The 57,671-nt window shown below is 51.5% G+C and carries 53 protein-coding genes; 9 read left to right on the forward strand and 44 right to left on the reverse strand.

Going from position 1 to position 57,671, the window contains the following annotated elements:
* The 6 genes from excA to traW form a co-directional block, all read right to left on the reverse strand.
* Positions 1-664, reverse strand: a 664-nt coding sequence (excA, locus tag QRY16_RS04195) for a plasmid IncI1-type surface exclusion protein ExcA (protein ID WP_289775755.1), incomplete at its 3' end; no start/stop codon positions are given.
* 21 nt (positions 665-685) lie between these two features.
* A complete protein-coding gene (locus QRY16_RS04200; protein ID WP_289775756.1) occupies positions 686-961 on the reverse strand; it encodes a type II toxin-antitoxin system RelE family toxin in 276 nt (91 codons plus the stop codon).
* Complete coding sequence (locus tag QRY16_RS04205) at positions 958-1,209, reverse strand: type II toxin-antitoxin system Phd/YefM family antitoxin (RefSeq protein ID WP_289775757.1); 252 nt, start codon at positions 1,207-1,209, stop codon at positions 958-960. The genes QRY16_RS04200 and QRY16_RS04205 overlap by 4 nt, the downstream gene beginning before the upstream one ends.
* A gap of 103 nt (positions 1,210-1,312) precedes the next feature.
* A complete protein-coding gene (locus QRY16_RS04210; RefSeq protein ID WP_289775758.1) occupies positions 1,313-3,466 on the reverse strand; it encodes a DotA/TraY family protein in 2,154 nt (717 codons plus the stop codon).
* 66 nt (positions 3,467-3,532) lie between these two features.
* On the reverse strand, positions 3,533-4,042 hold the full coding sequence (gene traX, locus QRY16_RS04215) for a conjugal transfer protein TraX (RefSeq protein ID WP_289775759.1): 510 nt from the start codon (positions 4,040-4,042) through the stop codon (positions 3,533-3,535).
* The gene (traW, locus tag QRY16_RS04220; RefSeq protein ID WP_289775867.1) at positions 4,042-5,064 is read right to left on the reverse strand and encodes a conjugal transfer protein TraW; all 1,023 of its coding nucleotides are present in this window, start codon (positions 5,062-5,064) and stop codon (positions 4,042-4,044) included. Before traW ends, traX begins: the two co-directional genes overlap by 1 nt.
* Here traW and QRY16_RS04225 point away from each other — a divergent pair.
* On the forward strand, positions 4,990-5,160 hold the full coding sequence (locus QRY16_RS04225; protein WP_289775760.1) for a hypothetical protein: 171 nt from the start codon (positions 4,990-4,992) through the stop codon (positions 5,158-5,160). The two genes, traW and QRY16_RS04225, sit on opposite strands and share 75 nt — an antisense overlap.
* A 78-nt stretch (positions 5,161-5,238) precedes the next feature.
* Here QRY16_RS04225 and QRY16_RS04230 read toward each other — a convergent pair whose 3' ends face one another.
* The 24 genes from QRY16_RS04230 to glnA form a co-directional block, all read right to left on the reverse strand.
* On the reverse strand, positions 5,239-8,316 hold the full coding sequence (locus QRY16_RS04230) for a putative type IV secretion/conjugal transfer ATPase (RefSeq protein ID WP_289775761.1): 3,078 nt from the start codon (positions 8,314-8,316) through the stop codon (positions 5,239-5,241).
* A gap of 22 nt (positions 8,317-8,338) precedes the next feature.
* Entirely contained in the window at positions 8,339-9,295 is a 957-nt protein-coding gene (locus QRY16_RS04235; protein WP_289775762.1) for a hypothetical protein, read from the reverse strand.
* Between the two features lie 60 nt (positions 9,296-9,355).
* Positions 9,356-9,739 carry a DUF6750 family protein gene (locus tag QRY16_RS04240; RefSeq protein WP_289775763.1) on the reverse strand — a complete coding sequence of 128 codons (384 nt, stop codon included), beginning with the start codon at positions 9,737-9,739 and terminating at the stop codon, positions 9,356-9,358.
* Positions 9,740-9,763: 24 nt separating this feature from the next.
* Positions 9,764-10,291, reverse strand: a complete 528-nt coding sequence (gene traQ / locus QRY16_RS04245; protein ID WP_289775764.1) for a conjugal transfer protein TraQ — start codon at positions 10,289-10,291, stop codon at positions 9,764-9,766.
* On the reverse strand, positions 10,291-11,046 hold the full coding sequence (locus tag QRY16_RS04250; RefSeq protein WP_289775765.1) for a hypothetical protein: 756 nt from the start codon (positions 11,044-11,046) through the stop codon (positions 10,291-10,293). Before QRY16_RS04250 ends, traQ begins: the two co-directional genes overlap by 1 nt.
* 11 nt (positions 11,047-11,057) lie before the next feature.
* Entirely contained in the window at positions 11,058-12,308 is a 1,251-nt protein-coding gene (traO, locus tag QRY16_RS04255; protein ID WP_289775766.1) for a conjugal transfer protein TraO, read from the reverse strand.
* 2 nt (positions 12,309-12,310) lie between these two features.
* Positions 12,311-13,324: a DotH/IcmK family type IV secretion protein gene (locus QRY16_RS04260; RefSeq protein WP_289775767.1), complete on the reverse strand. Its 1,014-nt coding sequence runs from the start codon at positions 13,322-13,324 to the stop codon at positions 12,311-12,313.
* Between the two features lie 18 nt (positions 13,325-13,342).
* Entirely contained in the window at positions 13,343-14,059 is a 717-nt protein-coding gene (locus QRY16_RS04265; protein ID WP_289775768.1) for a DotI/IcmL/TraM family protein, read from the reverse strand.
* Between the two features lie 16 nt (positions 14,060-14,075).
* A complete protein-coding gene (locus QRY16_RS04270) occupies positions 14,076-14,534 on the reverse strand; it encodes a hypothetical protein (protein WP_289775769.1) in 459 nt (152 codons plus the stop codon).
* A 4-nt stretch (positions 14,535-14,538) separates the two neighbouring features.
* Positions 14,539-17,892: an LPD7 domain-containing protein gene (locus tag QRY16_RS04275; RefSeq protein WP_289775770.1), complete on the reverse strand. Its 3,354-nt coding sequence runs from the start codon at positions 17,890-17,892 to the stop codon at positions 14,539-14,541.
* 15 nt (positions 17,893-17,907) lie between these two features.
* On the reverse strand, positions 17,908-18,168 hold the full coding sequence (gene icmT, locus QRY16_RS04280; RefSeq protein ID WP_038251874.1) for an IcmT/TraK family protein: 261 nt from the start codon (positions 18,166-18,168) through the stop codon (positions 17,908-17,910).
* Positions 18,165-19,319, reverse strand: a complete 1,155-nt coding sequence (traJ, locus tag QRY16_RS04285) for a plasmid transfer ATPase TraJ (RefSeq protein ID WP_289775868.1) — start codon at positions 19,317-19,319, stop codon at positions 18,165-18,167. The genes icmT and traJ overlap by 4 nt, the downstream gene beginning before the upstream one ends.
* Positions 19,319-20,107 carry a type IV secretory system conjugative DNA transfer family protein gene (locus QRY16_RS04290; protein ID WP_289775771.1) on the reverse strand — a complete coding sequence of 263 codons (789 nt, stop codon included), beginning with the start codon at positions 20,105-20,107 and terminating at the stop codon, positions 19,319-19,321. Before QRY16_RS04290 ends, traJ begins: the two co-directional genes overlap by 1 nt.
* Entirely contained in the window at positions 20,104-20,556 is a 453-nt protein-coding gene (locus tag QRY16_RS04295; protein WP_309249240.1) for a DotD/TraH family lipoprotein, read from the reverse strand. The genes QRY16_RS04290 and QRY16_RS04295 overlap by 4 nt, the downstream gene beginning before the upstream one ends.
* 116 nt (positions 20,557-20,672) lie before the next feature.
* A complete protein-coding gene (locus QRY16_RS04300; protein WP_289775773.1) occupies positions 20,673-20,900 on the reverse strand; it encodes a hypothetical protein in 228 nt (75 codons plus the stop codon).
* A gap of 32 nt (positions 20,901-20,932) precedes the next feature.
* A complete protein-coding gene (gene pilV, locus QRY16_RS04305) occupies positions 20,933-22,324 on the reverse strand; it encodes a shufflon system plasmid conjugative transfer pilus tip adhesin PilV (RefSeq protein ID WP_289775774.1) in 1,392 nt (463 codons plus the stop codon).
* A 5-nt stretch (positions 22,325-22,329) separates the two neighbouring features.
* Positions 22,330-22,995, reverse strand: a complete 666-nt coding sequence (locus QRY16_RS04310) for a prepilin peptidase (protein WP_289775775.1) — start codon at positions 22,993-22,995, stop codon at positions 22,330-22,332.
* The gene (locus tag QRY16_RS04315) at positions 22,992-23,468 is read right to left on the reverse strand and encodes a lytic transglycosylase domain-containing protein (protein WP_289775776.1); all 477 of its coding nucleotides are present in this window, start codon (positions 23,466-23,468) and stop codon (positions 22,992-22,994) included. The genes QRY16_RS04310 and QRY16_RS04315 overlap by 4 nt, the downstream gene beginning before the upstream one ends.
* Before the next feature lie 69 nt (positions 23,469-23,537).
* Complete coding sequence (locus QRY16_RS04320) at positions 23,538-24,131, reverse strand: type 4 pilus major pilin (RefSeq protein WP_289775777.1); 594 nt, start codon at positions 24,129-24,131, stop codon at positions 23,538-23,540.
* 61 nt (positions 24,132-24,192) lie between these two features.
* Positions 24,193-25,326, reverse strand: a complete 1,134-nt coding sequence (locus QRY16_RS04325) for a type II secretion system F family protein (RefSeq protein WP_289775778.1) — start codon at positions 25,324-25,326, stop codon at positions 24,193-24,195.
* The gene (locus tag QRY16_RS04330; RefSeq protein WP_289775779.1) at positions 25,323-26,828 is read right to left on the reverse strand and encodes a GspE/PulE family protein; all 1,506 of its coding nucleotides are present in this window, start codon (positions 26,826-26,828) and stop codon (positions 25,323-25,325) included. The genes QRY16_RS04325 and QRY16_RS04330 overlap by 4 nt, the downstream gene beginning before the upstream one ends.
* A 279-nt stretch (positions 26,829-27,107) precedes the next feature.
* Positions 27,108-28,127 (reverse strand): IS110 family RNA-guided transposase, encoded by a 1,020-nt coding sequence (locus QRY16_RS04335; RefSeq protein ID WP_289775780.1) that lies wholly within the window; start codon positions 28,125-28,127, stop codon positions 27,108-27,110.
* Positions 28,128-28,379: 252 nt separating this feature from the next.
* Entirely contained in the window at positions 28,380-29,429 is a 1,050-nt protein-coding gene (glnL, locus tag QRY16_RS04340; protein WP_193406314.1) for a nitrogen regulation protein NR(II), read from the reverse strand.
* Between the two features lie 139 nt (positions 29,430-29,568).
* Positions 29,569-30,978 (reverse strand): glutamate--ammonia ligase, encoded by a 1,410-nt coding sequence (gene glnA, locus QRY16_RS04345; protein ID WP_289775781.1) that lies wholly within the window; start codon positions 30,976-30,978, stop codon positions 29,569-29,571.
* 435 nt (positions 30,979-31,413) lie between these two features.
* Between glnA and typA the strand changes: the two genes are divergently transcribed.
* From typA to fabY, 5 genes are all read left to right on the forward strand, one after another.
* Positions 31,414-33,237: a ribosome-dependent GTPase TypA gene (typA, locus tag QRY16_RS04350; RefSeq protein ID WP_289775782.1), complete on the forward strand. Its 1,824-nt coding sequence runs from the start codon at positions 31,414-31,416 to the stop codon at positions 33,235-33,237.
* A 237-nt stretch (positions 33,238-33,474) separates the two neighbouring features.
* Positions 33,475-34,071, forward strand: a complete 597-nt coding sequence (yihX, locus tag QRY16_RS04355) for a glucose-1-phosphatase (RefSeq protein WP_289775783.1) — start codon at positions 33,475-33,477, stop codon at positions 34,069-34,071.
* Positions 34,072-34,074: 3 nt separating this feature from the next.
* The gene (locus QRY16_RS04360) at positions 34,075-34,929 is read left to right on the forward strand and encodes a virulence factor BrkB family protein (protein ID WP_193406310.1); all 855 of its coding nucleotides are present in this window, start codon (positions 34,075-34,077) and stop codon (positions 34,927-34,929) included.
* Positions 34,930-34,940: 11 nt separating this feature from the next.
* Positions 34,941-35,378 (forward strand): D-aminoacyl-tRNA deacylase, encoded by a 438-nt coding sequence (gene dtd / locus QRY16_RS04365; protein ID WP_289775784.1) that lies wholly within the window; start codon positions 34,941-34,943, stop codon positions 35,376-35,378.
* 59 nt (positions 35,379-35,437) lie between these two features.
* On the forward strand, positions 35,438-36,385 hold the full coding sequence (fabY, locus tag QRY16_RS04370) for a fatty acid biosynthesis protein FabY (protein ID WP_289775785.1): 948 nt from the start codon (positions 35,438-35,440) through the stop codon (positions 36,383-36,385).
* Positions 36,386-36,423: 38 nt separating this feature from the next.
* On the opposite strand, the gene QRY16_RS04375 is transcribed toward fabY, so the two are convergent.
* From QRY16_RS04375 to gmk, 7 genes are all read right to left on the reverse strand, one after another.
* Complete coding sequence (locus QRY16_RS04375; RefSeq protein WP_289775786.1) at positions 36,424-38,103, reverse strand: AsmA family protein; 1,680 nt, start codon at positions 38,101-38,103, stop codon at positions 36,424-36,426.
* 118 nt (positions 38,104-38,221) lie between these two features.
* Entirely contained in the window at positions 38,222-39,595 is a 1,374-nt protein-coding gene (locus QRY16_RS04380) for a nucleobase:cation symporter-2 family protein (RefSeq protein ID WP_289775787.1), read from the reverse strand.
* Positions 39,596-39,684: 89 nt separating this feature from the next.
* Positions 39,685-41,763, reverse strand: a complete 2,079-nt coding sequence (gene recG, locus QRY16_RS04385; protein WP_289775788.1) for an ATP-dependent DNA helicase RecG — start codon at positions 41,761-41,763, stop codon at positions 39,685-39,687.
* Positions 41,760-42,455, reverse strand: a complete 696-nt coding sequence (trmH, locus tag QRY16_RS04390; RefSeq protein WP_289775789.1) for a tRNA (guanosine(18)-2'-O)-methyltransferase TrmH — start codon at positions 42,453-42,455, stop codon at positions 41,760-41,762. Before trmH ends, recG begins: the two co-directional genes overlap by 4 nt.
* A gap of 3 nt (positions 42,456-42,458) precedes the next feature.
* Entirely contained in the window at positions 42,459-44,564 is a 2,106-nt protein-coding gene (gene spoT, locus QRY16_RS04395) for a bifunctional GTP diphosphokinase/guanosine-3',5'-bis pyrophosphate 3'-pyrophosphohydrolase (protein ID WP_193406304.1), read from the reverse strand.
* 20 nt (positions 44,565-44,584) lie between these two features.
* Positions 44,585-44,860 carry a DNA-directed RNA polymerase subunit omega gene (gene rpoZ, locus QRY16_RS04400; protein ID WP_193406303.1) on the reverse strand — a complete coding sequence of 92 codons (276 nt, stop codon included), beginning with the start codon at positions 44,858-44,860 and terminating at the stop codon, positions 44,585-44,587.
* A 54-nt stretch (positions 44,861-44,914) separates the two neighbouring features.
* Positions 44,915-45,538 carry a guanylate kinase gene (gene gmk, locus QRY16_RS04405; protein WP_193406359.1) on the reverse strand — a complete coding sequence of 208 codons (624 nt, stop codon included), beginning with the start codon at positions 45,536-45,538 and terminating at the stop codon, positions 44,915-44,917.
* A gap of 239 nt (positions 45,539-45,777) precedes the next feature.
* Between gmk and ligB the strand changes: the two genes are divergently transcribed.
* Positions 45,778-47,517 carry an NAD-dependent DNA ligase LigB gene (gene ligB / locus QRY16_RS04410; protein ID WP_193406302.1) on the forward strand — a complete coding sequence of 580 codons (1,740 nt, stop codon included), beginning with the start codon at positions 45,778-45,780 and terminating at the stop codon, positions 47,515-47,517.
* Here the strand turns inward: ligB and QRY16_RS04415 are convergent.
* The 7 genes from QRY16_RS04415 to QRY16_RS04445 form a co-directional block, all read right to left on the reverse strand.
* On the reverse strand, positions 47,455-48,072 hold the full coding sequence (locus QRY16_RS04415) for a trimeric intracellular cation channel family protein (RefSeq protein ID WP_193406301.1): 618 nt from the start codon (positions 48,070-48,072) through the stop codon (positions 47,455-47,457). The two genes, ligB and QRY16_RS04415, sit on opposite strands and share 63 nt — an antisense overlap.
* A gap of 1,008 nt (positions 48,073-49,080) precedes the next feature.
* Complete coding sequence (locus QRY16_RS04420; RefSeq protein ID WP_289775869.1) at positions 49,081-49,725, reverse strand: oligosaccharide flippase family protein; 645 nt, start codon at positions 49,723-49,725, stop codon at positions 49,081-49,083.
* Between the two features lie 81 nt (positions 49,726-49,806).
* Complete coding sequence (locus QRY16_RS04425) at positions 49,807-50,073, reverse strand: hypothetical protein (protein WP_193406300.1); 267 nt, start codon at positions 50,071-50,073, stop codon at positions 49,807-49,809.
* Between the two features lie 432 nt (positions 50,074-50,505).
* A complete protein-coding gene (locus tag QRY16_RS04430; protein WP_289775790.1) occupies positions 50,506-50,901 on the reverse strand; it encodes a polyketide cyclase in 396 nt (131 codons plus the stop codon).
* Positions 50,902-51,040: 139 nt separating this feature from the next.
* Entirely contained in the window at positions 51,041-52,183 is a 1,143-nt protein-coding gene (locus tag QRY16_RS04435) for an alanine racemase (protein WP_289775791.1), read from the reverse strand.
* Positions 52,184-52,529: 346 nt separating this feature from the next.
* Entirely contained in the window at positions 52,530-53,453 is a 924-nt protein-coding gene (gene lpxP / locus QRY16_RS04440; protein ID WP_289775792.1) for a kdo(2)-lipid IV(A) palmitoleoyltransferase, read from the reverse strand.
* Between the two features lie 1,409 nt (positions 53,454-54,862).
* Positions 54,863-55,726, reverse strand: coding sequence for a YicC/YloC family endoribonuclease (locus QRY16_RS04445; protein WP_289775793.1), 864 nt, complete (start codon positions 55,724-55,726; stop codon positions 54,863-54,865).
* 231 nt (positions 55,727-55,957) lie between these two features.
* Here QRY16_RS04445 and rph point away from each other — a divergent pair, with 231 nt between their 5' ends.
* Both rph and QRY16_RS04455 read left to right on the forward strand, forming a co-directional pair.
* Positions 55,958-56,674 carry a ribonuclease PH gene (gene rph, locus QRY16_RS04450; protein WP_289775794.1) on the forward strand — a complete coding sequence of 239 codons (717 nt, stop codon included), beginning with the start codon at positions 55,958-55,960 and terminating at the stop codon, positions 56,672-56,674.
* A 201-nt stretch (positions 56,675-56,875) separates the two neighbouring features.
* Positions 56,876-57,382, forward strand: coding sequence for a hypothetical protein (locus tag QRY16_RS04455; RefSeq protein ID WP_289775795.1), 507 nt, complete (start codon positions 56,876-56,878; stop codon positions 57,380-57,382).
* Positions 57,383-57,671: the final 289 nt, after the last annotated feature.

Raw genomic sequence — 57,671 nt, forward strand, 5'->3', positions numbered from 1 at the left:
GGATCAGGTTCAGTCCCTGCTCGTCGGCAATACGTTTTGCCTGGTGCTCAACGCAACCGGGAACGTTGTACTCATAGGTCCAAGTCTGATTGCGCATGGCATTGATTTTTTCATACAGCTGACTGGCTTTACCAGTAGATATAGCGACAGACGGAAGCTCAGGTATGCCGGTGTAAATTCTTAAGGTATTACCTTCCACTTCAATTGATTTCCAGTCATACATTCCAAAACCCATTACACGCACGTCTTTAGGAGAAAAGAAGTTTAAAAGTGTCGTGTCGGGATGATTGATGTATAAAATTGTGCCTTTTTTAGTATCGATTGCTAGATAGCCCCAGCCAGTACGGTTCATCGCGATATTCTGAGGTTGTGGAACGTTAAGCCCGGACTCTTTGAAAAATGAAGCAAAGGCTTTGATGTTTTTTCTTTGTTTATTTATTGAATAAAAAATGACAAAAAGTGTTAAAAATAAAGATAGGGCTAATAGCGTGAGGATTCTGTCTTCCAAAAATCGACTGTTTATCAACTCCTGGAAGTTGAATATTGCATAGATGGCTAGAGGGATGTGAAACGGCAATGCAAATATGCAATAGGCGAATGATAATACGCCTGCGGCCGATACGGTCCAATTTTTCGAATAAGTGTCTATGTGTTTTACTGTCATTTGTATCATCCTGATCAGATTCTATCTGACTCTATTACTCATCAGATTGAAGACTTCACTATGTTCACGTTTACCAATAGCTATCGCTGATATTACGATTTCGTCACTTAAGATCTCATATGCCAGTCTAAACCCCGATAATTCGAGTTTTATGCTGTGGTAATTATGAATATTTTGCATGCAAGTGGAGGGCTTTACGGATTGTTTTAGTTTGTTGGCAAACTGTAACTGGACTGATTTATCGAGATTGCACCATTCTTTAAGTGCATCAGTTCTGAATTTGACTCTATAGCTCATGAGTAATTGTCCAGATCGACGTTATGCAGCTCCTGCCCTGAGCGTTGTTTCACAAGATTTGCTAGTTCCTGGTCATCAATATACTCCAGCATCTGCTGGTACAACTCTGCTGGCACGCAGTAAAAAGCAGGTTGATTGCGATTGAGGATAGCCACCGGATATCCGTTACCAGCATTAACCGTAGCCATAGGATTCGTTTTTAGTTCAGTGATGCTGGCAGTTATGTTGCTATGAATGATGCTTGGCATAAAAACCTCAAAGAACCTGTTAATAGGTTTATTTTATCATAATAAAACCTCTTAACAAGACTTTTTGTTCATTCTTTGCCCGCATTTCTACGGGCAAAGCGGATCACTTGAAACCGTCGTTATTCCCTGAAGGCTTGTTTTGATCCATTTTCTTAATTCCAGGTGTGTGACCTGCTTTGCCACCAAAACCTGCGAACATGTTACGGGTAGACTCTACGGCACCTTTCATCATTTGCGCAGCTTCACGACCACCAAGCCAGGCGATAACATAATCCGGTAAATAGACCTGCAGACTGAATGCAGAAGAGACTAGCGTGGTGCATAGCCTGGCATAAATCATTAAAATACCGATTATACTTGTCATCCCAGTTATAGAATCAGCCTGAACGTTAGCAAGCGCTGGTAAAATTAAAATGTTCAGTAAAGTACCAATTGCAACGACAACCAGACTGGCAAAGAAAAAACCAAAGACCATCAATGATGGACGAATGGCGGCATCTATCAGGAATATGTAACCGTAATTAGCACGACTACCTTTATCTTCCTCTGTACCAATATGTGTTGCAGCCCATAATGAGCCAGCTGTAGTACCAATCAGTACGCTCCCTAGCCATGACGTACAAGCCGTAATCCAGTAAATTAAAGGTATAAAGGGAAGAAATATTGAAAGGGAGAATCCGACACTTAGCAGTATGAACAAGATGAAGTAGACAATGGGGGCGATAGAGCCAATAACGCTTTTTGCTATATACCCTGCACCTGAAACCGTATTTATAATCTTTGCCCAACCATTGCCATCAGCTGACGCCCAGTCGACGATTGCTTTAGTCGAGGCAAAAACGGCAAATGTTGTCTCTGCAGCCCCCAACGTATAATCACCGACGCCTTTCATTTTAAGTAGCGGATTAACTTGGCTGGAACTATCAGTATCTCCACTCGTCATTACTGACTGGATGATAAAATTTGAGAATCTTTGCCCTGAAAAAAACGGCAGTATTTTTAGAATCGCAGAATTTGCTGACTGCACATCATCAAGGTTATCGTTACCAGGCGTATTCGCTGACCCAAGCGGCGGCGTAAACGTTGAGTTTTTTCTTTGTGCCAGCAGTGCTGTTTTTATCTCTTCCTGCAGTCGGCCGACGCCCACTTCACCAATGCTTGATGGCCCGGTCACAATAGGGCTCTGATTTGCTAGGCTGTTCAGTTTCTGGTTTGCGGTAGCAAAAGATCGATACCAGGCACCGAGTGAGATCCATCCGCTTTGTTTGAGATAATTAGCAAGTTCACCCCGAATTGAACCCTCGTTATTAGTAGTTGCAGTCGCAGCGTTGATGGTGTCTTCATAGCTTCTTGCTGCCTGCTGAATTTCTGATTCCACATCTGGGAGCTGGGATTGTGAGCCATCCTGATAGCTGAGCCAGGCATTAACGAAATTCTCGGCACCGTTCGATAACGTGCTGTTAATAGTCGTAAACGCGGCGTTCTGCGCATTTTCCAGCGGGCCTGAGTTGATAGGCACGTTGAATGAGAACCAGGATCCACTTTCTGTGGCCTCTGGGAGCTTTGCGCTGCCGCAGATAGCACTGCCGTTCGTTACCCTGATTTCTTTTCCATCCGATGAACGCTCAACCGCCATAGGCGGCGTGCTACTACTGCCGTACTGATGCATCTGTGACTGCTCAGTATTCAATGCCGCCTTGCAAAGATACATATCAAAAATGCCCCGGGCGGCGGTGATAGTTTCACCGGAGACAGGCTGCATGATCATTGACTGACCGTCCATGATCGTATCGGCAGCTTTATCAGTGAGAAGATTAGCGCTCCCTACGCCCATAATCGAAGCCATCCATAAAAACGCCAGATTGGAAATCGACCAGCCGGACGGTGTCGGAACCAGGGCCATGAAACCGGCCAGGGAGGATACGGGGGCCATCATTGTGGTACCACGACCAAAAACCTTTCCCCGGTTGCCCGTCAGGACGGTAGCCCTAAGTGTGACCCCCATAAACCAGATAAAGGCGAGTCCAGCGATGATGCCATTGAATACGCCGTAAAGTTGACCAATAAAGCTGACGTTTGCCGGTTGAAGCGGATTATTTACCATGTCGCCAAACACCATAACTAACATCTGGCGGGACAAATCTGAACTGCGTGTGGCGGCAGAATTTATTGTGTCAAAAGTAACACCGTCAGCAAATGCTGGCAGCGCAATACAGGCCAGCGCGATGGCTGACATAAAGAGAAGGATTTTTTTCATGGGGAGTTTCCGTAATACGGACAGGTGTAGTTCCCAGGGAGGGAGTAAGGCAATGCGAGATTTAGATCAACGTTGCTGCCAGCTGAAAATGTCCCGTAGCCAGTTGCCGGCGGCTTTCCATTCCTCGAAAGAGCCAAGCTGGCGGGTCTGCAGCTGCCACAAGTGATATTGATTTTTCAGTGCCCGGACGAACATCAGGCCGCTAAATCCTGCCAGCATGAACGACATGCTCAGGGTCCGGCCGAAAATGATGCCTGAGAATGGTATGCCAGAGATGAGCATCGCGACTGGCAGGAACAGGGCAAGCAGTGCCGCCCCGCCAAAAAGCAAAAGCCAAATGCGCTTACTCCGAAGGTAACGGCTTAAAAGCACCTCCCGGGTCTGGCCACTCGCCCTGACGGCATCATCAAATGACAGGAGTTCGGTTGCCGATTCATCCTTTACCTGTTTCAGACGGCGGGCTTGTTCTGCCAGCTTCGCGCCCGAATATTTCATTGCCCGCAGTATGCGGGCGGTTTCAGACAGGGGAAGTAACACATTGGCGGCATGGTACGTGGCCTTCGTGAGTTTTTTCATCAGCGGGTTGCTCCTGCAGAGGCCTGTTGAAGTTTCTGTGCCAGGCGGGGTTCATAATACTGTGCGCTACTCAGACTCAATTGCTGGCCAGACAGAATGGCGTTCTCCTGCAGTTGCTGTTTAATGCCCAGAAGAAGGGCGTTCTGCAGGCTCTGAACGCGGATGGATTCGCGCATCAGATTGTCACCGTCCATATTTTGCAGGTCCGTTTGATAGTCGGTGTTGGCATAGCGGCGGTTCACCTCAAAAGACTCAAATTCACGCAGGGACATCATGCCAGCACGTTTGGCTTCAGCGGAGGCGTTCTGGTCATACCATGCCTTGCTGGAGGGGGTTTGCAGGGTTTCAGCCAGTACGTCTTTTGTCGCCTCATTGGGCTGACTGGCGGCAACCATCGCCAGTTGTGGCTGCTCTGCCGCGCTCTGAATAGCGTCATGCTCGGTCATCAGGCCTATGTACTGGCGACCGCTATCTGTTTTGACCTCTCCTTTCTTCAGCGCTCGTCCCACATCGCGCCGCGATGAATTCTTCAGGTACATCATGGCTGCGTCGGTCTGTTCCTGGCTGAACGTCAGTTCCGGGGCCTTGTCTTCAGCACCGGCACCGGCGAGTAAAGAGCGAACCTGCTTGTCACCGCCGGGGAGATCGGAAACCCCGTTGCAGAGTTCCCCCCAGGCATCCGCATCCTCCTGTGTGCAGTAATTACGATGAATATCAGCCGTGGCAAACTGGCTCTGTTCCGGTGCGGCCGGTTTTGACGACAGCACCTTTTTAATTGCTGCGTTACTGACACCGCCGCCACTGGCCAGACTGGTTTGTTTCGCTCCCGCCTGCCGTGCTATCTGCGAGGCTTGCCCGGAGGCCGACTCACTACAGATTGACTCAGGAACTGTGTAGCTGCGTCGTGCTTCCTCCAGATTTTTCACCTGCTGTGCATAAGTGGCGTATTGCTGCATGTTCTCAGTGGACTGCTGGATCATGGCGGCAATTTTGTCGTTTCCGGAGCTGACAGCGCCCCCAATTTGCTGATTGGTGCTGAGAATACTGCCGAGCGTGCCGTTAGCTGGGGAACGACCTCGGTAGTTATTGGCGTGCTGGTGATGACTTCAACGGGATAGGCGAACGCCTGATACACAGGCAGCATCACACCGCCTATGCAGGCAGCCAGTATGAGTTTTTTCATGGGAGTCTCTGTATTAGATTTGCAGGCCGCGCGCGGCGATAAGCTCGCTGGCCAGACGGCTAATCACGTTGCCGTGGTCGGTTTCTTTGGCTTCTTTCTGGCGAAGGTTAATCAGTTTTTCTGCACTGCCAGTCGGGAAGGCTTCGGCCAGAATGGCGCGGGCCGTTCGTCCGTCGAGCAAGTCATACAGCTGATCGCGCAGCGCGGCATCTTTCGGTGTGGAGTTCAGCGCCCAGAGCTCTTTCGGACCCAGCGTGTTTTTGAGAATTTGCACCACCCGGCCCGTTTTCAGGCGGAAACACGCCAGGAAATGGGTACCGCTGCCATCGGGGGATGCGCCGGAGCCGATGTGCCGGAATGCCTGTGCGGTGTGCATCGGTACACCAAAATGCTCCGTCAGAAGCGGCAAATCTTCATGACTGATCTGCATAAGATAAAGACTGTTGGCGGACTTCAGGATCTCATGCGGGAAGTGGTTCAGATACTGTGAGCTGAGGACCGTCCGGATGAAGAACTTACGGTTTTCCAAGTCTTGGGTGACCAGCTTACTCATAATGAAAGGAATATCTTTTGCATTATGGAGTTCGTCATAGATTTTGGTTTTGACCTCCTGTGCCAGCTGCGTCAGGCGTTCGTGATGAAATGGTCGGTACATCTCAGGCAGATGCCCCATCAGTTCGTTACGGTACTGTGGTAACTCAAAGTGTCCAGCGGCCAGTTGCCCTGCATAAAGGTACATCAGCCCGGTTTTCACCTGACCGGCGCGGGTTTTGCCACCGACCACGTTGTTCAGATCGATGGCAATCACACGGGTATCCGGGTTGAGCTCGAAGACTGTGCGGCCAGCCAGCATTTTGTAAGTGCGCAGCGCATCAGACAGACAGCGTTCAATGTAGCTCAGCAAAGACTCACCGCTGCCGTGGCGGGTAATGGTTTCATATCTGGAAAGCACGTCGGCATCATTAAGGTAAAGCTGCAGGTCGCTCAGCTCAGGCATGGCCTGATAGTGCGCCCGTGAGGCGGCCTTCAACTCACCTTTTTCAAACAGCAAATCCCGGACTTCAAACCAGGTCGTCTTCTGCCACCAGAGTGCATCGTACTCATGGTTCAGCCCCGTTTTTTCCAGTGCCGCATCTACAATGGGCTCTATCGTCGGGGCATAACGTACCGGGTCCTTGTCGGCGTTGTTGTCAAAGGCGGTTTCGATAACGGTCGTCAGGATTTGCCTGCAATCCTGCGCGTTGGGTGGAATACCGGTTTCTGGGTCAACGCAAAGCGCTTCACAAATATTAACCATAAACTCTAATTCTGGTGTCAGGGGGTATTTCATACCCAACTGGACATCGAACGGGTTTTTACAATGCTCGCGGCTGTTTTCCAGAACCAGGCCGACGACCTCATGTTTGCGATCGGGCGACAGCGCATCACGCACCAGTTTGACCAAACCCTGTGCACCAAAGCCTTTATCCACATAGGAGAGGAAGGGAATATTGTTTTGCCCGGAAAATAAAATGGCTTCGCTGAGCGCGCCAAGTGCAACGGTCTTACCCGTACCCGGCTCGCCAGCTACAATTTCGGTAAATTTCGTTTGCAGGTTACTGGCCAGCTTAACCGGGTAAGGTTTTCCGTCCGGTGTTGCAAACACAATGCTGGCATCGTCTGCCCAGGGGGGGGCCGGTCGCTGCAGGGGTAGTAATGCCAGCGCGGCTGAAAGCGGGGGAAACATCAGCGACGGAATACTCAGCGTATTGGCACCGGTGAGTGTTGATACCCATGCGCCGATGGGGTCACCAAACGTACCAGTCACCTCGCAGACTCCCCAGGACTGTAAACCCTTCTGCAACAGCGTGCGGTTACGTTTGACCACCTCTTTTGAGCGGCCCCACGTACTGGCACAGACTGTCATGACGCAGACGGGATCGCTTTTACCTGCATGCTCCAGCCACTGAACGGAGTTATAGACAGAACGAAGCGGAGGTAGAAGGGCAGCCATACCCAGTACCATTTTTTTACCGCCGAGGACTTTTAGCCCATTGGGCATCAGATCCATACGAATACGCCAGGGAAGTCGGCGACTCATCTTACTGAACAACTCGCTGAAGGTTTCCGGCTGCTGCGGGCCGAGGGACAGTGCAAGCGTCGCGTGCCAGTGGCCATCAAGATGAACAAAGCTACCATCAGCCTCTGGTTCGCTGTTAAACAGCTGGTAGTTAAGATGCGGGGCCAGTAGTGTCGAGTGATCCTTGCCTTTGGGTAACCCATGTGGCCATTTTATATCGCCTGGCAGGAAGGGTTTCCAGTCGGGCGAGGTACTGTCACGTTCAGTCTCTTCGCGCAGGTGGAAGCCAAATTCGCGGGCATTCATCAGACGAATACGCGTGCCAAAATCACCGTTGCCAAACTGATTTTCCAGCGTGGCCACGAAGGTATCGTGGCGAATTTTCAGGCCTTCCAGCTCATGAAACAACGGATTCTGGCCGTAACGCGCGCCCGGCGCTGCTTTCAGTATCGCATCCCTGCGTTTCTCCTCATCCCTGCGTTCGGATGTGGCCAGCGCTTCTTTCGAGGTGTACACCACAAGAAAAGCACGCTCCCGGGCGACGAACGGTGCCAGCTTCTCAATACGCTCGTCCAGAATGTCAGTCAGGTCGAGATTCATACGTCGGAGGCCCCGGTACTGGTGTGCCAGCAATTTATGCAGCTCTTCGCGTGCCTTGTCCGGATCACGCTCAAACACAAAGCTGAGCTTATGGCCAACGGCCTGAAACTCGCTGGTCAGCAACGTTTGCAACCGGTCAATGTAGCTACTGAACAGCGCATTATCGCGTTTTTCTTCTTCGGTAATGGCCTGTTGTTCGTTGAACTGACAGTAGGTCCCTTCAATTTCAAACACGCTGGCGTAATGCCCAGTTTCTGTCACGAAGATATAAGGTGCCTCCATATCGGGGCGACGCTTTTTGTCATCGTCGGTGAGACCGATTGTGGTACGCAGATCGCAGTAGCGCGTAAAGTCCTGCCCCAGCGCGTAGCGGGAAGCATAAGCCAGCGCCTCTTCCACGCATTCAAGCGCGGAGACTAATGGATTTTTCATAGGTAGTTGTTCTCGGACGATGTCAGTTCTGAGTGCGGTACTGATTTAACAGGGAAAGCCAGGTCGATGGCTTTATCGAATCAGCGGTGATATTGCCGGAAATCAGCTCAGGGTTGGGGATAAGTGCAATGTGCCTGAGACGTTGCTGCAGGTCTTCGCGCAGGCGATCCCGTGCCTGCATAAGCGCCTGACCAAACTCACCGGGATGACAGGTTCCCCAGAAGGCTTCGGCTTCTGCGCGATGCTCTGCCAGCCAGCGAAGAATGGTTGTAGCGCCCTGTTTCTGGCGTTCATCCCCCTGTTGTCTGGCGATGCTCACCGTTCTGAGCAGATGACTGATGTCTGCCGGCGAAAGCTCCGGGAGGTAAACCATGACACCATCATTAGCTCCCAGATTATTGAGGTGACGACTGCAGGCGCATACCGGACAAGCTACGCCAAGGTTGGTGTCTGCCGTATCCTCCGGATTACTGTTGCGAAATATCAGGGTGTTATGCTTACTGGTGTAGCCGCAAAAGTCACAGCAGTCGTCGGTAAGCTTTCTGGCCCTGCGACGTATTGCTGGGGAATGAACCGCGCTTTCATGGCCCCATATTTGCTGCTCAATGCCAAAATTTTGCTGTCGGCGCGGCAGCGTCAGACGCAGCAGTTCGACATTGAGATTAGCCCAGCGGCGAAATACCTTCAGAAGTCGTTCTGTCAGCGGTACCTGCTGGGTACTCTGTTTTATTGCCTTCAGGTGTTCTGTGAGCGGTGTCAGAGGTAAAAGCACAACGTCGCAGTCATAACCTGTCTCATGACGCGTCATGCCGCAGTAATAAAAGTGGCTGACCAGCGGTGTGAGCAACTGGCAAAGGGTGAGATTATCTGGCTCATCAAGCTGGATAGCTGGGGTGTCTGTGTCGCCGTCTTCACCGGGTAGGCAGGGCTCCAGCGTAACGGGGAACAGGGCACTCACGTTTTCCGGGAACAGGTTCACGTGTTTGGACTCCTTCTGTCTGATTGAAACCCCGGGGCATATGCACCGGGGCATGGCGATTTAGCCCACATCAACCGGATTCAACTGGATACTGCTCTGGCCTTTCTTGATGAACTGGTCGATGGCGATAAGGATGAAGCCAGCACCAAACGCTGTCAGCACCCAGCCCCATGAGATTTGAGGGTTTTTCTTTTTAGCTACCCAAAGGATCACCCCTACAATCACGAGGCCGATGCCACCAAATTTGGCCAGTTTTAGCAGGCTTTTTCCTGAGTTGTCTGCCCCATCAGCCAGAAAATCAAGCATTCCAAACAGTGTGTCATCTGCATGAGCTGGCAGAGTCACCGTCCCAAGTCCTGCTGCCAGAACAGATGCCAGGCGAACGCGGACAGATGACAGTGCCAGCCAGAGACGGACGGAAACGAACAGAGAAACATTACGCATTTTTACTACCTCATTGTTGTTGAATTAATTCCAGGTCAGACCCAGTGTTTTTTGCAGTGCATTAAGTAATTCGGGGTTACAGGCCAGCAGGATGCCGGTGATGGCCATGACCAGGCCTGTGCCGATGTCTTCCCGGGCTGACAGACCTGTATGGCCGTCAACCAGAGAACGCCGGGCGCGAACCACGCCCATGTAAAAGAACAGAACGCCCACAGCACGCAGCAGCGTGAGAACCGCATCGATGGCCAGTTTTGCCTGTCCCATGGAGTACGGGGCATAGGCGATCGCGTCGAATGACACATCACCAAAGCTCAGCGTGTGCGCTGCCTTGTTCATCATCTGTTGCAGGGCGATAAGTGCGCCGCCCAGACAGACCGAGGCCAGCACTTTCACGCCGCTTGAGGGTTTGCCGCTGCGTGAATTGCGGACAGCGGATACCAGCGTGGCAATGCACCCACCCAGGCCGAACATAAATCCCAGCGCGAGAACAAGCCGTATTCCGCTGGTCTTCAGGCCATCAGCCACATGGACAAGGATTTGAATGGCGTCCATCAACCCCCCTGGCGAATTACGCCTTTGTCAGTGACGACAACCCGACGCTGGGTATCGATGCTGCGAATAGTCATGCCTTGCAGAACGTCACCTGCCTGAACGGACCAGGTACTCCCGTTGTGTGTTATCCACGCCATGCCGGGGTACACCGTGTTAACCCGCCAGCCGGTAACACCGGTAGTTTTGGAAAGTGTTGATGGTGTGCGGGAGGATCTTCTAACCGGCGCCACTTTTCCGGCTGTTGTTGAGGTCGGTGGTTGTGCTACGGATTTAGCCGCCAGTGCATGCAGCTGAGCTTCCAGTGCGGCCAGACGTTGTTCTACATTGCCTGTGCGTCCATTCAGTACCGTAATCGCCTCCCGGTTGGCAGCGCTGTACTGCTTCATTTCCTCTGAGTCAGTGATTGTGAGGGCGGGTGACTCCGGTGTGGTTATGGGGAGAGGGGGCGCTGACGAAACCGGCTCAGAAGTTGAGGTTGGTACGACCGGCTGCGCCACCTGTTGTGCACCTTCATCCGGGATGAAGGTCCGGGAGGGCGGTGAGTCTGGCCAGACGGCGTACACGGTCAGCGCAATAAGGGCTGCGCCCGCAACCAGCAGCGTGCTCAGGTCATAGCCGAAAAACTGGCGTTTCTTCGGTTTTTCGTCGAATACCTGAGAGGCAGAGGGTTCCGGGTCTTCTGCGGCGGCGGTGTTATCTGTGGGCAACAGGGAAGCGTCCGGAGCAAGGTCCGGATCAAAATAGTCTTCTTTCATGGCGTGTCTCTTCAGGGGTGTGTTGCGGGGGTAAAGGTTCCGGCTGGCTGGATGCGCAGGCCGGTTGATGCGGCACCTGCCGTCGTGTTGGTTTCTTTATCACTCTCTTTGACTGCGGTCATAAAGAGCAGGGCGATACTCTGGCCGCGATCGACGAGAACCTGCTTAACCGGCAGTTTCTGGGCATCGCTGGCAATGACCTGACCAGCCTGTTGAGCGGCACCGCCAAGGACTGTACCGGCAACGGCTGTTCCGTTTGGCATGCCGACGCGACCTTCGAGGGTGTTGTAGCCATTACTCAGGATCTGCGTATTGGCGTTTGCATAAAGTTGTCCACCCAGCCCGAGTCCGTGAGCCAGCGCGGGTAGCAGAATACGCGTGCCGTATCGGTTATTTACGCTGGATGCCACCGAGGATTTCAGCGTATCGGGCTCTGCAGCCCAGACATCGGTGCGCCAAGTAGCGTTATTCCAGGTCATTTTGGTGAAATGAATCTCGACACCATTACCTGCCAGTCGAACACTATTTGCCATCAGCGTTGCTCCGGCATAGGGGCCTGCAGGGATATGAGCCAGCACCTGAGAGCTGGTGTTGTCAGAATCGACAGCCGTATCGATAACCCCTCCAGGTCGGCTTCCTGCTGGGATCACCACATTGTCGGTACCTGACGGGCTTCCTGATAGTGCCGCCGGCGTTAGCGTTGGTGCCAGGCTGTCCGTCCAGCTTGCGTAAACACTCACCGGGGTTCCTCCCGGATTACCGCCTGCCTGACCGCCGGTCATACCGGTAATGCTGGCAACCTGTCCCGCTGGTGCGGCTCGCTGGATAACAAGCTCTTTCAACATGGCTTCCAGGGCCTTCTTGCGGTCCGGATCGACACCCGACGGGGCGGACTGTAATTGCTGAGAATACCCGGGCGGTGGCGGTGTCTGTGGCACGGGTAATGGATCCTGAGATATTGGTGGAACCTGCCTTACCGTTCCCGAACCGACAGAGGCGATGAAGCTGCTGTTAGCTGCCTGTGCCCGCGTTGCGCCATCTGCATTATTCTCACGAAGTATTTCCCGGTATTGCGGACTTTCCGGAGCGATTTTGCCAGACCCTCCCGCGACCTTATCAACGTTGATTCGGGAGGCCGGAGGGGGTGGCGTGCTCATCCAGGAAACCAGCAGGAATCCGCCGGAAATCAGCGAGAAAACAACGGTTGCAATGATGATGCCGGTTTTTTTTACGTCCCGGCTGACGTCTTTTTCGGCGGACATAGTCACTCCAGTGAAATAGTCAGATACACCGTTTTTCCGGCGTGCGAGAACGCCACTTCTGGCGTCAGGGGCAATTTATAGAGCCAGGTACCGTCGCCGGAGGCTTGCGTCAGCTCAAATTCATCACGAATTTCGCTGCGGGAGCGGATATAAAGGTCATCTCCCATCTGCCACACCTGCGTGTCCGGCAAATCACCCTGCGTTTTCAGGCGTCTGGCCTCTTTAGGTGGAACGCCATCGAGAAAGGCCTGCAGGGTGGGATTATTGAGACCAATTTTCGACTGACCGGCGGGCATTTTCTTCGCCTGCGGACCGCGCTGTGGAATACGCAGATCCAGACGGCTATCGATGACCCGGGCACCTGTGTCGTTGCCGGCCTCACCGCTGTTGACGTCGATAATCACCGGTACCGCCAGTCCCTTCAGATATGCCGTTACGTTCCCCCGGTCGTACTGGCGTTTTGCCTGCACGGTCATCACGCTGCTGTCCGGTATAAAGCTCACAGCAAAACCATCCGGATTGCCGTTATAGGGCGGTGCAGCCAGCGGCCATGGTGCTCCCGTGTTATCCGTAAACATCAGGGTGCTGGCCTGATTTGTTGTGGTGCGCAGGACGGGAAGGGAGGCACCAGGAGAAAGATTTACTGTCAGCGTCGAAATGCGGGGGACAACATCAGCAGGTTGCCACGCCCGCCCTCTGCTTGCTTCGTCCATCACTTTGCCTACCATTTCAACACCCTGGCGATTATCCAGAGGGTTGGCCTGACTCATTGCCCATGCCTGGGCTGCAGTGGGTGGGGCGGGTGGTGGTGTCTGACGTAACGGCGCGGTGATATCGGTCTGCGGAGCTGTACTTGTCTGTGGGGCTGCGGGTTCGCTCTGAGGTGCTGTTGGTGTCGGTGCTGCGGGAGTCGCGGCGGTTGGTGTATTACCCGTGCGGGCGGGTGCCCAGTCCGCCGCCAGTGCCGGAGCCGCTGACAGCAGCATAACCACTGCAGTGAGAGTGTATTTTTTCATGAGAGTACCTGAGTAAAATTAGCGGGCATCGCGGGTGACGATTGACGCGCCCTCAATACCTTCGGGTTTAACGCTGACGTCGGTTCGCTGGACGCGCACGGTGAAGATAAAGTTCTGTGGTGGCAGGCTGCGGGTCTGACCGTCCAGGCTCAGCGTGACCGGATACTGTATATCCCACATGTAGGGGCCGTTTTCGCCTTCCCTGCCGCGCCGGTAAATCATGCCCTTGCGAGTGGTGTTGGCTGACATGATCATCTTGTCTGTTTTGACTTTAGCGAACAGGTTTGAACTGGTGAGAGCGCTGTAGTAGCTGTTAAAGCCCGCTTCAGAAAATTTCTGCTGTTGGTCGCTAATCTGCGTGCGGTAATTTTTGAAATCGAGCTGGAAAGAATCGCGGATCAACTTATCGCCAAATGCGATGACGTCATCATCAGAATATGCAGGTTCTGAAGTGGGGTGTTGCTCCAGTACGCTGCCTTTATAGGTAGCGAAGTATTTTGTCGGCGGGTTGGCGACTCTCCAGACCAGCCAGGCGTTAACCGGCCATTGCAGCAGGCTCACCGTGGCGGCGATCAGTGCAACCTGTAGCGCCTTGCGGGCAAAGCCTGCGTTGAGCATGTTTCTTTGTTGTAGCTCGAGCGATGCCATGAAAGGGATCATGGCATCATCTGGCGGGCGTCTGTCTTCAGGCGCAGCCGAAGAAGCCTCCGCAGGGGAGGCTGGATTCTTTTTCATCGTTGAATTACTTCCGTCAGTTCAGGGAAATGAAAGAGGAACTGCCGCCACTGGTCGCGGAACTTATCGGTGCAGAAGTGACAGACTGACTCTGTGGGGCGGGCATGTAAGAGCTATATGACGACAGATTGGCGGAGGAGGGTAAATCTCCCCATGGATCAATAGTGGACGGGACATAGTCATTAATTTTGTCTCGTGCCGCCTTGCAGATTTTCTGGCCAATCTGATTCATTACATCCGCCAGATTAGGAAATGTGGGGGCTGTGATTGTGGTGGAAATATTGCCCAGACAGTCGCCCAGTGACGCCGAGACGTTGTTCTGACGCTGTGACCAGGCCTCAGCTGCGGCTTTCGCCCGATTGTAGCCCGCCTCGCTGCCCAGCTGAGCTGCGGTACCTGCACGGCAGGAAGCAGCATCAGCAGCGGGAAGGCACGCCAGGAATAAAAGTGTGAAACAGATTGTACGTCGCATCATGCCCTCACATTGGCTGTGGTTGGATAGCCGGCTTTACCTGCGCCCGGGGAGACTGAGCAGGTTCTTCAGCCTTCGGTGGCGTATATGCCTGAGAGAACCCCAGTTTGCTGTGCAGGGCCGGCGGGATCTTTTCCGGTGTAACCAGCGGTACGGCAAATTTAGGCGCGTCTTTGCCCTTCATTTGAAATGCAAAAGTGTCGAAATTAGCCGTGCTATTTTTCACCGTGTTTACTGCAGAAGCGTGCCCTATGAGCTGCAGAGCGCCGTTATCCTGAACGGAGTTAAGTGCAAGATAGGTGTTGCCATTATTGCCAGTGCAGATGCGGGCCAGTACGTTTCTAAGCTCACCCTCATGGCGAATAATGCCCTGAAGATAATCACCATGCCCTTTCACCAGATGAGCCAGCAGTTCTCCATCGGCGGCGAGCGCATGCATCACAACGGATCCAGCTGCTTTGGAATGAGAAGGTACGGGAGCATCAACCGGCGGTGTGTCCGGGGCAGACTGACCTTTGCCATCCGGACCGGTGTACAGCAACCCGTGTCCGCTGGCGTCAGGCGTGGTAAGTGGCAGATTTGCTGCCTGAATGATCTGCTGTTGTAGCTTCCAGAAGGCGTTACCGTCGTAGGCGGCAAGTTCCGCCGGTGCGACGGCGTGTCGGTCCTCAACAAGCAGCCGGTTGTCCATAGCAGGGGTGACCGTCCAGTGGTTGCGATGGGTGTCGAGCCGTTCAAACCCGGTAACCTTACCGTCGGCATCTTTCACTGGCACGTTCACGGTGACCGGCTTCCTGCCCAAGAATTGCAGTTTCACCATATCGCCAGGCTGCTTACCGCTGTCCTTTAACGCCTGCTCAAGCTCAATACCCCAGAAGGTTTTGTTACCGCCTTTGGTGCGCATCTGCACATAAAAGCTGTCGGATTTGGTTTTATCAAACTGGTATGGCGCTTTGCCGGCATCCAGCAGCTTACCTGTGAGACCGGTGCGTAGCGTCTCTTTTTCAATCGTGGTCAGCGCCGGTGCAGCAGGTTGGGCGGGTGCTTCACTGGCCGCTGAGGCTGAAGGGGAGACTACCGGTGAGTCAGCTGCAGCTTGTGCACGTGCTGGCTCAACTGAAGGACCCGCGGGGCCGATATCCAGTCCGTTCTGTGGCGCGGTATTCTCAGCCCTTGATTTCAGCAGTGCCTCGAACTGCTCCCGTTGGTGTGGGTTTTTAAGGTGTACCTCAATGTTGTAGTCTGCGATTAGCGTCATTGTCCGCAGGATAAACGCTTCACTGCCGGTAATTTCTACCGCGCCGCGCTGATTGGCTTTCGCAGACAGCAGAGCCGCCAGGATCATGCGGTCGTTCTCACTGGCTTCCGGTGAAGCCATCACAATGCGATCGCCGTAATCGCGGAAGGCGTCCTGGCCATCGAGAGCGTATATCCACGTGCGGTCTTCCTGCCGGCTACTGAGGCCCTGCAATAATTCATCAAGATTGATACGGGGTACCGGGTCCTCCTGCGGGCTAACGTCGCCAGCATGACGACCAAAGGTAAAGTTAAAGCCGTTCTCTTCGGCAGGTGTTTCCTGCGGTTCGCTCGGCGAAGTCGTCTTCACTTCTTGCGTCTCCCTGTCACCCTGTACCGGTGGCACTTCGGGGGCTGGCGTTACACCAACAGGGCTTTCGGACGTCTGCTGTGGTGACGGCTCTGGGGATGTCGGCAACGCATCTGGCGGTGAAATATGCGCGTCAGGTAAGGCGGCTGCCGGCTTGGCAAGAGCGTCGGTCTCTGTCGGATGTTGACTGGCTTCAGTTGGCGCGGATTCGGTATCACCGGGCTGCAATGTTGCATCAACAGGCGCAATTTCTGCATCAGGTGGCTGTGAAATTGCTATTTCTGGTTCGTTTTTTGCGTTAACCGGGGGCATTTCTGCATCAGATGGTGCATGTGTGGCTTCAGCAGGTGCTGATACAGCTTCTGCCGGTTCGCTGCTGTTCTGCCCGACGAGGTTGTCTTCACTTTCCGGGGATTGTGAAGAAGGCTCCTGCTGCATGTAAGCCGCATATTCTGCGATATCAGCAGGTTCCGGTAGTTGCTCTTCAGGATAGTCCTGTCTGGGGTGGGTGTCTGGCATGGGATGTTCCTCTGTAAAGGGCTGACGCCAGTCAGGGAGTAAAGGGTCAAGAGCTGGAGACAGCTGGTCGCGCACGGCATCGAGTCCCCGTGATGAATGAATGTCGTTGAAATCGCTGAATGAACCGGTGCCAGCGAATGCCTGTGAGCGTTCGCTTTCAGTAAATTGCGGGATGATATAAGTACCATCAATAGCTGCTGCGGCTTCCCGGGCCTTATTGAGTCCTTTGTTATCTTTTTTTGTGAAGTCATCTTCGCCAAGGATGATGTGGGCCGTCTCGGGATAAAGAGCTTTAAGGTTTCGTGACACCGTCACCATGTTGCCCGCATCGACCGTCATCACAACGGGTATGCCTGTGGCCTGATGCAGGCTTGCCGCAGTTGCATATCCTTCTGCATAGAGAATGGGCCGTTGTGGGCTTAGTTCGCCGCCGACGACGAAGTAATTACCAGTCTTCTCGGCATCCTTCTTCAGGTTTTTGGTACCGTCGGGCTTGATGTATTGCAGCGTGCGAAGTTCGCCGGCTGTATTGCGCAGCGGAATGACCAGGTTGTCGTATTTATCCAGGCGAACACCGTTTACTGCCGGCACCCCTTTTCGGGTCAGGTAAGTGTGAGTATCCGGGGCCGGTGGCATTTTGCTCCATTGCCGCGCCAGGGTTTTGCCCATCTGCGCAAATTCCAGCTGAGATTGTATCTGCCGGTCCCAGCGCTTTTGGGCGGCCAGTGCCCGATGTTTTATCCCCTCTGCCGGGTTATAGGTATGTGAGCCGGTGGAGGTCCAGTTCACCTTGCCTTCGCTTGCCCGGTGATTCTCGTACCATCCAGCTGGCCGGCCATCCATGAACCCCTGATAAACACCAGAACCTCCGGGATAGTCTCCATTTTTGTTTTTATGCTGAGAGATGTTTTTTTGACCTTCAACATATACACGATGTTTTTTTCCATCCATTTCAGGTAATTCACCAGCGGGAAATATAAAACCCGCATCCTGAAGCACCTGTGCAAATTCTTCTGCAGGCGTCAGGTTATCGGTGGTGGTCTGGTTTGGCTGCGAGATAGTATTTTCAGGAAGCCAGGGCTTCACCTTCTCAAGATCGGCGTCTTGTTTTGCGAACCAGAGTTTCTCTGAACGATCATACTCAAGGGCATAATTTCCATCAGCAAGACGTCCGGCCGCGCGTAATGCGTCCTTTTTGTTATCCGGCATGATGGTGAGATAAGTACGTTTCTGCATTGTCATGTTCCTATGTTATTCAAAGAACTTGCGATACCACCACGGACGACCTGTCAGGCGCTGTCCGCGAAGAAGATAGATGAGGCGCTGCCAGAGCACCGTGATGGTGAAACCGAAGAAGGAGAGGAGCCGAAAGAAGAGGATGATGCCGGTGATGATGTAGAGCGTGGTCGTTTCCGGCCACTGAAACCATGCGGCATACAGGGCAAAAAGCACGACCGGAATACCCAGTATTTCCAGTCGTCGCCCGGCATCCCGCCAGGGGCAAATATTCACATGGACATCCTCCGCTCCAGTTCGCGTTGGGTAATAACGGTCCTTAGTTCGTGCAGGCTGATACGGCCTTGCATATAAAGTGTGCATGCTTTATCACTCATGCGGGATTTACGCTCACTCAGATGGTTATCGATCCAGTCACGCCAGCGGGTATGATCCAGACGCCCCAGCGCTTCACGAACATCATCATCAAACACCAGATACTCCCTCACAGCCTGACGTTTGCCGTCGGTGGTACGTAACAGACGCTGGGCAATGATGTACTGCAGATTGCTCAGCAGGTTGTGTGCCATCGCTTCCCGAAGTTCTGTCGGGACCAGCATCAACGCGCGGGGAATGGTCTCTCCCGGGGAGTCGGTGTGCATAGTAGACAGGCAGAGGTGCCCGGACTGGCCGTTCATGACGGCACCGTAGAGTGTTTCGAGATCGCGTATTTCGCCCACGCCAATTACACCAGGTGCGCGACGCAATGAGAGCCGCAGGTGTTCAGAGAAGGAAGCCACATCGCGACCAATCTGCGACTGTTCCGGCATCAGGATGGCATCCGGAAAGTTCAGCAGAAATTCAATCGGGTCTTCCGCCGTGACAATTTTGCGGTCAGGGTAATGCTGGGCGCAGTACTGATAGATAGCAGCCAGTAGCGTGGATTTCCCCGAACCTGTTTCGCCGACGACCAGACCTATGCCCTTGTGAGGAAGTAACGCCGGGAATAAATCATCTTCCAGCCCAAGGCTTTCAAGCGGCGGAATAATGGTCGGGATGGTTCGCAGCGTGAGTGCCGGCACCATGTCATAGTCACCGATGGTGGCCTGCACGAAGTTACAGCGAAAGCGCAGGCGTTCGCCTCGCCCGAGTCCGTAACGGTTGTAAATATCACCGGTCAGCTGAAGGGCGCGGTCGACCCCTTTGCCCGATTTGAGATCACCTTTGATCTGCTCAGAAAAAACATCATCCATTAAGCGGGCCAGCTGAGGGGGTTCAATGCGGAACTCGCTGGCCCGGACCTTACGGCCATACAAATCAACAACCAGCGGCCCGCCACCCTGCAGGAAAATATCGGAAACATTGTTGAGGGAACAGTGAACAAGAAAGGACCGCAAGGCATCGCCGGTGATTCCACCGTGCTTATGGAAATCAAATGCCGGTAACATCATTGCGCCTCCCTGCGGATGACAGGTTTCCACTGTTTTTTATCCACGACAAAGCCTGCCGGATCCTGAATGCGTTTCACCTTGTCACCAATCATCAGTTCATCACGTGTGCCGGTGACGCTCTGCTGGGTCTCTTTGACATCCGGTGCCTGAATAATGCCCTGCTGTAGCAGCGTGGAATAACGGAGCATGCCGGTGTAATCACGGGTCAAACGGTTGAAATTGGCTTCCAGCGTGCGATCGGCACTGAGACGGCCTTCCTCCCAGCCACGACGCACGGCTTTTTCCCAGACAGCCTTCTCCTTGCTGTTTTTGGGGCGGACGCTGGCATCCGGTGCATCAATACGCTTGCTGGCAAGCCCCGGGAGCAGCCAGGTTCGCCAGCCCGGAGGGTTACTGACAAAGCGAGCCGGAACCAGAATGTTATAGGTGCGATATGCTGTGCGTATCTGATCCGGCGTGATATGTGCCATGTCAGTCGCGGTGGCTATCACCGGCGGCATATAGCCCTGTCGGCTGATAAGGGGGCGAAAGTCGTACATATTGTTGAGTGTGGTGTCGCGGGCCGTCAGTATCTGACGAAGTTCCCAGGCTCGCTGAGCTTTTCCCCCCTGAAACCCTACAGTCTGGCCAGCATCGTTGAGCATCTGCCAGACGGTATCGCTCAGCCCGTTAAAATCATTGACGGTCGGATTGAGGTAGTCCGCCATATCTGCAGGCGGGGCATCTTCTGCGAATGCAGGCAGCGTGCAACACAGCAGCAGGCCTGCAAGTAGCTGTCGTTTCATGCGAGGCGACCTCCTTTATCCGGAAGCGCAAAGTACAGGTGCAGCTCCAGTGGCTGCTGTTTCAGGGTGGCACGCCAACCTATCTGCGTTTCCAGCTGACGGAGCAGGTTCTCAAACGTGATGTTGTTGACATGAACACTGACGGGCAGCGGTAGCCGAACCCCGCTGTATGCGAAATTAAGTCCGCGTTGACGGGCCAGCTGGGCGAGCAGTTCAATAGCATCTCCCTCCCAGTTCAGTGAAAGCCTGTCACTGTTTGCCGCGAAACTACCGGGAAGCCGCGTGGCCTTCTGGTTTAGTGCACCATCGAGGTAAAGCTGTTGCTGTGTGCTGCGGATTCGTGAGGCATCGTCTGATGCCTGCGTCAGCGGGACAGTATTATGCGGTTGCTGCGCCTGACAACCGGACAGCAGAATGCCTGCCAGCGCGGCAAGATACGTGGTTTTCATCATGAGGATTCCTGAAATAACACGACATTGAATGAGCGTTGCCATGTGTAAGAGGGGATTAACAGGGTTTTACGAAACGAGGAGAGATAATCAGAGCTGGAAAAACAGGTCACTCTTTAATTGGGGATCATCCTCATGCCGTCACTGACTTTTCCCCAAACGATAATATGCCCGCTATGCTGCTTTCCACCCGGCGCAAAATGATGCGATTTTGCCGTCAGCATCGATAAACGCGTCAAAGCGTATTGCAGGCTGGCAGCGCTAACCGATGAGAAGGCACGGTGCCCGGTGCTGGCTATGTGTAAATATTCTTCGGCTTTATATTCCATCATTTGTTTTTTCATCTTTATCTACCTTTTCAATATTCAGGTGTTGTTCAGTCCGTCAGGTCTACGCGGATATCGCTGCTGACATGGAAATCGGAAGACGCCATCGTCACGGCGATTTGATTGCCGGAACTGACAGGAACGGAGAACATGCGCTGGACGACTGCGTACGACTGATAAACCCAGGAGTGACCGCTGCTGCCACCTTTCCTGACGATAACCTGGTTGTTCAGTGTCCCGACTACCTGGCCGTTTACGGTGACATTGAAGTTGGCAAATGCCGTGTGAGAGCCATCTTTACCGTTAAACAGAGAGGATACGGTTACCAGGATGTTTTTGTAGCTTCCCGGCGCGTTGAGTACCAGTTGTCCGCTGCCTGTACGGCTGAATGTCCCACCTGAAAGGCTTTGCCAGATGCCGCCCTGACAGGAGAGCAGTGCGCCGGTGCTGTCGAGTCCCACGGTGCGGCTTTCACACGCGGCACCGGCTGTGGCCACACCGTCGAGCTGCAGATATTCGCCGGTAGCCAGGCGACCGTCTGACCGGACTGTTCCACCTTTGAGCTGGCCACTGGTGTAAATTCCCTTGCCGTTTACCGACTTGATCCAGTCGTTGTCATCCATATAAAGACCACCGCCGTGCGCTTCATTCAGCCAGCCTTTGCCCGTGCCTGTGATGAGCCATCCGCTTTTGCTTTTGATATCGTTTTCGGCAGTGACGGTGTTACTGAAGTTTCCTGTTTCACCGTTAACTGCCTTAGCGTTGTTGAGGTCATTACTGCCCATATCAATAGCAGTGTGCATCCGGTTCAGGTCGGGACGACCGCTGACCTGATAGCGATACAAACGGTCGCTTTCCTGCTGGTCGGTGCCCAGGACATCCGATGAAAGCCATGTGGCCAGCCGACCTTTTGCTGCGCTCAGGCCATAGCTGTTCAGGTTCAATTCCCAGCCGGCAAATGCACCTGTCGCCACATTGTCTGGCCAGACGTATCCACCTGAGCCATCTACTTTCTGTGAGATGTAGCGCAAACCTTTATAGGCGAACTCCTGACCGCCGGTAGTCAGAACAAAGGCCACCAGTTTTTGATTGAACTTAGGATCCCGGGCAATACCCACCAGATAAGTCTGTGCGGCCGTATTACGCAGTGAGAATCCTGTCGGCAAATACCCCGCCTGTTGCAGATCTGCGCCTGTCACGGTCACGGGGGTTCCTCCGCTGACCTGACTTACCAAAGCATCGCGGTTATCGCGAATATAGCTTTTCGCTGCGCTGCCTACGGCAGTCATGTTGCTTGCCTCGACTCCCCATTCCATTTCCTGCATGTAGTTGGTATAGCGGGGGTAGCCATAGATGACGGCGAGCATGATGACGACCAGCGCAACGAGTATTTCAATTGTCAGCATCCCCCGGTTAACGGAGGACGGTATCTGTTTATTCATGCGATTTAGCCTGTAGATAAAGGAAACCTCTGCGCCAGAATGGCCACGCTGAGGCAGAGACAAAGGTATGGGGCGAAGGGGATTTCCTGTTGTTTGGAGAGTAAGCCAACCATGCTGGAAAGCAGTTGCAGCAAAATGAGGCCAAGCGCTGCAAGGGCAATTACGGCGGTAGTGGGCAAAGTTAGCCAGACGCTCAGCCCTGTGAGCAAATACACATCCCCCAGTCCGAATCGTTCCCTGCCGTGTCGATTTGCCCAGAGTCGGAAGAGAAAGAGCACACCGTACATTGCCATTCCATCACCGACCGCCATCAATGTTGATATGCCGGATTGTGATAACAGGGAGAACAGCAGGCCGCTGAATATCAGGCTGTTAGTGAACCGCAATGGCAACCATTGCCGGGCAAGATCCAGTTCGGTAAGCAGAACGCACCACCCGAGTAAGATCAGGTCACGTAGTACAACATGCCAGGGCAAACACTGTGACAACCCCCGGGTAGCGACGACACTTGCCAGAACGGCAAAAAGAAACACCAGGAAAGAAGAGAAAGGCAGGTTCGTCGGTGTCACCCCTTCCGTTTCACGAATGAACCCGGAAGCTTGCCGTACAAGACTGCGCCCCATGAGAGCAAATACCGGTAAAAATACGCAAAACGTCAGGACGGGCATCATTGTCTTCGTACCAGTAACTGGTTGTAGATACCGTATATCCGTCTGGCGTAAACCATCCTTCGCTTTTCATTATTATCAGCAAAACCTGCGTTGTAAGAACCCAGGCAGCTCCAGCTGACACCGCAGGTCTGCAAATGTTTTGCCAGTATCCAGGCACCGATCTGCACGTTAAGGCAGGCGTTGTTCAGTAAGTCATCTTTCGAACGGATGACACCCATTGAGATCAGCGTGGGGATGTGGGTGGAGTTGATTTGCATCACACCGTAATCGGTGCTGACAGCCTTACCTGCTTTGTTGCGATTGGTATTGATAGCCCGGGGATTCAACCCGCTTTCCTGTACGGCCATGGCTTCAAGCAGCACGGGATCAATCTGGTAACGTGCGCCGGCCGCCTGAAAGCAGAATGCAAAAGAAGAGCTGGAAGTCAGCAGGAGCAAGAGCAGCAGCACGGTACGTGACAGAATAGTTTCCATATCATCAGTCCGTAAAAAGGGCAGACATCTTGCCTGCCCGGTCAGTGGTTAGCGTGGAGTCACACTGTGTTACGTGTTGCTTTTGAATTTCAGTGTGTTGTTACCGTTAGAACCGGTATCGGCCTGACACTGAGAGCCGGCGTTAGCGGCCGTGACTGCGCCGACCGTTGCGGTGCCATTGATAGAGGTTTCAGAGACGACCGTGGTTTGTGACATTTTGGTGGCCATCGTGACACAGGCTTCCTGTGGGACGCTTTCATAGGTCAGAGAGAATCCCGTGTTATTACCACCGGATGAAGCTTCTGCCTGTACCGTTACGCTTCCGCCCCAGGTATTGATCACGGTCGCACTGCCTGAACTCTTATCACCAACGAGCGTCATCGAGTTGGGTACGCCACCGAACTGTACCAGTGTGCCGGTCATTTTGGCCGCGTCGCTGAATTCATATCCTCCCTGCGTTTTCAGCAGGGTGCGGGTCTGAGTCATGATTTCCTGCGCATTGCCGAGTTCCATCGTGGTGTCATTCTTGCGGAACAAACTGCCGCTGTTTGCAAAGATGTAAATCACCAGAATGACAATAACGGCGAGGATAATGACCAGTTCAATGCTCAGTACGCCACGGTGAACAGGACGCGGCAGTGCCTGTGAAGCTGAGTTCTTCATGAGTTTTCCTTAATTACTGTGAATGGCTGAAATGCCAGTGAGTGTGGGTGGGTAAAGCGCGTTACTGGCCCATCTGGCCAGCCATATCGTTAAGCTGTTGTATGACCTGAACTAACAGGATCATGTAGCTACTGACGATCAGGAACAAAAAGGTGGATAAGCGTGTTGCACGCCGTTTAATGATTTTGACTGCGCGGATTAGCCAGTGTCTGGCGTAGTTTTCAATGATGATGTCGGCATTATCACCATCAGTGAGCAGGACCAGCTTGTTGACGCAATCTTTTGAGGGGAACTGGTAGCCAGCATTGCGCAGTGCCAGCCCCAGATGCTGCCCCTGGCGAACCAGACGGCGTGTTGCGTTCAGACGTTCCAGCAACCACGGAGATGCGTTACGCGACAGGATATCCAGAGCATCAAGCGTCTTAACATCTGCCCGCAGCAGGGCTGAAATATTGAGCAGAAAGGCAACGCCCTGAAAATCTTTGTACACCGACCAGGGAACAAGATAATCCAGCCAGCGCCGAACCCTGCCGGTCAGGTTGTTGAATGACCAGGTTATCCAGGCAATCAATAACGCGACCGAAAGCGAAAGCAGGACGCCATGAATAACGACAAAATCCGACGTTGCGCCCAGCCACCAAATGCCGCCCTCCCAGGTTTCCCGTGGCACAATTTTGGTCAGTTGAGGAATAAAATGCTTACTGACCAGTACCATGATGCCAATCACGGTGGAAATTAACGCCAGTGGGTAACCCAGTGTACTAAACACTGAAGACTTCATTTCATCAACGCCCTGAACCACCGTCATCGCCCGCCGAAGCGCCTCTGATATCCGTCCATCCATGACGCCGGCGCTGATAATCGCGGCCTCCTGGCGGGGGATCCAATCGGCAAGGGCTACGTCGAGAGACTGGCCGTTACGAATAGCCTTCAGGCAGTCATCCAGCCAGACGGCTGAAGGGGAGGTGCGTTTACCAAAGTCAGTAGCGCTGTCGCGCATATTGGTCAGCGCAACTTCCAGCGTACGGTTGTTGTCCAGTAAAAAAGCCAAATCCTCATAAAGCGAAAGCCGGTCACCGGTAGAAAAGGTATGACGATAAAGCCAGCGGGTCGCTGCCTGCCGGTAAACCGCCAGCCCATGCTTACTCTTCCCCGCTGTGGTCAGTTTCGCCCGCAGTACGTGCAGTCTTTTCATCGGCTGACGTCCTCTTTATTAAGATCCAGCCAGCGGTCTTCATCCAGCGGACTGATACGGTCGGCGGCCAGCGGATCTACCAGACCGGCATTGATGTGATGTAACAGGTGCGTGTTTCGGGTGATCCCTCCAAGCGTGCGGTGCCAGTAACTACGGGCGGCCAGTTTCCCTTTTTCGCGATATATCTGCATAAAGGTGGCGTCAGGACTAATCACTTCAGCAATCACCGTTCGGCCCACAATGCCCATATGACAGCACTCACACCCCTCTGTATTGCGGAAATACAGATTGTCTGCAGCTAACAGTTCCTGCGTTAACAGGTCACGTTCGTCGTCGGTCAGTGTGCTCTCAACGGCAGACCAGGGCTTTTTGCACTCCGGACAGAGCAGCTGGACCAGACGCTGACTGATAAGACCGATCATCAATTGCGGGTCCGTCAGGAGCGCTGGGTTAATGCCCATCGTCACCAGACGTTCCAGAATATTAATCGGGTCATTGGCGTGCAGCGTGGACAGCAGCAGGTGGCCTGTCATCGCGGCGGTTATGCTGGTTTGCGCTGAGTTGTTATCGCGCATTTCACCGACTACCAGGGCATCCGGATCTAAACGCAGTCCGGCGGATATGGAACGAACCCATGCCGTTGATACGGCGTCCGGGTTGTTTTTGTCAGCAATAATGGCGGTTTGTACTGCGCCCTCGATGTGCCCCTCAGGTGGGTCTTCGATGGTCATCAACCGCCGCAGGTGCCGGGTACTGTCCAGATACATCGCGCTAAATGTGCGTAGCGTTGTGCTTTTCCCTGAACCCGTAGGGCCGGAAAGAATGACAATACCTTCCGGACGTTGCAGCATTCTTCTCAGAAGCTTTTGCTGTGCTGGCAGAAACCCCAACATATCCAGCGTAGGCGGTGCTGCACTGTCGTCTGGAATAACGCGCATGACCACGTACAATCCATATACGGCAGGGGTATGGGCATAACGGGCACCGAACAGGTTCAGGCCCTGCAGAAAATCTTTTCGTAAGCGCCCATCCTGTTGCCGGTTGGGGTTGAACTGAGATTCTGCGACATCGCACATCGACAGTACGATGGTGGAGGCCAGGTCTTCGCCGTCTTCTTTCGAGATGGCATCGACTTTGATCAGGTCTCCGTGGATACGCATCATCACATGCGTGGTTCCACCCTTTCCTATCTCCAGATGAATATCTGAAGCCTGTAGCTTTGCAGCCTGACGAAAGTAAGCGACAACCTTTTTCTGGTTGTCGCTGAAGTCCTGATTGAGGGTGTCTCTGGGTTGTTTAGCCTTTAATTCCCGTATCTGGTCCAGCGGAAGAAAATTAATGGCTATGGGTTTTTGGTGTTTCTGACGCAGTGAGTTAACAAACGACTGCACACGTACGTCAGCGCGATGATGTTCTGCGATCATCAACGAAAGCTGGCCACCCTCTGTCGTAACAGGGTGCAGCCAGTTCTCGATGTCAGCAGGAATAGGCGTGTCGAGCATAGAAACCTGTATGAACGCATCCCAGTTTGCAAGGCTTTCGTTGTTCTGACATTGACAGAGTAGTTGCAGCTCTGTATCCGGCCTTATTGCAGTCAGAGCTGCGGGCCACTATGAGATTCGCTGACTCACACCTTATTCTCATTGCGGGCTTTATACCCCGGTTTCTATTCAGGTTTAGCAAGTCACGGTCTTACCTGTCGTTGTCATCACTTCGATTGCCACAGCAACTTTTTTGCATTCACCCTTTTAGTAAGAGTTAATGTTTATCTGCATCAGCCATTAATACGGTCTGACACTGACGTGATCTTTTTCATAGTTCCGGCTATGAGCCGATATGGCCCATACTGTTCTTGCCAGTTTGTTGGCCGTTGCAACAACTGCCACGCTGGCCGGCCGTCGCTGCTTCAACCCCGTTATCCATGAATCCGGTTCTTTTGCCACCAGAGAGGCTGCACGGGCTCCATGGATAAACAGGGTTCGCAGGTAGGTGTCGCCACGTTTACTTATCCCCAGCAGTTTTATTTTTCCACCGGACCCTGTTTGCTTCGGCACAAGCCCCACATACGCCGCAAACTCCCGCCCCGACTTAAAGGCTGACGCTTCCCCCATTGTGGCAACGGCGGCTGTGGCGATAAGTGGCCCCACACCGGGGATTTCCAGTAGCCGTCTGCAGGTTTCATTTTGCTTTGCCACGGCTTTCAGCTGTTTTTCTATCCCGTTGATTTGCTCATCCAGCTCACTGAGCCTGCGATGTTGCTCTTCCAGCAGAGCAATCAGGAACGACGGCAGCTTTTCCCGCAGGCGCTCAAGTACCACCGGCACTGCTTTATCCAGCGAAGCCCGTCCTTTCCTCACGGTTTCACCGAACTCCAGGAACATTCCGTGCAGCGCGTTTATCTGCGCAGTTCGGAACTTCACCAACTGCTGCCGCATGCGGTGCAGGGCCAGGATAGCCTGTTGTTCTTCCGTTTTTACCGCGATGGCTTTTCCCGGTTGCTGTACCGCCATCCAGATAGCGCGGGCATCCATAACGTCATTTTTGTTGCCCATGACGAATGCCTTAACGAACCGGGCCTGAAGCAGACGAACCTTATGCCCCAGTTTTATCAGCTCTCTGGCCCAGTGCTGAGAGCCGCCGCAGGCTTCCATGCCGATCAGACAGGGTTCGCGGTTAGAGAAGAACGCCAGAAAATCCAGGCTACGAAGCTGCTTATCAACGACTTCACCGCTATATTCATCGATAAAGTGGACCTGAATAAGATGTTTTGCGATATCAACGCCAACCGGTGTATATTTCATGTTGTGGATCCTTCAGTTATCAGGGAGCTTATGTATCCCGCCGTGGGCACATTACGATGCCGTAAGTCTGTAAGGATCCACACCCTCATTTCTTCGATTTCCGTCACACGTTCCCCCAATTGAAACCGCTTTTGAATCAAGGCTGAGGCAGAGCGCAACATCGTGAGCACTGAACAGTCTTGCTGAAAAAGTGGTCATTCATTGCCAGCTCATTTCCCCGCTGCCGTGGAGTGGAATGCGTTCATCTCATTCTCACTGGCGAATAGGCAAGTAAATCGAGAATTCGGTATGGCCAGGCCAACTGTTAAATTCTATTTTTCCTGAATGCTGATCGATCAGACTACGGGCGATTGAGAGGCCCAGGCCGGTGCCGCCCTCGCGTCCGCTTACCATGGGATAAAACAGCGTATCCTGCAGTTGGGCTGGAATACCCGGGCCGTCATCTTCAATATCGATGCGTGCCACAAGGCGATAGCGCGTGCCGTGCAGCGTTAACTGAAAGGCTGTGCGGGTGCGAATAATGATTTTCCCCCCTTCATCACCCAAGGCCTGAAGCGCATTACGTACGACGTTGAGTAAGACCTGTTCGATTTGATCCGGGTCGTGTGGCAACTCCGGTAGACTGGGGTCGTAATCCCGCACCAGCGAGATATTATCCGGCAACTCCATCGACACCAGATTCACTACACGCTCAGCGACCTGATGAATGCTTTGGGTTATGTGCATGCCCGGCTGCTGTGGCCCTAACAGGCGATCCACCAGGTTTCGCAACCGATCCGCCTGCTCAATAATGACTTTGGTATATTCATTCAGGGAGGGATCGGGCAGCGCGCGCGACAAGAGTTGTGCAGCACCGCGTAAGCCTCCCAGTGGGTTTTTAATTTCATGCGCCAGACCGCGAACCAAATCGCGAGCGGCTACCTGCTGGGCATGCTGTAATTGTTCCTGACTGAGGCGTCGTTGATTATCCATCGGCGCCATTTCCAACAGGATAAAGCCGTCAGGCAAGCGTTGCGCCGTCAGCGACATGATATGCGCACGACCATCCACAACCAGCGTAACTTCACTGTCGGTAAATCCCTGGCCTGCCTCAAGACTTTCGCGCATTACCTCAATATTCAGCGAAAAGTAGCCAGTTAATTCAGGTAACGGCGTGCCGAACAATTTACGAGAGCTTTGCGCCAGTAATTGCTGTGCTGCCGGATTGGCGTAATGAATAACCAGACCGTTATCCACCAGCAAAATACTGTTGATTAAGGAATTGAGAATCTGCCCTGCATCGGGCAGCGAACCAGTTGCCATACAGCGATCCTCTGCACTAATTAAGTGCATTGTAGTCTTTAAGCTAAATTTAAGGCGTATAAGCGGTGAATTCGCGGAGAAAAAAGCCCATCCGAAGATGGGCTGAAAGTTTCCACGGCAACATAAAACCTAAAATTGATTAAACGCTGTAGTAAAGCTCGAATTCTACTGGGTGTGGAGTCATACGAACGCGGTCATCGTCTGCTTTGCGCAGGGCGATGTAGGCGTCAATCGTGTCGTCAGTGAACACGCCACCACGGGTCAGGAATTCACGGTCTTCGTTCAGTGCGTTCAGGGCTTCTTCCAGTGAACCGGCTACTTTTGGAATCTCAGCTTCTTCTTCCGGCGGCAGGTCATACAGGTTTTTGTCCATGGCATCGCCTGGGTGGATCTTATTGATGATGCCGTCAAGGCCGGCCATCAGCAGAGCGGTAAATGCCAGGTATGGGTTAGCCGCTGGATCCGGGAAGCGTGCTTCGATACGACGTGCTTTCGGGCTGGCAACAACCGGAATTCGGATGGAAGCCGAGCGGTTACGGGCTGAGTAAGCCAGCATAACCGGCGCTTCGTAGCCTGGAACCAGACGCTTGTACGAGTTAGTGGTTGGGTTCGCCAGGGCGTTAATCGCTTTAGCGTGCTTAATCACACCGCCGATATAGAACAGCGCCATTTCAGACAGGCCGCCGTACTTATCGCCAGAGAACAGGTTCTCGCCACCTTTAGACAGTGACATATGGCAGTGCATACCTGAACCGTTGTCGCCAAACATTGGCTTCGGCATAAAGGTGGCTGTTTTGCCGTAAGCGTGCGCGACGTTATGCACGACATATTTGTAGATCTGAATTTCGTCAGCTTTTTTGGTCATGGTGTTGAAGCGGGTTGCCACTTCGTTCTGACCGGCTGTTGCCACTTCATGGTGATGCGCTTCCACTACCAGGCCCATTTGTTCCATGGTCAGACACATGGCAGAACGGATGTCCTGTGATGAGTCAACGGGTGGAACCGGGAAGTAGCCGCCTTTCAGACCTGGACGGTGACCTTTGTTGCCGCCTTCGTATTCTTTACCGGTATTCCATGCTGCTTCGATGTCATCAATAGCAACGTGTGAGCCGGAAGTAGAAGAGCCGAAGCGGATGTCATCGAACAGGAAGAATTCGGGTTCTGGTCCGAACAGCACGGTGTCCGCGATGCCAGAAGAGCGCAGGAAATCTTCAGCGCGCTTTGCAATTGAGCGCGGGTCACGATCGTAGCCCTGCATCGTGCCTGGTTCAAGGATGTCACAACGGATGATCAGCGTAGAATCTTCGAAGAACGGATCCATTACCGCTGTGGTCGCGTCAGGCATCAGCACCATATCTGATTCGTTAATACCTTTCCAGCCACTGATGGAGGAGCCATCGAACATTTTGCCTTCTTCGAAGAAGTCAGCGTTAACCTGGTGAGCAGGGATAGTAACGTGCTGTTCTTTACCTTTGGTATCGGTAAAACGCAGGTCAACAAACTTAACTTCATGCTCGTTCATCATCGAGAGAACGTGTTCAGCGGACATACTCAACTCTCCTGGAAATGGTCATTGTCTACATGGTGAGAGAACTTTGTTGCCTGGAATGCGTCTCTTGATACATCCATCCCTAACCAACAGATCTCGGCAAGCTCTTCAACCGTTGTCTAACTGTCGTTTTTGCTTAATTCATATAAAGCGAATTCTGTGCCAACTTTATCTTATCGCGCTAAATCGCGCTGTAACGCATTTTGCAGGCTTGGCGGACTGCACCATTATGGATGATTTGCACTAAATTGGTGCTACAGGCTTAAATATAAGCACTAATTTGGTGCAATCTGCCAATTTAGTGCATTTTCTACACCGGAAACAGTGCGAGTTTCCGTCAATGCAATAATCTTTCAGTGAAAAGTGTGATCATGTTCAGTATTCCGCTTAATCCGTGTACAATAGCGCGCTATTTCTAATGCCTGAGGCAAAGCTGTGATCGAAAATTTGCGTAACATCGCCATTATCGCGCACGTTGACCATGGAAAGACCACCTTGGTTGACAAACTGCTGCAACAATCCGGTACCTTCGACGCCCGTACCGAAGCTACTGAGCGCGTGATGGACTCCAATGATTTGGAGAAAGAGCGTGGGATTACCATCCTCGCAAAAAACACCGCCATTAAATGGAATGACTACCGTATCAACATTGTTGATACCCCAGGACACGCCGACTTCGGTGGTGAAGTTGAGCGCGTTATGTCCATGGTGGATTCGGTGCTGTTGGTTGTAGATGCGATGGATGGCCCAATGCCGCAAACCCGCTTCGTGACCAAAAAAGCGTTCGCGCATGGTCTGAAGCCGATTGTGGTTATCAACAAAATTGACCGTCCTGGCGCTCGTCCAGACTGGGTTGTGGACCAGGTCTTTGACCTGTTCGTAAATCTTGATGCCACTGACGAGCAGCTTGATTTCCCAATCATTTATGCTTCTGCGCTGAATGGTATCGCGGGTCAGGAATACACGGATATGGCAGACGATATGACTCCGCTGTATCAGGCAATCGTTGACCACGTTTCTCCACCACAGGTTGAAGTTGAAGCGCCGCTGCAGATGCAAATTTCTCAGTTGGACTACAACAACTATCTGGGCGTGATCGGCATTGGCCGCATTAAGCGCGGTAAAATTAAGCCAAACCAGCAAGTTACTATTATCGACAGCGAAGGCAAAACCCGTAACGGGAAAGTCGGTAAAGTGCTGGGTCACCTTGGTCTGGAGCGTATTGATACCGATCTGGCTGAAGCTGGCGACATCGTTGCGGTTACCGGCCTGGGTGAGCTGAACATCTCTGACACCATTTGCGATCCTCAAAACGTGCAGGCGCTGCCAGCGCTGAGCGTTGATGAGCCAACCGTAACCATGTTTTTTAACGTCAACACCTCACCGTTCTGCGGTAAAGAAGGTAAGTACGTGACTTCACGTCAGATCCTTGAGCGTCTGAATAAAGAACTGGTTCACAACGTTGCGCTGCGTGTTGAAGAAACCGAAGACGCTGACGCGTTCCGCGTATCAGGTCGTGGTGAGCTGCACCTTTCCGTATTGATCGAAAACATGCGTCGTGAAGGTTTTGAACTGGCGGTATCTCGTCCGAAAGTTATCTTCCGTGAAATCGATGGTCGCAAACAAGAGCCGTTCGAGAACGTAACGCTGGATATTGAAGAAACGCACCAGGGCTCGGTAATGCAAGCCATGGGTGAGCGTAAAGGCGATCTGAAAAACATGGATCCGGATGGTAAAGGCCGCGTACGTCTCGACTACGTGATCCCAAGCCGTGGTCTGATCGGCTTCCGTAACGAATTCATGACCATGACTTCGGGTACTGGTCTGCTTTATTCCACCTTCAGCCACTACGACGATATTCGTCAGGGCGAAGTGGGACAGCGTCAGAACGGCGTGCTGATCTCTAACGGGCAGGGCAAAGCGGTAGCATTTGCCCTGTTCAGCCTGCAAGATCGCGGCAAGTTGTTCCTGGGTCACGGTGCGGAAGTCTATGAAGGCCAGATCATTGGTATTCACAGCCGTTCTAACGACCTGACGGTTAACTGTCTGACCGGTAAGAAGCTGACTAACATGCGTGCTTCCGGGACTGACGAAGCCACCACACTGGTTCCACCTGTCAAGATGACGCTTGAGCAGGCCATCGAGTTCATTGATGATGACGAACTGGTAGAAGTGACACCACAGTCAGTCCGTATTCGTAAACGTCACCTGACTGAGAACGAGCGTAAGCGCGCCTCACGCGGTAGCAAAGAAGTTTAATTTTTCTGCTACAGCTACTCAGTAAAAAGCCTCGCACTGCGGGGCTTTTTTTCGCCTGCCATAATCTGAATTTTGCCCTGTTTCAGTCCTCCCCGCCAGTAAGGACATAACCCGCGTAGCGCTTGCTCATTGCTTTCTTGCACCCGCTTCCACTTCAAACTTTTCTCTTGGAGGTTGCCTGTTCAGCCTTGCCTTTTGCCGCTAGAGTGAATGATCCAGGGAACAGAAGGAGGCTTTATGCTGTACATATTTGATTTAGGCAATGTGATTATCGACATTGATTTCAACCGCGTGTTAGGCGTCTGGAGCGACTTAAGTTGTGTACCGCTGGCATCGCTGCAAAGTCATTTCCGGATGGATGAGGAGTTTGAGCAGCACGAACGCGGTGAAATCAGCGATGAGGCGTTTGCTGCTGCGCTGTGCGAGAAGCTGGAGATCTCCCTGAGTTATGAACAATTCACTGCGGGCTGGCAGGCGGTATTTGTTAGTGTGCGGGCTGATACCCTGGCGTTATTGAACAAGCTGCGTGCCAAAGGCCATCGCGTGGTGATTTTGTCTAATACCAATAAGCTGCATTGTGCTTTCTGGCCAACGCAATATCCCGATGTCCAGCAGGCGGTAGACAAGCTTTATCTGTCGCAAAATTTAGGTATGCGTAAACCGGAAGCGCGCATCTACCAGCATGTGCTGGATACAGAAGGTGTCGCTGCCGATCAGGCAATATTCTTTGATGACAACGCACAAAATATCGAAGCGGCGCGCGCGCTGGGCATTGAAAGCGTATTGGTAACCGACAGCAAAACCGTGCCGGACTGGTTTGCGAGCCAGCACTAAGCCATGATGTCACGACAATTCCGCCCTGGGCTACATGCTTTCTGGCTGTGGCTCAAGCTGCTTTGGAAGCGCATTAACGACGACAACATGACAACGCAGGCAGGGAACCTGGCTTACGTTTCGTTGCTGGCGCTGGTGCCGCTGGTAGCGGTGGTGTTTGCGCTGTTTGCGGCCTTTCCGGTATTTTCTGACGTCAGCGTTCAGCTAAAAAACTTCATCTTCACCAACTTTATGCCTGCCGCTGGGAATACGCTACAACGTTATATGGAGCAGTTTGTGGCTAATGTCAATCGTATGACGGCGGTTGGTGCAGTCGGCTTGATTGTCACCGCGCTGCTGCTGATGCATTCGGTAGACTCCGCGCTCAATACCATCTGGCGTAGCCATAAAAAGCGTCCGCTGGTCTATTCGTTTGCCGTCTACTGGATGATCCTGACACTGGGACCGCTACTGGCGGGAGCTAGCCTGGCGATCAGCTCGTATCTGCTGTCGCTACGCTGGGTAAATGTTAGCGGTGTAACCAGCCTGATTGATCAGATGCTGCGTATTTTTCCGTTATTACTGTCGTGGTTTGCGTTTTGGTTGCTGTACAGCATTGTGCCCACCAGGCGTATACCGCCGCGCGATGCGCTGATTGGTGCATTGGTTGCCGGTGCACTTTTTGAACTGGGTAAAAAGGGCTTCGCTCTGTATGTTACGATGTTTCCTTCGTACCAGTTGATTTACGGCGTGCTGGCCGTGATCCCAATCCTGTTTCTTTGGGTGTACTGGACCTGGTGCATTGTGTTGTTAGGCGCTGAAATTACTGCCACCCTGGGCGATTATCGCCAGTTAAAACAACAAGAACGAGAAAAATAACGAGAGGAAGTATGATTGCTTTGATTCAACGTGTACAACGCGCCAGCGTCAGCGTCGATCACGCTGTGACAGGGGAAATAGGTGCAGGTTTACTGATTCTGTTGGGCGTTGAAAAGGGCGATGACGAGAAGCGGGCAGAGCGTCTCGCTGAACGCGTATTAGGCTATCGTGTTTTCAGTGATGAGCAGGGCAAAATGAACCTGAACGTCAAGCAGGCGGGCGGCAGCGTGCTAGTGGTGTCGCAGTTTACGCTGGCGGCAGACACGCAAAAAGGCATGCGGCCATCGTTTTCCGCTGGAGCTGAACCCGCTGTAGCGGAACGGCTTTACGAATACTTTAGCGACTGTTGCCGTCAGCAGGCGGTCACCACAGCAAATGGCCGTTTTGCTGCTGATATGCAGGTCGCGCTGGTGAATGATGGTCCTGTAACGTTTTGGTTGCAGGTGTGAGGTCGTTAGCCGAGCGGCAAGGGAACAGCCACGCAAGCTCCGAACGAGAGAAACATTTTATGTATCATCTTCGTGTGCCGCAAACAGCGGAAGAACTGGATATGTACTATCAGTTCCGCTGGGAAATGTTACGAAAACCGCTGCGCCAGCCGCAGGGTTCGGAACGTGATGCCTGGGATGCTCTGGCACACCATCAAATGGTCGTGGATGAGCATGGCGATCCCGTCGCCATCGGTCGGTTGTATATCAATGCGGATAACGAAGCCGCCATCCGCTTTCTGGCGGTTCATCCCTCTGTCCAGGGCAAAGGCTTAGGCACGCTGGTGGCGATGACGCTGGAGTCAGTGGCGCGTCAGGAAGGCGTGAAACGAGTCACCTGTAGCGCCCGCGAAGATGCAGTAGCGTTCTTTGCCAAGCTGGGTTACGTCAATCAGGGTGAAATCACGGCACCTCAAACTACCCCGGTACGTCACTTTTTGATGATCAAACCGGTGGTTACGCTAGATGACATTCTGCATCGAGCCGACTGGTGCGGACAACTGCAGCAAGCGTGGTATGAACACATTCCGCTCAGTGAAAAGATGGGGGTGCGCATCCTGCAATATACCGGGCAGAAATTCATTACGACCATGCCGGAAACCGGCAATCAAAATCCGCACCATACGCTATTTGCGGGAAGTTTATTCTCGCTGGCAACGCTGACCGGCTGGGGCTTAATTTGGCTGTTGCTGCGCGAACGGCACTTAGGCGGCACAATTATTCTCGCCGATGCGCATATTCGCTATAGCTATCCGATCAGTGGTCGTCCCGGCGCTACCGCCGATCTTGGTTCGTTGAGTGGCGATCTCGATCGCCTGGCACGCGGTCGTAAGGCACGTGTGCAGCTGGAAGTGGAATTGTTTGGCGATGATGGATGTGGCGCGGTGTTTGAAGGCGTTTATATCGTATTGCCCGCCGATCCTGACGGGCCGCTGGAAGAAGGTGGCTCAGGCGCTCGTATCAACTGACGTAAATTATAGAAGGGCCGAAATTTCGGCCCTTCTGGCTATCTTAGCTGGCCGGCCTGCATGGTCTGCTGCAGCTGCTGGCTGTCGGTGGTGACCGACAGCTTACCATGCACAGTTGGACGCAGCGGCGCATTCGCTTTTAGCGCAGCGTTCAACTGTAATTGCAAATTACTGTCGCCGTTCAGAGGAAGTACGGGCCAGCCCCAGTTTTGCAGCACGTTTACCGGAACGGCGCGCCCGGTCAGATTCAGCGATAAGGGACGAGCCGCTTGCTGTCCCACGCTGGCGGTGCCTTCCAGCAAACCTTTCCCGTTAAAGGCGCTCAACTCAGTCACCTGAATGTGTTGATCGTTAGCCGATAAGGTAATGGAGGGATGACGTAAATCGGTGCGATTAAACGTTGCTTCCGCCGCCGTCAGACTGACTTTGCCGCCCCAGATGCCCCATTGATGCCGCTGCGCCAGCAACAGGTTTTCACCGCTACCGTCCAGTGATGTCATCTGGAACGGGAACGACGGATTAATATCGATGATCAGGTTGCGATTTGAAGTCAAACGCGTCACTAACACACTATCCAGCCAGTCCGGTAGTGCGGCCTGCCAGCGGTCACGCCAGTCGCCAGGTAAGGTATATTCCAGCCCGGCGATGGCCAGGTTGTCCAGAGTCAGACGCTTATCGCTACGCGACCAGTTGCCGTCGGCACGAATGACGCCATTGACCCAGCGTGAGCTGAACTGAGTTAGCGCCACGCCTTGGGGTGAGAAATCCATATTAACGATCGGATCGTTTAGCTCGAAGCGGCCATGAATAAAGTTACCCGCATTCATTGCCAGCGATCCATCCTGGCTTTGCCAGTCATCCCCTTTCCAGGTGACATTTTTCAGCGTCAGGTCGAGATCGGTGACCGCCCAGTCCGGGCCCTGCAAACGCGCATCGGTCATATCCAGACGTTTAACAGAAATAGACGGCACGCGCTGTAAAGGTTGCAGGAAATCTCTCAGGCTGCTGGCAGTTTGCAGGCGAATGTCGTTCAGGCGCAGCTGGTTAATCTTCCAGTTGCCCTGCGCATCGCGTTCACCGTTACCGGTCATCGAACCGCGCGCCAGATCGACGCCAATATTGTTAAATAACAGACGGCCTTGCGTCACGCTGCCCTGAATTAATACGTTTTCGCCCGGCACACCGTTTAGCGTCATGGTGCTGGCGCTCATCTGGAACTGCGCATCGCGGCCCAGCATATCGCTGGAGGTAGGTTTCCATGGCACAATGCCGCCATTAACCTGCTGCGCAAATAGCGGCAGCGTGCTTTTCGGGCTATCAATGCGCATATTGTTAAGCTGCAGGCGATTTGCCTGAACTGGCAGCGCACTGCCTGAGGTCAGGTTTGCCAGGTTGATTTCACCGTCGCGTAATTCGACGCTGCTAAAATGCAAGGGATCGCTAAATTGCACCAGCGACAGGCCCAGATCGACCCGCTTTGCCACCAAAACCGCAGGCTGACCATCATGGCCAAAGCTGAAATTATCAAGGCTGATATGTGAAGGGGCAGAGAAATTGTGCTCAATTTTGCTCAGGGAGAGATGCCAGTCCGTTTTATCACTGACCCAACGGCTAAACCAACCCGCACCCCATTGTGTCTGCAGCAAGATATAAATAATCACCAGGCCGAGCAGTAGCAGCAACGCTAAGGTGAGGAAAAACTTTCCAAGAAATTTCATCGCATCCATCCCGAGTTATATCCGGTCAGAGGTTGTTATGCCTGAAATACCGTTACAGCTCAACCGGCTGGATGTAAATCCGAATAAATAGCAGGCAGGTTATAACCTGCCTTAAGGCTTATTTTTCCTGGGGAAAAATCAGGTTCAGTAAAATAGCGGTAATCCCGCCTGCTGCGATGCCGGAAGAAAGCAGGGTTTTTAGCCAGGCAGGGGCAAACTGAAGGATCAACGGCTGCTGAGAAACGCCCAGACCAACCGCCAGCGACAGAGCAATAATCATAATGGCGCGCCGGTTAAGCGGCTCACGAGAAACAATGCGCACACCAGACGCGGCGATGGTGCCGAACATTACAATGGTTGCCCCACCCAGTACCGGTTCTGGAATATGTTGTACAAAGCCGCTGACAGCCGGGAACAAGCCGAGCACGATCAGCATCAGCGCGACAACAAAGCCCACATAACGGCTGGCCACGCCGGTCAGCTGGATTACGCCATTATTTTGACCAAAGCAGGAGTTCGGAAACGTGTTGAATAGCGCCGAAACAAATGAATTCAGACCATTTGCCAGCACACCACCCTTGAGGCGTTTCATATAAAGCGGGCCGCTGACCGGTTGTTCAGAAACATCAGAGGTTGCGGTTATGTCACCAATGGTTTCCAGCGACGTTACCATAAATACCAGCATCAGCGGGATAAGCAGGTTCCAGTCAAAGCCTGAACCGTAATAAAGCGGGCTGGGTACAGCGATCAACTGCTGGCTGGCGGGAGCTGAAACCTGGGGCAGCATATCCATTGTCCAGGCAAGCAAATAGCCAACCGCCATGGCAATGACCAACGATGCCACGCGCAGATAGGCATTTTTTTGTCGATTCAGCAGAATGATCACCAGCAGCACTGCGCCTGCCAGCAACAGATTCTTAGGTGCGCCAAAGCTGTGATCGTTCATCGCGGCAAAACCGCCGCCAATGGAAGTCAAGCCGACCTGAATCAGCGAAAGGCCGATAATCATCACTACAATGCCGGATACCAAGGGCGTAATGATGCGGCGCGCCAGATGCAATACGCGTGATAAAACCATTTCGGTGCAAGACGCTACCATCAACGTACCAAACAGCGCTGCCATCATCGTTGGCACATCGGCGCCGCCATTTTTCAGCGCCATGCCGCCCATAATAAGCGGTGTGACAAAGTTAAAGCTGGTCCCCTGAATCGACAGCAAGCCGGAACCGATGGGCCCCCAGGTCTTGATTTGCAGGATTGATGCCACGCCGGAAGCAAAAAGCGACATGCTAATAATGTGCTGCGTATCCTGAGCGGGCAGACCGAGCGCCTGACAAATAAGCAGAGCAGGGGTGATAACCGCAACAAACATTGCCAGCAAATGCTGGCAAGCGGCAAACAGCGTTTGCGGCAGCGGTGGACGATCTTCAAGACGATAAATCAGCTCACTTTGGCTGGCGGGAAGGGGGTTTTGCTGCGACTTGGTGGACATCTTTTACTGTTCCCAGAAAAATAGTGTGGCGATTGTAATCATCCGCGAGGCAAAAGCAATCGTTTGCCTCGCGGCGATAAAAATACAGATTAGACATTGGTATAACGGGCATTTTCCGGCAACCAACGTTCAATCAGGGCGCTGGCCTGTTCAGGATAATGCTGGTGGAGATGACGCGCTACACGCTGTACTTCTGGCACCATTGCCTGATCGCGTAGCAGATCCGCCACTTTAAATTCTGCATTGCCGGTCTGACGTGTGCCTAATAATTCGCCGGGGCCGCGAATTTCTAAATCAAATTGAGCAATAACAAAGCCATCGTTGCTGTCGCGAAGCACCTGTAAACGCTTCTGCGCGGTTTTGCTGAGGGGCGCTTTATAGAGCAATACGCAATGTGAAGCGACTGCGCCACGTCCTACGCGACCGCGCAACTGATGCAGCTGGGCTAATCCTAAACGTTCCGGGTTTTCAATAATCATCAGGCTGGCATTTGGTACATCAACACCGACTTCAATAACTGTGGTGGCAACCAGCAATTGCAACTCGTTAGCCTTAAAAGCCTGCATCACAGCCTGTTTTTCTGCTGGCTTCATGCGGCCATGCACCAGACCAATATTTAAATTGGGCAAGGCCTCCTTCAACGCTTCCCAGCTCGCTTCTGCTGCCTGTGCCTCCAGCAAATCAGATTCTTCAATAAGCGTACACACCCAGTATGCCTGACGACCTTCACGACAGGCGTGTTCGACACGGGTCATGATTTCATCGCGCCGGCTGTCGGGTATCGCTACCGTGGTTACCGGTGTGCGGCCTGGGGGCAGTTCGTCAATGGTGGACGTATCAAGATCGGCGTACGCAGTCATCGCCAGGGTACGCGGAATGGGGGTGGCAGTCATAATCAGCTGATGCGGATGAAAGCCTTGCTCTTCGCCTTTCTCCCACAGCGCCAGCCGTTGATGAACGCCAAAGCGATGCTGTTCATCAATAATCACCAATGCCAGGCCGTTAAACTGCACCTGCTCCTGGAACAGGGCGTGAGTGCCGACTACCATTGCCACCTCACCACGCGCTATCGCATCCTGTTGCGCCTGGCGAGCTTTACCTTTCTGCTTCCCTGCCAGCCAGCCAACTTCAATGCCGAGCGGCGCAAACCACTGGCGGAAATTATTCGCGTGCTGTTCAGCCAGTAATTCAGTGGGTGCCATCAGCGCTACCTGCTTGCCGTAAGCAATGACGTTGAGCGCAGATAAGGCGGCAACCAGCGTTTTACCCGATCCGACATCGCCTTGCACTAAGCGCATCATCGGAAAATCATTCGCTAAATCTTGCTCAATCTCGGCGACGACCCGCTTTTGCGCGTGGGTGGGCGAGAAGGGTAGCGCCGCTAGCAACCGATCGCTTAAATTATGGCGGGCGGGCATGGGCAAGGCGTAATAACGCTGGGCCCCGGCACGGACTGCCAACATGCTGAGATTGTGCGCTAAAAGTTCTTCAAGGATGAGGCGACGCTGCGCAGGATGGCGTCCGGCTTCCAGTTCACTGAGTTTCAAATCCGGCGGCGGACGATGCAAGGTACGTAATGCATCTGGCAGGCTGATCAATCCACCGCTTAATGCCTGCGGCAAAAGTTCGGCAATGGGGCAGCTTTCCAGCAAGGTTAACGCCTGATCGGTCAGGTTACGTAAGGTAGCTTGCCGAATGCCTTCGGTAGTGGGATAAACCGGCGTCAACGTTTCTTCCAGCGCTACATTACTGTGTTCACCCTGGATACGATATTCGGGATGGATAATTTCAGCGCCGCGCTGTCCGCGTTTGATTTCGCCATAAGCGGTAACACGACGGCCCGGCGCAAGGCCATTTTTCATACCGGCGTTGAAATTGAAGAAGCGCATTGTTAACACGCCGCTGCCATCGCTAATCTGGCAAACCATCATACGGCGACGCCCGAACGTAATATCGGTGTGCAGCACTTCGCCTTCTACCGTAGCCCAGATACCGGGTAGCAAATCATCAATGGCATAAAGTTGAGTCCGATCTTCGTAGCGCAGCGGCAGATGCAGCAACAGATCCTGGAGGGTGTGCAACCCCATTTTGGCCAGCTTCGCTGCCTGACTGGCGCCGACACCGGTCAGGGTGCTGAGCGGAATGGCATCCAGCAGGCGGCCTTTCATTTTTTACCTTTGGCTTGCATGGCGGCCCACCAGCCAACATCAGCTTCGACTTCGCCCTGGGAATTGATGTGTGGATAAGGCAAACCTTTCTGGTTAGCTACCCGGGCTAAGACCGGATAACCCCCTTCGAACAGCAGGCGCTGCTGTTCCGCTTCATCCAGCACGCTGTAATCGCGCTGATACAGGCCAGCGTTCTGTCGCTGACGCTGTGCTTCGTAAAGGATCAGGGCTGAAGCCACAGAAACATTGAGCGACTGTACCATACCGACCATAGGAATAATGATGTCCTGATCGGCCAGTGCCAGCGCTTCTGCGGTAATGCCGGTTTTTTCCTGTCCCATCAAAATGCAGGTCGGTTTGGTGTAATCAATGTCACGGAAATCTACGGCGCTGTCAGAAAGGTGGGTTGCCAGCACCTGCATCTTCTGGGCTTTTAGCTGTTTTACCGCTTCGCTTATGTTGCGATGCGTGACCACTTTAACCCAGCTATTACTGCCTGCTGAAGATGAGGCCTGGGTGCGCATACGCTGGCCTGGCCAAACGGCGTGTACTTCATGAATGCCCACCGCATCGGCGGTACGGATCACCGCTGATACATTATGTGGTTTATGCACCTGTTCCATACAGACAGTCAGATCATGCTGGCGTAAGGCCAGCATTTCCTGAATACGAGCAAAACGTTGAGCGTTCATGCACTAATTACGGTTGCGGTGAACTTTGATAACATCTGGCATCACGCGGATTTTACGCATGATATTGGCCAGATGGACGCGATCGCGCGCGGTCAGGCGAATAAAGGCGCTATAAACACGGCCATCACGCTCTTCGGTATTCAGGCTTTGAATATTGGAACCTGCAGTATTGATTGCCGCTGTCAGGTTGGCCAGCGCCCCCTGATGATTGAACATGTCGACCTTAATCTCAGCAACAAATTCCTGTTCGGTAACTTTGTCCCACTCAACCGGCATGAATTTTTCCGGTTCTTTCTGATAACCGCGAATGTTTCGACATGATTCGTGATGCACCACCAGCCCTTTTCCTGGGCTGACGTGCGCGACAATCGGATCGCCCGGAATGGGACGGCAACATTTTGCAAAGGTGATTAGCACGCCATCGGCACCTTTGATCGGTAATTTGCCACGCTTGCTGCTGCTTAGTGGCGTCATACCGGATTGCGTCAGATTTTTCGCGACCACCACGCTCATGGCATTGCCGAGACCAATTTCTGCCAGCAAGTCATCAAGCGAGGTCAACTTCATACGATCGATCTCTTGCCTGAAGTTCTCAGCAGGGACTTCCGCCAGCTTGCGGCTGCCGCCGAGCGCGTGGCTAAGCAAACGGCGGCCCAGGTTAACTGAGTCCTCGCGTTTGAGATTCTTCAGAAGCTGACGAATCTTGGCGCGCGCTTTCGAGCTGACGACAAAATTGAGCCAGGCGGCATTCGGACGTGCGCCCGGAGCGGTAATGATTTCGATAGTTTGGCCGCTGCTCAGCGGTTGAGACAGCGGATAAGGCTGTCGATCAACGCGTGCGCCAACGCAGGCATGGCCAATATCGGTATGCACTGCATAGGCAAAATCCACTGGCGTGGCACCGGTCGGTAATTCGACGATGCGTCCTTCAGGCGTGAACACGTAGATCTCATCCGGGAAGAGATCTGATTTCACGCTTTCGATAAATTCAAATGAACTGCCTGCGCTCTGTTGCAGTTCCAGCAGGCTTTGCAGCCAGCGTTGAGCGCGGATCTGGGCAGTGGTTCCGCTTTCACCCGCCTGTTTATAAGCCCAGTGCGCAGCGACACCCATTTCCGCCATCTGATCCATATCTTCTGTACGGATCTGCACTTCAACCGGCACACCGTGTGGGCCGATCATTGACGTGTGCAACGATTGATAGCCGTTAGCTTTGGGAATGGCGATGTAATCTTTAACGCGTCCAGGACGCGGTTTGTACAGGCTGTGCATCTGCCCGAGCACGCGATAGCAGGTATCCAGATCTTTCACGATAACGCGAAAGGCATAAATATCCATAATCGAGTGAAATCGCTGCTCCTTCAGGTGCATTTTGCGGTAGATCGAATAGAGATGCTTTTCGCGGCCGCTGACGCGGCAGGGAATACCGGCTTCCTGCAGGCGACCATCAATTTCAGAAAGTATCTTCTGGATCATCTCCTTACGGTTACCGCGCGCCGCTTTGACGACTTCTTTAATCACCCGATAGCGATTAGGATATAAGGCTTCAAAGCCCAGCTCTTCCAGTTCGGTTTTAAGGTGATGAATACCCAGACGGTGGGCCAGAGGGCTGTAAATCTCTAATGTTTCCAGCGCAATGCGGCGACGTTTATCTGGGCGCAATGAACCCAGCGTGCGCATATTGTGCGTGCGGTCAGCCAGCTTGATAAGAATGACGCGAATATCCTGCACCATCGCCATTATCATCTTGCGGAAGTTTTCTGCTTGCGCCTCTTTCTTGTCGCGGAACTTCAGCTTATCCAGCTTTGAAACGCCTTCCACCAGTTCGGCAACACTTTTGCCGAACAGCTGTTCCATATCCTGATAGGTTGCGGGCGTGTCTTCGATTACATCATGTAAAAGCGCGGCCATGAGCGTTTCATAGTCGAGCTTCATTTCAGCCAGAATACAGGCTACAGCGACCGGATGGGTAATGTAAGGCTCGCCGCTGGAGCGTGTCTGTCCCTCGTGGGCATCACGCGCAACAAGATAAGCTTGCTGGAGGCGCTTGATATGCTCCTCTGGCAAGTATTTTTCAATCAGTTGATTGAGGCTTTCAAACAGATACAAGGTTGACCTGCAGCTTGCTGTTAACGACGACCTTCAGCGATAGCGGTAACAGCTTGTAATTCAGCGGCTTCCTGCTCTTGCTGTTCCTGACGATCACGCACATCCAAAAGCTGATTAGTGACCAAACCTTCTTCGATTTCGCGCAGTGCGATAACCGTCGGTTTATCGTTCTCTTCTGGAACCAGCGGATCTTTACCGCCTACCTGCATCTGACGTGCACGACGTGCAGCGACCAACACCAGGTCAAAACGATTACCAACTTTTTCTACTGCGTCCTGAACGGTTACGCGTGCCATAGGTGTGCTACTCCACAGATGAAGAAATGACTGGGCATCATACTGAAACTGTATTCAGACTGCCAATAGTTTGCTGATTAAAGCATCATGACGCGCCTTCTGACGCGCCATGCGCAAACGTTCTGCGCGAATGATGGTTTTCAGATCGGACAGCGCCAGATCAAAATCATCATTCACAATTAAATAATCGTATTCGGCGTAATGGCTCATTTCTGCCACCGCCTGCGCCATGCGACGTGTAATAACATCTTCGCTGTCCTGACCGCGGCCACGCAGGCGGCGATCCAGCTCGTCTTTCGACGGAGGTAACACGAAAATGCTGCGCGCGTTGGGCATTTTGGCACGAATTTGCTGTGCGCCTTGCCAGTCAATATCAAGGAAAACATCCACGCCAGTGGCAAGGACTTGCTCAATTGCTTTGCGCGATGTGCCGTAATAATTGCCAAACACGTTGGCGTGTTCGAGGAAAGCGTCTTCAGCAATCATCTGCTCAAATTCGTGTTTTTCAACGAAAAAATAGTGTTCGCCATGGGCTTCGCCTGGTCGCATGCCGCGGGTGGTATGCGAAACAGACACCTGCGTATCATAAAGCGGCTGTGTCTTTAACAGTGCCTGAATCAGGCTGGATTTACCTGCGCCACTGGGGGCGGAAACAATATAGAGCGTGCCTTGAGCCATGGTTTTCTTGAACTGGATAATTGCGGAGTCGATTTCCTGCACAGTATACACAGCTTACTGTCAGCACGCAGCGTTTGCGCAGCGGTGGCGATAAACTTTTGCGTAGCGGCGCGCAACGAGAGGCTTTCATGATGTAACAGAAGGAGAACGCCTGCGTGGCATCCTTCATATCCGGTCATCACGCCTGGTTAAATGAAAAATAAAAGCGTTGAATGATGAAAACCGTCAGGAGACAGTGAATGAAACGGATTTTTATAATTTTTTTGGCGCTAATAACCCTCACATTTCCCGCCTTAAGTGCCGTATGTCCTGCCTGGACACCCATGCGTGCGCATAAGGAAATCAGCAGTCTACAACAGCAATTACGCCAATGGGATGATGCCTACTATCGACAAGGTCTTAATTCAGTGACTGATGCTGATTATGACAGTCTGCAATACCGACTAACGCAATGGCAGCAGTGTTTTAAAGGGCCTGATTACCAGCCACAGCTCCCTTCCAGTGGTGCCACACTCCATCCTGTCGCACATACCGGTATAAAAAAGCTACGCGACAAGTTAGCCGTGGCGTACTGGATGCGGAACCATAATGATCTCTGGGTCCAGCCCAAGGTAGATGGCGTCGCTGTTTCGCTTGTATACCGCCATGGAAAACTGGTTTCGCTTATCAGTCGTGGCGATGGCTTGCGCGGCGAAGAGTGGTTGATGAAGGCGGCATCGATCCCAGCCATTCCGCTAAATATTGACAGCGAACAAGACGAAGTCATTTTGCAGGGCGAACTGTTTTTGAAGATGTCCGGTCATCAACAGGACAGCGCTGGTGGAAAAAATGCCAGGGCACAGGTTGCAGGCGCAATGATGAGTAAACAATCCAGCCCATTGTTGAACGACATTGGCATTTTTATTTGGGGCTGGCCGGACGGACCAGCAGATATGGCGGATCGTTTACACCAGCTTACTCAATGGGGATTTACCCTGGCGGGCGAGTGGAGCAAAAGCGTCAGGAATGAAGATGACGTTGCTGACTGGCGTGAACGCTGGTTCCGTTCGCCGCTGCCGTTTGTCACTGATGGCGTGGTCGTTCATCAGTCATCTCGTCCTGCCGGTAAAAACTGGTTACCCGGAGAAGGTGACTGGGCGGTAGCCTGGAAGTATCAGCCACCAGAAGTCAGCAGTGAGGTGCTTTCCGTTGATTTTTCGATTGGGCGAACCGGAAAAATAGCGGTGGTGCTTAATCTGCAGTCAGTTCAACTGGATGATAAAACTGTCAGGCGCGTAAATATTGGTTCGCTGCGTAGCTGGCGCGAACGCGATGTCATCGCGGGAGACCAGGTTATTATCAGCCTGGCGGGACAGGGCATTCCCCGGCTGGAGCGTGTGATCTGGCGGGTGGCGGAGCGTAATTACCCGCAACCGCCAGATGCAGCATCTTTCACCCCGCTGAGCTGTTATCAGCCGACTCCTGATTGTCAGAAGCAATTTCTGGCAAGACTCAGCTGGCTCAGCCAAAAGTCCGTGCTGGATATTCCGGGGGTGCAACGCAGCACCTGGCTGCGCTTGATGAAAATTCCTGACGTGACACACCTGTTTGCATGGCTGACATTAACTTCCGATCAAATTGCCGCCACGGGGATTTCTTCCGAGCGGGCACAGCAGATTTGGCGCAGCTTTAATCTGACACGGCAACAACCTTTACGGCGCTGGATCAGTGCATTAGGCATTCCAGTGCCGCGCAAGGCGCTTGATGCGCTGACGGATAACAGCTGGGATACATTGCTTCAGCGCGATAGAGAAGCATGGCAGAGGTTGCCGGGTATTGGTGCGGTATTAGCGCAGCGCATTGTCTTCATGTTGCAGGATACCGGGCTGCGATCGCTTATCGCTTTTTTGCAGCAACAAAGTATACCTGCAACGTCATCAGTGTTCGGGGTGGGGATAATTGAAAATAGGCAGGCCGAGTCGAAAACGCAGCGCCAGTAAGCGGGCCAGGAAACCGAACAGAAGCGTAATAATGACTACGGCCTCATGCGGCAGCGGGGTTTTTAACAGCAAGATATACATCCAGCCAGCAGCAAACGCGATACCTGCATACAACTCTTTCTGAAAAACCAGCGGGATACGGTTGCAGAACATATCGCGGAGTACACCGCCAAATACGCCGGTAATCACTGCACTAATCGCAGCGATTATCATAGCGTGACCGGTATCTAACGCAACCTGAGCACCAATGATCGAAAATACAACTAAACCAAGCGCGTCCAACACCAGGAACACTTTACGTAAATGGGTCATCAGCGGTGCCACCACTGTCGTCACTACCGCAGCGGTGGCAACAATCATAATATATTCAGGATGTTTGACCCATCCGAGCGGATAATGGCCCAGCAGAATGTCGCGTACCGAGCCGCCGCCAATGGCAGTTACGGAAGCGATGATTATCACGCCAAACAGATCCATTTTTCGTCTTCCGGCAGCAAGCGCACCGGTCATCGCTTCTGCCGTAATACCAATAATATAAAGAACAGTAAGTAACATAACGGGCTCCAGAAAGTCGGCGGCAAGGCTACGGCGTTCACTACTTAACAGCTACTGATTTTTTTGGCATTTAATGAAATGATTAAAATTTTCTTATGCAAAAAGCAAAAAATATTTTTAAATTTAACGAGATAAACATCTCCGTATCTGTATTGGCTTAAAAAAATTGTATGTTTGATAAGGAGGGAAGGTTATGGCGTATAGGCAAATTAAGCCAGGCGTTTAATGTATTGCTCACAGATACAGCGTTTGGCTGACGATCCATCCTTTGGCTTGCATCATCATGTTTCCAGCAAACGAATGAAAAATGATACACCCGGTTTTTCAGATCGCTTTGCGGCTGTCAGTACACCAACGCGCCTGCGTCGGTTTCTCTCGTGCTGCTGGCGTAAACTGATCGTTAAACGATGCGTTTATATAACGCTATTTACGCCAGTCTTGACGGATAACCTTCATTTTTATGCAAATATATCGCTCATAGCCACGTTAACATAACGTATAAACTGCATACGCATTTCCCGCAATGCGATTAGTTGCCTGACATATCGGCTATTTCCAGACGATATAAGCCAATTTTCGCAGGGAAAGATTTTCTTGATTCGAACATTACCCTTGCGGCGGGATGTCAAAAAATGCTGTTAAGGCCAATGTGCTGCCGAGTCAGAAGGAAGGTTGAGTCGTTTTTACCAGACCACCAGCTCACTAATGTACCGCTTATGACATAAGCCTGCAGTAAGGGGGAGTAACAAGGTATTAAGCGTGATCGATAAAATGGTTAAGGCTTATAAGTTAAAGCTTTTACGTTGACTAAACATCGCGGCAAGAAAAAATCGACGGATTTTTATAGGATTAACAGGCTGGAATGGTCTTAGCTGAATTAAAAACGTAGCGCTGTGAAAAGCCACATACTCCGACATCAACCAGGGGTAAAAAGAAAAAGCGTGCTGATTAACAGCACGCGAACGCATCGTTTAGATGCCCAGAGCCCACCATACAGACTTGCTTTTATTATCCGTTTCTTGCGCGAATTTGAGAAAATGACTTTAGGCTAAAACGGTATTCAGGCTGGAACCATGAACGACCGTAGTAGCAATAGATCAACATACGTATTGAGGCCATCGCCATGTAACCCCAGATTGCGCATAATACCGAGGGTGTTAACCAAACAGTAAATAATGTTACACCAAGCCCTGCTAATACTGACGATGTTTCAGTAAAAGCAATGCGGGTATATTGTTTCTCACGCTGTAAAATTGCACGATAATGCTGACCCTGTGGGATAATAATAAATATCACTGAAACCATCTCTAGCATGACTGCCAGTTCGGGCTGGTTAAACATGCGGCTCAACAAATCGCCGCCGAGAAACAACACGGCACAAATTAACACGCCCAGCAGCATATTGCCCCAGTACAGGGTTGAAAGATCGTTTATCGACAGCATACGATGGCGAATGAGCGAGTTAGAAAAGCCGCGGTCAGCCAGCGTATCGATAGCCAGTAATCCAGTAACAGCAATGGCAAGCAGGTTTAATTCATTCGCCTGTAGAATTTGTGCTAATAAAGAAAGTTGTAATACGCCAATGCCAATTATTTTAATAGAAGAGAGAAGTGACCATTTTGCACTTGTGAGATTTCTTTCTCGTATCGCCATCATATGCTCGTTATGGTACATGTACCAGTGCGGAGTTATTCTTTGTGTCACGGCAAGCTGTGATTGCCGTGACACCGTAAATTAGTGCAATTTTTCTGGCCGAAGTCCTGAAATACCTTGCCAGGCTTGCCATGTTATTATTGATTCAATCAAATGGTGCTCAGATAAAAAATAAATATCCCTGGAATATTCACGATTTCTTGTAATGGCAGAGTCTCCTGCAGTTAACAAAAAATCTGACAAATCACGAATAAATCCTGTTGTAGTTGTGTAGTCTCCTGCCAGCATCCTTCCGGCTATCTCAACAAACTCTTTTTCTGTTAACAAAGGATAGGTTGAGCGGTCCATTATTATTTCCTGCTGTTATTTTTATGGATATTGCTGTGTGTGAAATGATTTATACCGTTTTTTATTTAAATTAACACCATAAGAAAATTCTGATTGCGCAAGCTCAGGAAAAAATGGTTTCACGCTATTCATGCTATTTATTAATTACTATAAAAATCCTTTATTAAATTTTGTGGGGATTTTTAACGTTAAAGGAAGAGGTTCCTTTTCATAAAATATGAAAAAGCACGCCAAATCAAACGATGCGGTTTACATCATGGGCAGGAACGCCAGGAATTTTCCGGGCGTCCATGCTTAAGCAGAACTGGCGAGAGGGTGAAAAACAGAAGGTAAGACTGATGATGTGTTAATGCATTTTTAAGTTAAAAAATTGAATTTTTTTTATTAACAACCAGAGAAAATTCAAGACTGGAAACGCATAGCCAACTAGTTTTATTGAGTAAGAATCGTATTAAGTTGCGCAAGATCATGCTTAATTTGTTGAATAGATTGTGAAAATTTTTCATCAGACATTAATGGCAGACAGTAAACCGTGCTCAGCACTTCTGCGCCGTGCGCGTTGGCGATTACCCGCATCGGTATGTAAAGTTCTTTGCCTGTTCCGCTGTCTACCCAGTGATCCATCACCCCGAATGGGTTATGAGAGGTGAAGCGAATCCTGACGTTACCGGATGGTCCTCGCGCCCGCCAATGATTACCCTCCGGTTCCGGCGTGCCGCTGCATAATCCAGTGGCCCATCTGGAAAAAAATTCCGGCTTCCAGATAGTTTCATAAAGATCTAACCAGTTACGCGCGATAGTGATGCTAATGGTTTGTGAGGGCAGCATGGTATCTCCTGACACGGACAGAAAAAGCCATTAAAGCATGAGGAGGATAAAGGGAAAATGTCACAACGGTAGAAGTGTAGAACTGGCATAGTTTTGCGTAAAGTACGGGCAAGCAGGAGCGCTGCCCGTCAGCAATAAATCAGGTAAAGTTGCCGCGAGCCGAAACAGATTCAACCTCGCCACAGCCATCCGCGTGACGTAAGACAAAACTGTCAGATTGCGCCATCACTGCACAACTGTGATTGGGAAAAATACGTAGCAGGCTGCCAATAGCAGGCCGAACGTTTTGCCAGACAAGAAAACCATGCTCTTCAGAAAGCTTACTAACATCATAGGTATTTCCCATCTCATCTACTGCTACGCCGAATCCGCTGGCGTTAGTGCCGTGCGGCCCTTTATCAGAGCTCAACATTTTTGATCCGGCATCGACAATGACGAAATGTTCATTTACTGCCACCACACGTGTAATGACGCTAAGCGCCAAATCATCTACCTGGCACAATCCCAGACGACAAGCGGTAAGATCGAGTAATGCATAATTTCCTGGACGGATTTCGTTTGTGCCTGGAACAACATCGGCAGCCAGCGCGGTGGGTGTCGACCCCACGGAGATTGGGCAAAAATCGAAACCAGCATTGCGAAGTTTTACCTGTAACGCATGCATCAGCTGTGCTTCTTGCTGCGCGATTATGCAAATCGCCGCAGCGTTCCCAGCCCCATAAGCGTGACCGGCGTGTGATACTAATCCGGCAAAGCGCAGCCCATATTCTTTAAGCGATTGTGCCAGTTGCAGCGCGTCATTGTTGTGTGGATTAATACCGATACGATGCAAACCTACATCTACCTTAATAATGACGCTAAGATCGCAATCGGGTTGCTGGCGCTGTGCTTCAGCTATCGCCGCGACGCCTTGCAACGCATCGACAATCAAAGTGATTTTCGCCTGATATTTCGCAGCCGTAAGAAATAGTTCAGCGATGCTCTCCGCCCGCACCACGGGGTAGGCCAGCAACAGATCGCGCTCTCCGCCCAGTAAAAAACTAACGCCTTCGCTTGGCTTCGAAACGGTTATGCCATGCGCACCTAATTCTCGCTGCCGCCGTGCGATGAACACACTTTTATGCGTTTTAATATGTGGCCGTAACGCTACGCCAGCCTCATCGGCTTTTGCCTGCATATGTCGAAGATTCTGTTCAAGCTGTTGTGCATTAATTTCGATGTAAGGTGTAAGGCGATCGTCAAAGAGGGGGCGTTGCCAGTTGGCTGCGCTGTTCATATCCATACGATATTCCTGCATTCGCTAATGAAAAACAGCTATCATTCATTAATTCTGGCTTAAACACCAGTAAGCCTTTGGGTGCCGTTTTCTGCCAGCCGCCACCTAAAGTTTCCATTAAAAAATTATCACCAGAGCGATAACTGAGCAGAACTTCTTTTTTTGTGGCGATGCGATACCTGTTGCCTTCTGCTAATGATCATTCTTCCACGCGACGTATGAGCAGGCATCTAATAACGTACCTTCCTGCATAAAAGGCGGCGCTGTTTTTGTCAAAGCTGTTTTTCGTTAATAATTACAGGCAACATGTTGAGAATAAAAATAAAAAGCAGGCACCGGGCCTGCTTTCGGATTAAACATAAAGTGATGCTTCGCCTGGCGGACGCGTTTTAAAGCGGCGATGCAGCCAAAGATATTGCTCTGGCGCACGCAGAATTTGATTTTCAATAACCTTATTCATGTAAGCCGCAGCCGCAGTTTCGTCATTGTGGGGATAATTTTCTAATATCGGCTCAATGATCAGCTGATAACCATCATTATTCGGATTACGAATGAGCACGATGGGGATCATCGCTGGTTTCGCCAGACGTGACAGAACAAACGTTCCGTTGGTGGTAGCGGCTTTTTCAACGGCGAACAGCGGTGCAAACGTACTGCCTTTCGGACCATAATCCTGATCGGGCGCAAACCACACGGATTCACCTTGTTTCAGAGCATGCACCATGCCGCGTAAGTCACGACGATCAATCATTGCCTTATTGGAACGCATTCGACCTTTAGTCTGCACATATTCCATGGCGCGATTATTGTGAGGACGATACATCGCCATCATGGGCTGGCACAAACCGCTAATACGGCCACCCAGCTCAAGTGACATAAAATGGACGCCAATCAGCATCACGCCACGCCTCTCATTCTGCGCAGAGTGCAGATTCGCGAGGCCCGACACATGAAAAAGCCGCTTTACTGCGCGATCCGACCAGAACCAGGCGATACCGGTTTCAGCCAGCGCCATGCCTAGCGAGGCGAAATTCCCGGCGATCATGCGTTCGGTTTCTTCTTCGCTGATGCGAGGAAAACAGAGTTGAATGTTGCGGCGAGTGATACGTTCGCGGCGCTGCAAAAAATGACGAGAGAGCTTACCTGCACCCGCTCCAAGGCGGATTAAAACAGGATAAGGGAGCTGGACTAATAGCCAAAGCAAGCCAAGCCCGAACCAGGTGAACCAATAACGTGGATGCAGCAGCGAGGAGCTAAATTTCCCGGTGATTTTCATTGCCAACCTTTATGAGATAAATGGATGTATCGCATAAAGAGCATTTCCCTAAGTTCCCCAGGCGGTACAACTGTACTGATTTTTGACCAGCACTTTATCAAAAAGTGCCTCTAAAAAAAGATAAACGCCAGAATCTTCAGGATTGAGCAGATTCATGGATGAAACATTAAAGAGTTATTAAAATAAAAATTCGAAATTAAAAATGATAAATAACAGCGGGTTAAGCGGAGCCGTGGTGATATTTAAAACGTAAGAAATTATTTTTTAAGACCTGTCTGGAAATTATTTTTCATGAAAGCTTACGTGTTATTTACTTTTCTGAGAAAAAGCAACTTAAATGAGATGTAAAAAATAAGCTGGACGTTTAATAAACAAGCCATCTGGGCGGCCTGACGCCGAAGCAGCCGTAAATAAATGTGCCGTATGCAAGAAGAAAAATGATAAAAATGCAATCTCTCCCGGTTTTTCAGAAAAGGTCAGAAATTATCATGCGCGGGAGGAGTATCATAAAATCGATTATTGTGGGCTAGTTTAATTTTTCTGGCCTAATTATTTAACTATAAAAGTATAACACAGAACCATCCAGTGGATGGGAAGAAAAGAGCTCATAATGCTTATCACTGTTGGGCCGATTTGATAAAACTGTTAAATAACAAAAACATCCTAGAATCTTGATAAATTTAATCAATATTTTTCCACGACCATAGTCTTTCTGTTTTGCATAAAGCAGTGGAAACTCCCGATTTTTCCAGAGAGAAATGTTCTGTCAACGTTTATCCAGTATTACACTATTCTGTTATTTATTAGGCTGAATATTTGGATGAAGAGATTTTTTATTGGATTTATTTTAGCTATGGACTCGCGTCAGACAGATTGATTATTTTAACTATAAATTTATTAAAAATAAGCCAGGTTATTGAAAAGTCGCATGGCAAACCTAAGAAAATCAGCATACTTGTACAACGCATTAGTATAACCATGATTATCATTCAGGTTGGCGTTCATGGTATATTTCTTCTTTTTTATCATGTAGGTAGCCTTTGCGGAGTATCGATTAAAGAATACGCTGTTTATGGTAATTAAATAAATATCTGCGTATCGGACGTTGCTAGCATATTGAATTGCGGCGGTAAATATTAATAGTACCGTTATTTTTAGCGTATTTACGGTTTCGTCTAAGAAAAAATACTGAATGATTACACTGGGCGATAAAGCTGAGCGAATATTCGCGTGCGAGTAAATTTATTCTCAGGGTAAAAATTTTAGCCATATGCCTGGAATAACGGGATAAAAACCTTGTGGGTTAACTGTCATTTTCTGCATCTTTATGCTAGCTCCTTATAACAAAAAAGCCCGACTAGGTGCGGGCTTTACTGATGATTTGCTGCTTAGCGATTTTTAGTGCGTCGTTACTCGATATTCTGAATCTGCTCACGCATCTGTTCAATCAGCACTTTCAGCTCAATTGCGGAGGCGGTGATGTCAGCGTTAATCGACTTTGATGCCAGCGTATTCGACTCACGGTTAAATTCCTGCATCATAAAATCGAGGCGGCGGCCAACTGCTTCCTTTTTCTTTAGAATGCTATAGGTCTCTTTAACGTGCGCTTCCAGACGGTCCAGCTCTTCCGCCACGTCAATGCGCTGTGCCATCATCACTAACTCTTGCTCGAGGCGATTATTTTCCAGCTGCACTTCAGCATCTTCCAGTTTCGCCACTAAACGCTCGCGCTGCCACTTCACAATTTCTGGCATTCGGGCGCGTACTTTGCTTATTTCCTGCGTCACGCCTTCCAGACGCTGTTCAATCAATGACTTCAGTGCGGCGCCTTCGCTTTCACGTGCGGTGATGAATTCATCCAGCGCGCTATCCAGTGCTTTAAGTAACTGGGAGTTGATGGCATCTAAATCCTGTTCCTGCGCCGACATTACGCCAGGCCAGCGCAGAATATCCAGTGGATTAATCGCTCCTTCGTCGCTCTGCATTTTGACCCAATTGGCAGCCTGCACCAGCTGTTTTGCTAGCGCTTCGTTCAGCATAAGTTCGCCTTGTGCACCTGGATCAGCATCAAAACGCAGATTGCACTCGATTTTTCCACGCGTCAGACGTTGACGAATGCGTTCGCGAATCACCGGCTCCAGGCCACGAAATTGTTCCGGCAAGCGGATATAGGTTTCCAGATAGCGTTGATTAACGGAACGCAGCTCCCAGGCGGCGCTGCCCCATTCGCCTTTGGCTTCACGACGGGCATAAGCGGTCATACTGCGGATCATAAGCGTTACTCATTTTCAGAAAGATGGGGTGAAGTATAGCGAGGCCAGGCAGCGCATAACAGGCATAAGCGTATCAGAAACGGCATTACGTAATATTTATCATTAAGCGACAAATAGTTACGCTCGCCATGCTGTGAACTGCTCCGGACAAGGCATAAGACCACGGCAAGAGACAGCGAACGAGGAAGTCCGTATAATGCGCAGCCAATCATTAGTAAGCCGGAGATTACCATGCGTCCAGCAGGCCGTAGCGCACAACAGGTGCGTCCCGTCACATTGACCCGCAATTATACCAAACATGCTGAAGGTTCCGTTTTGGTGGAATTTGGTGAAACCAAAGTGCTTTGCACTGCCACGGTGGACGAAGGTGTGCCGCGCTTCCTTAAAGGACAAGGCCAGGGCTGGGTAACTGCCGAATATGGCATGCTGCCGCGCTCAACGCACAGCCGAATGGCGCGTGAAGCGGCTAAAGGTAAACAAGGTGGACGCACGCTGGAAATTCAACGCCTGATTGCCCGCTCGCTGCGTGCCGCTGTTGATCTCAAAGCGCTGGGTGAATATACCGTGACCCTCGACTGCGACGTGATTCAGGCCGATGGCGGCACACGTACTGCTTCTATCACAGGCGCCTGCGTAGCATTAGCGGATGCGCTGAATAAGCTGGTGGCAGAGGGCAAACTGAAAGCTAATCCGATGAAAGGCATGGTGGCTGCGATTTCTGTCGGCATCGTCAACGGCGAAGCGCTGTGTGATTTAGAGTATGTGGAAGATTCCGCCGCCGAAACTGATATGAATGTTGTGATGATGGAGGATGGTCGCATGATCGAGGTGCAAGGCACCGCAGAAGGCGAACCGTTTAGTCATGAAGAGTTACTGGCGTTATTAGCACTGGCGCGTGGCGGTATTGAAGAGTTAATCCAGGCGCAGAAAGCCGCACTGGAAAATTGATGCAACAGGCGACCAGCGAGCAACCTGAAAACCGATTTAACTAAATGAAAAACAAAGGATTGTTTTTTGTAATGTCCACCAATTGACCACATCGACACAAGAAGCCCTTGAAACTAAGGGCTTCTTTTCTTTGCACATATAGATAGGGCGGCTAACATCGCATGGAACTTTAATTCCCTTGAAAAAATGGAGTTTTTACATATGGCAATGACTACATGCAAAGAATGTAAAAAAACGGTAGCTGACAGTGCTAAGGTCTGCCCGCATTGTGGCGTGAAGAAGCCTGGTGATCGGTGGTGGCATCCGCTGGCGGGTTTGGCTGTATTAGTTGTGATCGGGACTGGTCTGTATTGGTATTTTGACGATGGTGAGGCAAGCCCCAGTAAAACAGCGGCGGCCGCAACGAAAGTATGCAGCGCTAGTGATGATACCTGTATCTTTGAAAAAAATTGGGTTGAGGTTTCAAACCTATGCCGCCCGGTCGTTGAGAAATCATCTAAGTATGAATTTGAGTGGACTGACGGAATGTTTACACCGATGTTCAGTCATTCCCAATACAACCAGTCCAAGAACAGAATGACCTTCATTGGCGACAAAGTAAAATTCACTAACGGGTTTAATGCTAAGATAACAATGACGTATTACTGCACATACGATTTGAAAAACAAAAAGCTGGTCGATTTCAGAATCGAAAACGGCAAACTTTGAAACCTATCGCCCGCCTTCGCGGGCGTTTTTCTAAAGAAATATTTTGCAAAATTTTTCTCTGCGTCCACCGATTGACCACATCGACCATAAGCCCCAGCATTTGGGGCTTTTTCACGCAATTCTCTTAGCAATGGTTAAATGTTAAAAAATATGGGTTTTAAGCACCCCTTATTTAAGTCGGCCATCGGAAAACCGTCACAACCATCACGCCCCCATAAAACACCACATATCACCCTGATTTAAATAAATAAAAGTTGTGACGGTAAAACCATCACAAAACGCAACAGAA

Origin of the sequence: Mixta mediterraneensis (genome assembly GCF_030283135.1) — a bacterium.
GTDB lineage: Bacteria > Pseudomonadota > Gammaproteobacteria > Enterobacterales > Enterobacteriaceae > Pantoea > Pantoea mediterraneensis.

Coding starts and splice junctions, on each gene's coding strand:
- QRY16_RS04315 (WP_289775776.1), bottom strand. CDS start 23,468: ATGGAAACTATTCTGTCACGTACCGTGCTGCTGCTCTTGCTCCTGCTG.
- QRY16_RS04430 (WP_289775790.1), bottom strand. CDS start 50,901: ATGCTGCCCTCACAAACCATTAGCATCACTATCGCGCGTAACTGGTTA.
- gmk (WP_193406359.1), bottom strand. CDS start 45,538: ATGGCTCAAGGCACGCTCTATATTGTTTCCGCCCCCAGTGGCGCAGGT.
- trmH (WP_289775789.1), bottom strand. CDS start 42,455: ATGAACGCTCAACGTTTTGCTCGTATTCAGGAAATGCTGGCCTTACGC.
- rph (WP_289775794.1), top strand. CDS start 55,958: ATGCGTCCAGCAGGCCGTAGCGCACAACAGGTGCGTCCCGTCACATTG.
- QRY16_RS04230 (WP_289775761.1), bottom strand. CDS start 8,316: ATGAAAAATCCATTAGTCTCCGCGCTTGAATGCGTGGAAGAGGCGCTG.
- QRY16_RS04420 (WP_289775869.1), bottom strand. CDS start 49,725: ATGGCGATACGAGAAAGAAATCTCACAAGTGCAAAATGGTCACTTCTC.
- QRY16_RS04270 (WP_289775769.1), bottom strand. CDS start 14,534: ATGATGCGACGTACAATCTGTTTCACACTTTTATTCCTGGCGTGCCTT.
- QRY16_RS04435 (WP_289775791.1), bottom strand. CDS start 52,183: ATGGATATGAACAGCGCAGCCAACTGGCAACGCCCCCTCTTTGACGAT.
- yihX (WP_289775783.1), top strand. CDS start 33,475: ATGCTGTACATATTTGATTTAGGCAATGTGATTATCGACATTGATTTC.
- glnL (WP_193406314.1), bottom strand. CDS start 29,429: ATGGCAACTGGTTCGCTGCCCGATGCAGGGCAGATTCTCAATTCCTTA.
- ligB (WP_193406302.1), top strand. CDS start 45,778: ATGAAACGGATTTTTATAATTTTTTTGGCGCTAATAACCCTCACATTT.
- QRY16_RS04310 (WP_289775775.1), bottom strand. CDS start 22,995: ATGATGCCCGTCCTGACGTTTTGCGTATTTTTACCGGTATTTGCTCTC.
- QRY16_RS04250 (WP_289775765.1), bottom strand. CDS start 11,046: ATGAAAGAAGACTATTTTGATCCGGACCTTGCTCCGGACGCTTCCCTG.
- QRY16_RS04295 (WP_309249240.1), bottom strand. CDS start 20,556: ATGAAAACCACGTATCTTGCCGCGCTGGCAGGCATTCTGCTGTCCGGT.
- traQ (WP_289775764.1), bottom strand. CDS start 10,291: ATGGACGCCATTCAAATCCTTGTCCATGTGGCTGATGGCCTGAAGACC.
- QRY16_RS04210 (WP_289775758.1), bottom strand. CDS start 3,466: ATGAAAAAAATCCTTCTCTTTATGTCAGCCATCGCGCTGGCCTGTATT.
- QRY16_RS04360 (WP_193406310.1), top strand. CDS start 34,075: ATGATGTCACGACAATTCCGCCCTGGGCTACATGCTTTCTGGCTGTGG.
- glnA (WP_289775781.1), bottom strand. CDS start 30,978: ATGTCCGCTGAACACGTTCTCTCGATGATGAACGAGCATGAAGTTAAG.
- rpoZ (WP_193406303.1), bottom strand. CDS start 44,860: ATGGCACGCGTAACCGTTCAGGACGCAGTAGAAAAAGTTGGTAATCGT.
- QRY16_RS04300 (WP_289775773.1), bottom strand. CDS start 20,900: ATGAAAAAACAAATGATGGAATATAAAGCCGAAGAATATTTACACATA.
- QRY16_RS04205 (WP_289775757.1), bottom strand. CDS start 1,209: ATGCCAAGCATCATTCATAGCAACATAACTGCCAGCATCACTGAACTA.
- traO (WP_289775766.1), bottom strand. CDS start 12,308: ATGTCCGCCGAAAAAGACGTCAGCCGGGACGTAAAAAAAACCGGCATC.
- QRY16_RS04380 (WP_289775787.1), bottom strand. CDS start 39,595: ATGTCCACCAAGTCGCAGCAAAACCCCCTTCCCGCCAGCCAAAGTGAG.
- lpxP (WP_289775792.1), bottom strand. CDS start 53,453: ATGAAAATCACCGGGAAATTTAGCTCCTCGCTGCTGCATCCACGTTAT.
- QRY16_RS04260 (WP_289775767.1), bottom strand. CDS start 13,324: ATGAAAAAATACACTCTCACTGCAGTGGTTATGCTGCTGTCAGCGGCT.
- recG (WP_289775788.1), bottom strand. CDS start 41,763: ATGAAAGGCCGCCTGCTGGATGCCATTCCGCTCAGCACCCTGACCGGT.
- QRY16_RS04445 (WP_289775793.1), bottom strand. CDS start 55,726: ATGATCCGCAGTATGACCGCTTATGCCCGTCGTGAAGCCAAAGGCGAA.
- QRY16_RS04200 (WP_289775756.1), bottom strand. CDS start 961: ATGAGCTATAGAGTCAAATTCAGAACTGATGCACTTAAAGAATGGTGC.
- QRY16_RS04415 (WP_193406301.1), bottom strand. CDS start 48,072: ATGTTACTTACTGTTCTTTATATTATTGGTATTACGGCAGAAGCGATG.
- traJ (WP_289775868.1), bottom strand. CDS start 19,319: ATGTTACCGGCATTTGATTTCCATAAGCACGGTGGAATCACCGGCGAT.
- QRY16_RS04455 (WP_289775795.1), top strand. CDS start 56,876: ATGGCAATGACTACATGCAAAGAATGTAAAAAAACGGTAGCTGACAGT.
- QRY16_RS04240 (WP_289775763.1), bottom strand. CDS start 9,739: ATGCGTAATGTTTCTCTGTTCGTTTCCGTCCGTCTCTGGCTGGCACTG.
- QRY16_RS04325 (WP_289775778.1), bottom strand. CDS start 25,326: ATGAAAAGACTGCACGTACTGCGGGCGAAACTGACCACAGCGGGGAAG.
- QRY16_RS04265 (WP_289775768.1), bottom strand. CDS start 14,059: ATGAAAAAGAATCCAGCCTCCCCTGCGGAGGCTTCTTCGGCTGCGCCT.
- dtd (WP_289775784.1), top strand. CDS start 34,941: ATGATTGCTTTGATTCAACGTGTACAACGCGCCAGCGTCAGCGTCGAT.
- QRY16_RS04290 (WP_289775771.1), bottom strand. CDS start 20,107: ATGAAACGACAGCTACTTGCAGGCCTGCTGCTGTGTTGCACGCTGCCT.
- QRY16_RS04425 (WP_193406300.1), bottom strand. CDS start 50,073: ATGGACCGCTCAACCTATCCTTTGTTAACAGAAAAAGAGTTTGTTGAG.
- QRY16_RS04375 (WP_289775786.1), bottom strand. CDS start 38,103: ATGAAATTTCTTGGAAAGTTTTTCCTCACCTTAGCGTTGCTGCTACTG.
- QRY16_RS04330 (WP_289775779.1), bottom strand. CDS start 26,828: ATGCTCGACACGCCTATTCCTGCTGACATCGAGAACTGGCTGCACCCT.
- QRY16_RS04275 (WP_289775770.1), bottom strand. CDS start 17,892: ATGCAGAAACGTACTTATCTCACCATCATGCCGGATAACAAAAAGGAC.
- fabY (WP_289775785.1), top strand. CDS start 35,438: ATGTATCATCTTCGTGTGCCGCAAACAGCGGAAGAACTGGATATGTAC.
- QRY16_RS04320 (WP_289775777.1), bottom strand. CDS start 24,131: ATGAAGAACTCAGCTTCACAGGCACTGCCGCGTCCTGTTCACCGTGGC.
- pilV (WP_289775774.1), bottom strand. CDS start 22,324: ATGAATAAACAGATACCGTCCTCCGTTAACCGGGGGATGCTGACAATT.
- QRY16_RS04335 (WP_289775780.1), bottom strand. CDS start 28,127: ATGAAATATACACCGGTTGGCGTTGATATCGCAAAACATCTTATTCAG.
- traX (WP_289775759.1), bottom strand. CDS start 4,042: ATGAAAAAACTCACGAAGGCCACGTACCATGCCGCCAATGTGTTACTT.